General features: G+C 68.8%; 41 protein-coding genes, 1 tRNA gene and 1 pseudogene (2 of these 43 cut by a window edge). 18 read left to right on the top strand and 25 right to left on the bottom strand.

The window, feature by feature from the left end; translation table 11 throughout:
* Together ACZ56E_RS25435 and ACZ56E_RS25430 are read right to left on the bottom strand one after the other, a co-directional pair.
* Window positions 1–1091, bottom strand: the 5' portion of a protein-coding gene (locus tag ACZ56E_RS25435; RefSeq protein WP_471217570.1) for an amino acid permease. 427 nt of this gene lie to the left of the window's left edge; 1091 of the gene's 1518 nt are visible here — the first part of the coding sequence; its start codon is at window positions 1089–1091; its stop codon lies beyond the left edge, outside the window.
* 44 nt (window positions 1092–1135) lie between these two features.
* Window positions 1136–1987 (bottom strand): hypothetical protein, encoded by an 852-nt coding sequence (locus tag ACZ56E_RS25430; protein ID WP_471217569.1) that lies wholly within the window; start codon window positions 1985–1987, stop codon window positions 1136–1138.
* A gap of 170 nt (window positions 1988–2157) precedes the next feature.
* Between ACZ56E_RS25430 and ACZ56E_RS25425 the strand changes: the two genes are divergently transcribed.
* Window positions 2158–3018, top strand: a complete 861-nt coding sequence (locus tag ACZ56E_RS25425; protein WP_471217567.1) for a hypothetical protein — start codon at window positions 2158–2160, stop codon at window positions 3016–3018.
* Here the strand turns inward: ACZ56E_RS25425 and ACZ56E_RS25420 are convergent.
* The 4 genes from ACZ56E_RS25420 to ACZ56E_RS25405 form a co-directional block, all read right to left on the bottom strand.
* Entirely contained in the window at window positions 3006–3863 is an 858-nt protein-coding gene (locus ACZ56E_RS25420; RefSeq protein WP_471217565.1) for an aldo/keto reductase, read from the bottom strand. The genes ACZ56E_RS25425 and ACZ56E_RS25420 overlap by 13 nt on opposite strands.
* Window positions 3797–4993, bottom strand: a complete 1197-nt coding sequence (locus ACZ56E_RS25415) for a JmjC domain-containing protein (RefSeq protein ID WP_471217563.1) — start codon at window positions 4991–4993, stop codon at window positions 3797–3799. Before ACZ56E_RS25415 ends, ACZ56E_RS25420 begins: the two co-directional genes overlap by 67 nt.
* An 83-nt stretch (window positions 4994–5076) precedes the next feature.
* Entirely contained in the window at window positions 5077–5244 is a 168-nt protein-coding gene (locus ACZ56E_RS25410; RefSeq protein ID WP_471217560.1) for a hypothetical protein, read from the bottom strand.
* A 205-nt stretch (window positions 5245–5449) separates the two neighbouring features.
* The gene (locus ACZ56E_RS25405) at window positions 5450–5941 is read right to left on the bottom strand and encodes an ATP-binding protein (protein ID WP_471217558.1); all 492 of its coding nucleotides are present in this window, start codon (window positions 5939–5941) and stop codon (window positions 5450–5452) included.
* A gap of 247 nt (window positions 5942–6188) precedes the next feature.
* Between ACZ56E_RS25405 and ACZ56E_RS25400 the strand changes: the two genes are divergently transcribed.
* The 3 genes from ACZ56E_RS25400 to ACZ56E_RS25390 all read left to right on the top strand — a co-directional run bounded on the left by ACZ56E_RS25400 (window position 6189) and on the right by ACZ56E_RS25390 (window position 9400).
* Window positions 6189–7532 (top strand): transcriptional regulator, encoded by a 1344-nt coding sequence (locus ACZ56E_RS25400; RefSeq protein WP_471217555.1) that lies wholly within the window; start codon window positions 6189–6191, stop codon window positions 7530–7532.
* Between the two features lie 72 nt (window positions 7533–7604).
* On the top strand, window positions 7605–8777 hold the full coding sequence (locus tag ACZ56E_RS25395) for a serine hydrolase domain-containing protein (RefSeq protein WP_471217552.1): 1173 nt from the start codon (window positions 7605–7607) through the stop codon (window positions 8775–8777).
* A gap of 155 nt (window positions 8778–8932) precedes the next feature.
* Window positions 8933–9400, top strand: coding sequence for an NUDIX hydrolase (locus ACZ56E_RS25390; RefSeq protein ID WP_471217550.1), 468 nt, complete (start codon window positions 8933–8935; stop codon window positions 9398–9400).
* Between the two features lie 4 nt (window positions 9401–9404).
* On the opposite strand, the pseudogene ACZ56E_RS25385 reads toward ACZ56E_RS25390, so the two are convergent.
* A pseudogene (locus ACZ56E_RS25385) lies at window positions 9405–9764 on the bottom strand (metal-dependent phosphohydrolase); the annotation flags it as partial.
* A gap of 356 nt (window positions 9765–10120) precedes the next feature.
* Between ACZ56E_RS25385 and ACZ56E_RS25380 the strand changes: the two are divergent.
* The 5 genes from ACZ56E_RS25380 (at window position 10121) to ACZ56E_RS25360 (ending at window position 25602) form a co-directional block, all read left to right on the top strand.
* The gene (locus ACZ56E_RS25380; RefSeq protein ID WP_471217548.1) at window positions 10121–12685 is read left to right on the top strand and encodes a NucA/NucB deoxyribonuclease domain-containing protein; all 2565 of its coding nucleotides are present in this window, start codon (window positions 10121–10123) and stop codon (window positions 12683–12685) included.
* 97 nt (window positions 12686–12782) lie between these two features.
* Window positions 12783–13355, top strand: a complete 573-nt coding sequence (locus tag ACZ56E_RS25375) for an SMI1/KNR4 family protein (protein WP_471217546.1) — start codon at window positions 12783–12785, stop codon at window positions 13353–13355.
* A gap of 381 nt (window positions 13356–13736) precedes the next feature.
* Window positions 13737–16694, top strand: coding sequence for a helicase-related protein (locus ACZ56E_RS25370; protein WP_471217544.1), 2958 nt, complete (start codon window positions 13737–13739; stop codon window positions 16692–16694).
* Entirely contained in the window at window positions 16688–20536 is a 3849-nt protein-coding gene (locus ACZ56E_RS25365; RefSeq protein WP_471217541.1) for an Eco57I restriction-modification methylase domain-containing protein, read from the top strand. Before ACZ56E_RS25370 ends, ACZ56E_RS25365 begins: the two co-directional genes overlap by 7 nt.
* 134 nt (window positions 20537–20670) lie before the next feature.
* On the top strand, window positions 20671–25602 hold the full coding sequence (locus tag ACZ56E_RS25360) for a DEAD/DEAH box helicase (RefSeq protein WP_471217539.1): 4932 nt from the start codon (window positions 20671–20673) through the stop codon (window positions 25600–25602).
* A 69-nt stretch (window positions 25603–25671) separates the two neighbouring features.
* Here ACZ56E_RS25360 and ACZ56E_RS25355 read toward each other — a convergent pair whose 3' ends face one another.
* The 4 genes from ACZ56E_RS25355 to ACZ56E_RS25340 form a co-directional block, all read right to left on the bottom strand.
* On the bottom strand, window positions 25672–26160 hold the full coding sequence (locus tag ACZ56E_RS25355) for a hypothetical protein (protein WP_471217537.1): 489 nt from the start codon (window positions 26158–26160) through the stop codon (window positions 25672–25674).
* A gap of 328 nt (window positions 26161–26488) precedes the next feature.
* Window positions 26489–28375, bottom strand: coding sequence for a UvrD-helicase domain-containing protein (locus ACZ56E_RS25350; protein WP_471217535.1), 1887 nt, complete (start codon window positions 28373–28375; stop codon window positions 26489–26491).
* 32 nt (window positions 28376–28407) lie between these two features.
* The gene (locus tag ACZ56E_RS25345; RefSeq protein WP_471217532.1) at window positions 28408–30384 is read right to left on the bottom strand and encodes an ATP-dependent nuclease; all 1977 of its coding nucleotides are present in this window, start codon (window positions 30382–30384) and stop codon (window positions 28408–28410) included.
* 333 nt (window positions 30385–30717) lie between these two features.
* The gene (locus ACZ56E_RS25340; protein ID WP_471217530.1) at window positions 30718–31593 is read right to left on the bottom strand and encodes a DUF5655 domain-containing protein; all 876 of its coding nucleotides are present in this window, start codon (window positions 31591–31593) and stop codon (window positions 30718–30720) included.
* 179 nt (window positions 31594–31772) lie between these two features.
* Between ACZ56E_RS25340 and ACZ56E_RS25335 the strand changes: the two genes are divergently transcribed.
* Window positions 31773–31842: transfer RNA gene (locus ACZ56E_RS25335), tRNA-Ser, on the top strand.
* 201 nt (window positions 31843–32043) lie between these two features.
* On the top strand, window positions 32044–32226 hold the full coding sequence (locus ACZ56E_RS25330) for a hypothetical protein (RefSeq protein WP_468601262.1): 183 nt from the start codon (window positions 32044–32046) through the stop codon (window positions 32224–32226).
* A 19-nt stretch (window positions 32227–32245) separates the two neighbouring features.
* On the opposite strand, the gene ACZ56E_RS25325 is transcribed toward ACZ56E_RS25330, so the two are convergent.
* A complete protein-coding gene (locus ACZ56E_RS25325; protein WP_471217527.1) occupies window positions 32246–33412 on the bottom strand; it encodes a fatty acid desaturase family protein in 1167 nt (388 codons plus the stop codon).
* A 24-nt stretch (window positions 33413–33436) separates the two neighbouring features.
* Window positions 33437–34519 carry a ferredoxin reductase gene (locus ACZ56E_RS25320; protein ID WP_471217525.1) on the bottom strand — a complete coding sequence of 361 codons (1083 nt, stop codon included), beginning with the start codon at window positions 34517–34519 and terminating at the stop codon, window positions 33437–33439.
* Window positions 34520–34931: 412 nt separating this feature from the next.
* Between ACZ56E_RS25320 and ACZ56E_RS25315 the strand changes: the two genes are divergently transcribed.
* Complete coding sequence (locus tag ACZ56E_RS25315; RefSeq protein ID WP_471217780.1) at window positions 34932–35528, top strand: DUF5994 family protein; 597 nt, start codon at window positions 34932–34934, stop codon at window positions 35526–35528.
* Window positions 35529–35630: 102 nt separating this feature from the next.
* Window positions 35631–36071: a DUF5994 family protein gene (locus ACZ56E_RS25310; RefSeq protein WP_471217523.1), complete on the top strand. Its 441-nt coding sequence runs from the start codon at window positions 35631–35633 to the stop codon at window positions 36069–36071.
* A gap of 24 nt (window positions 36072–36095) precedes the next feature.
* On the opposite strand, the gene ACZ56E_RS25305 is transcribed toward ACZ56E_RS25310, so the two are convergent.
* The 3 genes from ACZ56E_RS25305 to ACZ56E_RS25295 all read right to left on the bottom strand — a co-directional run bounded on the left by ACZ56E_RS25305 (window position 36096) and on the right by ACZ56E_RS25295 (window position 39556).
* Entirely contained in the window at window positions 36096–36296 is a 201-nt protein-coding gene (locus tag ACZ56E_RS25305; protein WP_471217521.1) for a hypothetical protein, read from the bottom strand.
* Window positions 36297–36337: 41 nt separating this feature from the next.
* Complete coding sequence (locus ACZ56E_RS25300) at window positions 36338–37303, bottom strand: hypothetical protein (protein ID WP_471217519.1); 966 nt, start codon at window positions 37301–37303, stop codon at window positions 36338–36340.
* A gap of 270 nt (window positions 37304–37573) precedes the next feature.
* Window positions 37574–39556 (bottom strand): AMP-dependent synthetase/ligase, encoded by a 1983-nt coding sequence (locus ACZ56E_RS25295; RefSeq protein ID WP_471217517.1) that lies wholly within the window; start codon window positions 39554–39556, stop codon window positions 37574–37576.
* A 226-nt stretch (window positions 39557–39782) separates the two neighbouring features.
* Here ACZ56E_RS25295 and ACZ56E_RS25290 point away from each other — a divergent pair, with 226 nt between their 5' ends.
* Window positions 39783–40256, top strand: a complete 474-nt coding sequence (locus ACZ56E_RS25290) for an SCP2 sterol-binding domain-containing protein (protein ID WP_471217515.1) — start codon at window positions 39783–39785, stop codon at window positions 40254–40256.
* 84 nt (window positions 40257–40340) lie between these two features.
* A complete protein-coding gene (locus ACZ56E_RS25285; protein ID WP_471217513.1) occupies window positions 40341–42854 on the top strand; it encodes an arabinofuranosyltransferase AftB family protein in 2514 nt (837 codons plus the stop codon).
* Window positions 42855–42864: 10 nt separating this feature from the next.
* On the opposite strand, the gene ACZ56E_RS25280 is transcribed toward ACZ56E_RS25285, so the two are convergent.
* Window positions 42865–44505, bottom strand: a complete 1641-nt coding sequence (locus ACZ56E_RS25280) for a vWA domain-containing protein (protein WP_471217511.1) — start codon at window positions 44503–44505, stop codon at window positions 42865–42867.
* Window positions 44506–44643: 138 nt separating this feature from the next.
* On the bottom strand, window positions 44644–45381 hold the full coding sequence (locus tag ACZ56E_RS25275; RefSeq protein ID WP_471217509.1) for an SDR family oxidoreductase: 738 nt from the start codon (window positions 45379–45381) through the stop codon (window positions 44644–44646).
* 140 nt (window positions 45382–45521) lie between these two features.
* On the opposite strand from ACZ56E_RS25275, the gene ACZ56E_RS25270 reads away from it, so the two are divergent.
* Window positions 45522–46346 (top strand): helix-turn-helix transcriptional regulator, encoded by an 825-nt coding sequence (locus ACZ56E_RS25270; protein WP_471217508.1) that lies wholly within the window; start codon window positions 45522–45524, stop codon window positions 46344–46346.
* Here the strand turns inward: ACZ56E_RS25270 and ACZ56E_RS25265 are convergent.
* The 3 genes from ACZ56E_RS25265 to ACZ56E_RS25255 form a co-directional block, all read right to left on the bottom strand.
* On the bottom strand, window positions 46339–47205 hold the full coding sequence (locus ACZ56E_RS25265) for an ABC transporter permease (protein ID WP_471217506.1): 867 nt from the start codon (window positions 47203–47205) through the stop codon (window positions 46339–46341). The two genes, ACZ56E_RS25270 and ACZ56E_RS25265, sit on opposite strands and share 8 nt — an antisense overlap.
* The gene (locus ACZ56E_RS25260) at window positions 47202–49859 is read right to left on the bottom strand and encodes an alpha/beta fold hydrolase (RefSeq protein ID WP_471217504.1); all 2658 of its coding nucleotides are present in this window, start codon (window positions 49857–49859) and stop codon (window positions 47202–47204) included. The genes ACZ56E_RS25265 and ACZ56E_RS25260 overlap by 4 nt, the downstream gene beginning before the upstream one ends.
* Before the next feature lie 130 nt (window positions 49860–49989).
* Window positions 49990–50376 (bottom strand): hypothetical protein, encoded by a 387-nt coding sequence (locus ACZ56E_RS25255; protein ID WP_471217502.1) that lies wholly within the window; start codon window positions 50374–50376, stop codon window positions 49990–49992.
* Between the two features lie 53 nt (window positions 50377–50429).
* Between ACZ56E_RS25255 and ACZ56E_RS25250 the strand changes: the two genes are divergently transcribed.
* Together ACZ56E_RS25250 and ACZ56E_RS25245 are read left to right on the top strand one after the other, a co-directional pair.
* A complete protein-coding gene (locus ACZ56E_RS25250) occupies window positions 50430–51089 on the top strand; it encodes a response regulator transcription factor (RefSeq protein ID WP_471217499.1) in 660 nt (219 codons plus the stop codon).
* Between the two features lie 15 nt (window positions 51090–51104).
* Window positions 51105–52346 (top strand): threonine synthase, encoded by a 1242-nt coding sequence (locus tag ACZ56E_RS25245; protein ID WP_471217497.1) that lies wholly within the window; start codon window positions 51105–51107, stop codon window positions 52344–52346.
* 22 nt (window positions 52347–52368) lie between these two features.
* On the opposite strand, the gene ACZ56E_RS25240 is transcribed toward ACZ56E_RS25245, so the two are convergent.
* The 4 genes from ACZ56E_RS25240 to iolD all read right to left on the bottom strand — a co-directional run.
* Window positions 52369–53802: an APC family permease gene (locus ACZ56E_RS25240; protein ID WP_468601290.1), complete on the bottom strand. Its 1434-nt coding sequence runs from the start codon at window positions 53800–53802 to the stop codon at window positions 52369–52371.
* Between the two features lie 400 nt (window positions 53803–54202).
* Complete coding sequence (locus ACZ56E_RS25235; RefSeq protein ID WP_468601292.1) at window positions 54203–54547, bottom strand: tautomerase family protein; 345 nt, start codon at window positions 54545–54547, stop codon at window positions 54203–54205.
* A 104-nt stretch (window positions 54548–54651) separates the two neighbouring features.
* On the bottom strand, window positions 54652–56154 hold the full coding sequence (mmsA, locus tag ACZ56E_RS25230) for a CoA-acylating methylmalonate-semialdehyde dehydrogenase (protein WP_471217493.1): 1503 nt from the start codon (window positions 56152–56154) through the stop codon (window positions 54652–54654).
* Between the two features lie 17 nt (window positions 56155–56171).
* Window positions 56172–57671 carry the 3' portion of a 3D-(3,5/4)-trihydroxycyclohexane-1,2-dione acylhydrolase (decyclizing) gene (iolD, locus tag ACZ56E_RS25225; RefSeq protein WP_471217491.1) on the bottom strand. 390 nt of this gene lie beyond the right edge of the window, so the window shows 1500 of its 1890 coding nt (coding positions 391–1890); its start codon lies off the right edge, out of view — the gene reads right to left on this strand; it ends in the stop codon at window positions 56172–56174.

Genomic DNA, 57671 nt, shown 5'->3' with positions numbered 1-57671 from the left:
GTGGGGGTGCGTGTGCCGGGGTGCAGCTTGTGCCACGTCCGGGAGAAGGGCAGCGCACCGTCGCGGGAGAAGGCGTAGATCATCCGGGAGTTGGCGGTCACAGATGCCATGCCGCAGAACAGCTGGGCGACGATGATGACGAGCAGCAGCCACTTGCCGACCGCCGCGCCGAGGGCGTCCATGAGGATCTGGGCCGGGGGCACGCCGGTGCTCGATTCGAGGGCGCCGGTGTAGGAGTCGATGGCGTAGGTGAAGCCGAAGAGGAGGACGAATCCGGCCGCGAGGGAGACGAGGATCGAGCGGACGATTCCCTTGGGGCCGGCGGTGGCCGCGTCGATCGTTTCCTCGGTCATGTGGGCTGAGGCGTCGTAGCCGGTGAAGGTGTACTGCGCCATCAGCAGCCCGATGAGCACCACGTAGGTGCTGGAGGTGAAGCCGGTGTTGTTGACGAACTCGCCGAAGACGAAGTGGGCCGACTGGTGGTGGTCGGGGATGAGGACCAGGGCGCCGCAGATGACGACGACGCCGAGGATGTGCCACCAGATGGACACCTCGTTGAGGGCGGCGACGATGCGTACACCGAAGGTGTTGAGGACGCCGTGCAAGGCAAGGATGATCCCGAACAGCGTCATGGTGTGGCCTGGTGTGGCGTCGTATCCGAACTGGAGATCAAGCAGGGCGTTGAGGAAGTTGGCGGCGCCGAAGTCGATGCCCGCGGTGACGGCTATCTGGCCGAGGGTGTTGAACCATCCGGTGAACCACGCCCAGGCCGCCGCCGAGCGTCTCGGAGCCATGCGGTGCGCCCAGAAGTACAGGCCGGCGCTGGTGGGATAAGAAGAGCAGACCTCGGCCATCGACAGCCCGACGAAGAGGGTCATGAGGCCGACGAACAGCCAGCCCCACATGATCACCGCCGGGCCGCCGGTGTTCATGCCGTAGCCGTACATGGTCATGCAGCCGGACAGGATCGAGATGATCGTGAAGCTGACGCCGAAGTTCGCGCGGCCGGACATCGAACGAGAGAGCGTCTGCTGGTAGCCGAGCTGCTTGAGGCGTTCCTCATCGGAGACGCGGGAGACATCGAGAGGCACAGGGGTTCCGTCCTTCGTACGTGAAAGGGGGATGGTTCGGATGCTCAGCGGTGTCGGCGTCGCGGAGGGCTGTAGGCCCAGCCGCGGTGCCGCAGGAACAGCTCGCGGGGCTGGCCGCAGTACGACCACGGCACTTGCGTGGCGTACGGGCCGATCGCGTCGAAGACCTCTAGCGCCTCGTGGTGGCGGTTCGCGAACGACAGGGCGTGGGCGAGGTAGTTGGCGTCGTCGGCAAAGCAGGCGTGAGGCTGCGGTGCTCGGTAGCGCCACCAGCGCTCCAGCACCGGATCGATCTGCGGGCAGTCGACCCATGGGTGGATCGTCAGGCCGTATGACGTCTGGTCCTGCTCCTGGCGGGACCGGTGTGCCTCCGCGAGGACGACCAGGGGGAGGACGGCGACGGGCAAGCCTTGGGGAGCGATGGATGCCTGCTCCTCAGCCCACCACGCCGCCTCGCCCTGGACGCCGTGATGGCGGGGGGAAAGGTAGGTGACGACCTCGTGGTGTGCTTCGCGGTTCCATGGGTCGCGCTGCTTGATCTCCTCCCAGACTCGGCCGAGCACGTCCCGGTCGGGAGTGTGGGTACGCAGCAGCGCGAGCATGACGACCAGCGGCGCCACGTCCTGGGGCCACGCGTCCAGAGCGGTGTGACAGGTGGACCAGGCTTCCTCCATCAGAGGTCGTCCGGCACTGCGTCCGGTGATCATCGCGCGTAGGGCCTGCACGTTCGCGAGGAGAGCGAGGGCATGAGGAGAGCGGGGCTCGGCCTTGGCCCAGGTGTCGGCGAACCTGAGCCGCGCCCCCGCTTCGGCGAGGATCTGTAGGCGGAAGATCCTCCGGTCCCAGTCCGGTCCCGTCGCGGCGAGCAGATCCCGGGCGCTCTCCCATCGGCCCATCGCCGCGTCCTCCACCACTGGCCGGAGCGCCGCGTCGTCGCGAGCCGGATGCTGGTCAAGCAGGGGGCTGCGGTCGTGGCCATGTCGCGCTATCAACGCCCCTGTCCCGGGCCTGCTGTGTTCGCTGAGATGGGCATGGAGTTGGTCGTGCCGGTGCTACGGTCGCCCGCATGACGCTCTCGGCACCTTCGGCACGCGCCGTTGACTTGCGAGTTGAATCGGTGGACATCGTTCTCGATCACGTAGAGCGATCCCTTCAAGTCGAGCTGGGCCGGGAGACGGTGGTACGTAAACGCCGCTCGGTCGGAGCGCGTACTGACCGGCGGACATGGATCCGTGTCGAGAGGCGCGGGCTCGACAAGATCGGTGTGCAGGGCTGGAACGGCACTGAGTGCGCCGCACGTCTAGAAGGCATTGCCCAGCCCATCTGGCGTGGGTGCGTGGTCTGGCGGGACGCGGACGAACCCGTGATGTGGCGGGCCGACGAGACCGATCTCCTGCCGGGTCCCCCCATCGGCAACGCGATCCTCAGCGAAGACCCGAGGCTGCAGGACTCGTGGTGGCAAGCGTTCAAAGCCTCGCTGGACGCGCTCGCGGCCCAGGAAACGCGGCGCATCGCCACCCCGGACACCGTCACCGTCACGCAGGCTCTCGTAACTGAAGCCGTCCGAAGCGTCGCCCCCACCCACGACCTCGACACAACCGTCGAGCGCTGGGTGCCCGCCCACGCGGACCTGAACTGGGCCAACATGACCGCACCGACGTTCTCTCTCTTCGACTGGGAGGACTGGGGCAACGCGCCGCGCGGCTTGGATGCCGCTTCGCTGTGGGGCAGCTCGCTCGCCGTCCCTGCTCTGGCCGATCGTGTGTGGCACGAGCGACGCCACGATTTCGAGAGCCGGGACGGCAAGCTGATGACGCTCTTCGCGTGTTCGAAGATCCTTGGGCCACACGCGCACCCACAGGACCCCCGGCTGGAGCCCGCGCGCCAGATGGTGGAGCGAGTCGTCACGGAGCTTCAAGCAGACTGATCACGCGACCGGGACCGGATGAGGTCCCGGTACTCGCGAACGGCCCGCTCGTCCACCTTGCTGGCCAGGGCGCCCACCAGTTCGCCTAGGTGGGCAGGCTCCTCCGTGCCCACGGCGATGGTGCTGACCTTCGGAAGGTCGTACGCCGCTCGGAAGGCCGCCTGCACACGGGTTACGTGGTCGCCGCTCCGGAGAAAGACACCAGGGTTGATCCGGTCCCATACCGGAGCGCGGGTGCTGCCCCCGAAGGGGCTCATCCCCCAGACCCTGTCGCTGCCGAGGCCCCATGCTGCGGCAACGGCATCGGCTGCGTCGAGCGTCCTGGTCCCGACCAGCAGTCCAGCGCGGACCATGAGGACCGAGGGCCGCGGCAGGGCTACGTCGACCAAGTCCACCAGTGGCGCGGGATCCCAGGACGCAACGCCCCAGGCATCGCACAGCCCTTTCGACGCGGCTACGTCGAGCGCGGCGCACGCTTGGGCCAGTGCGTATCGGTCGCGGGACGCTGCTCCCGTGAGGGTGTGTTCCGGGTTGTGCAGGAAGATCAGGTCCGGCTCTCGCCCGAGACCCTTGACCGCTTGTTCCACGGCTACGTGCAGCCGCGCCGGGTCGAGGGAGGGCTCCGCCCTGTCTGCCCCCGGGAAATAGCCGACCTTGGTGGAGAGCGTGAATCTCGGCAGCAGATCCCCGGCCACGCGCGCCAGAACCTCGTGCGAGCGGAAACCGAGGTAATTGGAGCTGGTGTCGAGCGCGGTGACGCCGAGGTCCAGCGCGCCGGTCAGGAGACGGCGTTCGTGACGAGACCGGTGTAGCCCGAGGACAATTCGGCAGTGAGCGTCGCGCATATCTCCTCCTTCACCAAGATCTCGGCGACCTCGGCCACTTCGGCCCCGACGGTGGCCGCCGCCTGGTCGAGCGGGACCGGCCGGCCGCTGAGCAGAAGACGCAGCGCGGGCAGGGCCTTGGACGCAAGGGTGAGCTTCTTGCCTGAGGCCAGGACGTCGACGGTGTCGCCGTGCTCCTTGATCTCGGGGCGGAAGCGGGTGGTGCACACCGCGGCCTCCAGCGGGCCGAGGATGTCCAGGTAAGGCACGTGGCGGGGCAGCGTCGTCTGCTGCCCGTAGGCGGCCAGGAAGTCGGCGGGTGTGCGTTCACTGATCAGCTGGAGGGCGGCCTCCGTCAGGGCTTCGCTGCTGGCTCCGGGACTACGGTCCAGGTCTCGTCGGAAGATCTCCTGCTCGCGGCACCAGTCGGCCAGCCATCCCATCCAGCTCGCCCCCGTGCGCTGGGTGATGCCGAAGGTCACGTGGAGGCTCTTCCCTGAGCCGCTGCCGGCCCGGGTCGCCCGGTGCCAGTGTCCTCGGGGGATGTGCATGATGTCGCCGGTCCGCATGACACCGGACCAGACGATCTCCTCGCTCGGGGTGATGTTGGGGTCGGCGTCCCGGTACAGGGGAGCCGCGCGGGAAGTCCCGCGTACCTCCCACTCCTTCTCTCCCGCGAGCTGGACGACCACCACATCGTGGTCGTCCCAGTGCAGCGGGAAGCCGGAGGCGTCGTTCGTCGTCAGGTAGGCGTTGACCTGTACCCGTTCGTGGGACCACCACTGCAGTGCCCGGCAGGCGACCTCCATGGTCGGGTCGAAGACGTTGAGCTGGTCGAGGATGAGCGTGGCCCCTTCTCCGAGCAGCCTGCCCAGGCTGCGCATGTTGACCGTGGGGATGCTTTGGCCACGGGGGCTGACGACGTCGGTGTAGTAGATGGCCGGGTGGACTTCCTCGCCCTTCTGGAAGCACCGGAACTGCGGGCGGTTCAGGCTCCTGCGCATCGCGATGTCGAGCAGGCGGTTCGGCGTCAGGATGCGTGCTGTGAGGCCGCCGTCGCCCATGCTTCCCCGGGCGAATCCCTTGCCGAGTTCACCGGGCCCGTTCCACCCGAGCGCCGCCTCGATGGCGTTGATCAACTGGTGTTCCATTGCTGCCTCCTCATGCGTTCGTCCATGTGGTCCAGATGCGGCAGGGCGAGCACGAAGCACCGAGCTCGCCCTGCCGCTTGGTGCTATGCGACGTCGGTCAAGTTGCCGTCACCGCCGGGCCACGGGGCGTCTCCGGAGCTCCCCTGGTTGTCGGACCGGAGGCTGTCGTACCGGTCGTGGACGGCGGTCAGCTCCTCCACCGCCACCAGAAGGCCGCTCCTCGTGGGAGGCGGTGCAATGGTCTCTGCCACCTCTTGCTCCTTCCTGTTCGGATCCCTCGCCAGGAATCCGGCGAGGGTTCAAAGGCCGCTCCCACGCCCGTGGGAGATGTTGGTTACGTGGGAGCGGCGGTCAGTGGGCAGCCTGAAGCTGGGAGAACGCGATGCGGCACTCGCGGGCAGGCACTGACGGCTCTGCTGCGGGCCGGATAGGTCTGGGCGTATGGGTACAGGCTGGTCAGGCCGCCGTTCGGGCCAGTGGCTGGAGTGCGGGTCCGGTCCCATGCCGCGGGCAGACCGCGAAGAAGGCGCGGAGAACCGCCGCGCGGATGGCCGGTGGAGGCTTCGGAAGTTCGATCTCCGCCCACACTCTCTTGCCATGCGCGAGGGGCTCCCAGCCTGAGCGCACCGCGAAGTGAGCCACCAATGCGAGACCACGCCCGCTCTCGTCGCCCTCGGCCGCACAACTCGCCACCGGCGCCTGCTGGTCACGGTCGGACACGACGATCACCAACCTGCCGGGGCGGTGGTGAAGCACGACGGTGACAGGCCCTGCTCCGTGGATCACCGCGTTACTGATCAACTCAGAGACAACCAACCGGATCGTGTCCGCCACTTCGTCACTCAGGGCGACACCCCATGCCCGCACGCAGTCAACAACCTTGTGGCGGGCGGGCGACACCTCGTCCTCCGCACCAGCAAGGGCGAAGCGTGAGAGGAGCGTAGGCATGGCAGACGCCTCCGGGAGGGTGGGGAGCGGCTCCATCTCCGACGGGGGACGGTGATGGAGCCGCCGTACGTGGTGGTTGTGCAGGAGCGGCACCTTCTCGAAGCTTCGGTGCGGCTTTCACAGTCAACTGCCGTGGCCCGCGAGCCCGGAACGTTTCTTGGGGGTTTCTCTTGGGGACGCCCTTCCGCGGACCTGTACGCGCAGTAGCCTCCGGACCACGCCGTAAGGGGATGACGGGAGTGATGACGTGCCGGGTGAACCGTTAGCAGTGCACCCGCTGACCTTCGTGCGCCAGTCGCATGGATGGGGGAAGGCCGAGTTCGCCCGCCTCATGCGGTCGCATGGGACGCTGCTCGGCATCTCGCTTGCGACCAACCGGACAACGGTGTGGAAGTGGGAGCAGGGACAAGAACCGGACGGGGATGCCCAGCGTGTGCTCGCCGACCTTCTTCGTGTCCCGTTCGCGCAGGTCCAGGCGGAACGATGGCCGCAGTGGCTGCCCGTGTGGGAAGTGATGGGGCTTACTGCCCCATGGACTGAAGCCGGGACCGTCGAGGCGCTGACTGACCTGGTGGGCAGTGGCCGATTGGATCGCCGAGGCTTCCTCACCATCACTGGTGCCGCCCTGACAGGGCTGGCGGCGAGCTGGGTCGAAGCACCGGAAGCGTTCACCTCGGCGCTCAACGGCGATCAGGTCACCGACAACATGGTCTCGACCCTTGAACAGCGGATCAGCACACTCCGCACGCTCGACGACCAGTTGGGGGGCGCTCGGCTTCTGGAGCAAGCACGCGGTGACCTCAGCTTGATCACCAGTCTCCTCAGTGCCGGCCGGTACACGGACAGGGTCCGCGTCCGGCTGTACGCGCTTGCGGCCCGGGTGTCGCACCTGTCCGGCTGGATGGCCTACGACTCAGGACTGCGGTCCGCCGGACAGCAGTACTACGTCGGGGCTCTGCGCAGCGCTCGTACGGCCGGTGACGACGCCTTCGGCGCCTTCGTCCTGGCGGAGATGGGCGTGCACGTCTCCGAGGCCGGCCGGACCGCTGAGCGGGTCGACCTCATCACGACCGCCCTGGACAACGCGCCTCGAACGCTGTCGCCCTATACGCAATCCTTCCTCTACCTGCACAAGGCCGAAGCGCTGTCTCGCGACGGCGATCATCAGAGGGCCGGTACGGCGCTGAATCGCGCTGCTTCCCTCTGGGAGCGTCACACGGTGGAGGACAATCCGGACTGGCTCGCCTGGTTCGGCGAGGCGCAACTGAGGTCGACCGAGGGCAAGGTCCTGTTGCGCTCGGGCCAAGTCGAGCGCGCTACGCGCTCCCTGGAAGACTCCATCAGCAAGGCGGCTCCCCGGGACAAGGCCGTGCGGTCCAGCCGTCTGGCCGAGGCCCGACTTGCCGGTGGCGATCTCGACGGGGCGCTCGACGCCGCGAACTACGGCGCCGGGCTCCTCGAAGACAAGGTCACCTCCGTCCGGGCCCTGGACCGCCTGAAGGAGTTCTCCGAGCGGCTCGAGCCACGCAAGTCAGTGCCCGCCATCCGCGAGTTTCGCGAGCGACTGCAGGCGCTGCCCGTTACAGCGTGATCGGGAACGCTGCACGCTTCGAGAGTGAGCCCTACCCTTGGAGCACGCGGCCGGAGTGCCACGATGGTCCGTATGACGACGATCAACGGTGAGGTCGCGGTCGAATTCGAGTCTGTACGCGCGGCGTTCGCGGCGAACTTCGCGCAGCACGGGGACATCGGCGCGGCGGTGTGCGTGTACCTGGACGGCCAACAAGTGGTGGACCTGTGGGGTGGAGTCGCCGATCCCGACACCGGTCGCCCGTGGCAACGCGACACTCTTCAACTGGTCTACTCGGCGACCAAGGGGGCAACTGCGAGCGCCGTGCATCTGCTGGTCCAGCGGGGCGAGCTCGACCTGGACGCTCCAGTGGCCAAGTACTGGCCGGAGTTCGCCGCGAACGGCAAGGCAGACATCCCGGTACGCTGGCTCCTATCCCACCAGGCCGGCCTGGTCACACTGGACCAACCAGTGCCCCTGACCGAGGCGTTGGCCTGGCATCCGATGGCCGCTGCGCTGGCCGCTCAGCGCCCAGTGTGGGCGCCAGGAACCGCGCACGGATACCACGGGCGGACATGGGGCTGGCTGGTTGGCGAGTTGATCCGCCGGGTGTCCGGCCGCTCACCGGGCCGCTTCTTCGCCGACGAGTTCGCCACCCCACTTGGGCTGGACTTCTTCATCGGGCTGCCGCCAAGTGAACGCGACCGGGTCAGCCGCATGGTGCACCGGAAGCCGGACGTCGACTTCACCACCCTGCCACCGGAGTCGATCCCCGAAGACCTCCGCGAACAGGTCGCGGCCTGGCGCGACCCGAACTCCTTCAGCAACAGGGCGTATATGGTCACTGACCCGGCGGCGATCGACTTCGACTCCCCCGAGGTGCAGGCCGCGGAACTTCCGGCCTCCAACGGCATCGCCACCGCACGGGGGCTGGCGCGCATGTACGCGGCACTGATCGGAGAGGTGGACGGCGTGCGCCTGCTCACCCCACAGACGATTGCATCGGCCACCAAGGAGCAGTCGGGCGGCATGGACCGGGTACTGGTGGCGCCCAGCCGCTTCAGTTCCGGATACATGCTGCCCACCGAGGGCAACCCCATGACCGGGCCACACTCCTTCGGCCACACCGGACGGGGCGGCTCTCTCGGATTCGCCGACCCAGAACACGGCATCGCCTTCGGCTACGTGATGAACCACATCATCAGCGGCTCTGACGATGCGCGTGCGGCATCGCTGGTCGACGCAGTGCGTGAATCACTGACGTGACGAGAACCCCGCCCGTCGGGCTCGCCCTTCGAGGCGAGAAAGCCCTTCGCCGGCATTCGCCGACGCCGAATGGTTTGACTGGTACGGCGAGAACTTCGAAGTGGCCTGAAAGACAGCGCGCCCCTGGGCGCCCGACAGGCAGGAGCACCACCGCAGTGGGCAGGATTGAGTACTACAACGACCCCAAGGCTCCCAAGGCCAACACCCTGATCCCCGCCAGCAACATGCTCGTCGTGAACGACGAAGGCGAGATCCTCCTGCAACGGCGCCGCGACACCGGCCAATGGGCCCTGCCCGGAGGCGCCCAGGACATCGGGGAGACCGCAGCCCAGTGCGCCGTCCGCGAATGCGAGGAAGAGACCGGCATCGTCGCCGAAGTCACCGGATTCCTTGGCGTCTATACCAACCCGCACCACATCGTCGCCTACACCGACGGCGAGATCCGCCAGCAGTACGAGAACACCTACATTGGCCGCCCCATCGGCGGTAAGCCCACCATCAACGACGAAGCCGACGGCGTCCGCTTCGTCCGGCCCGACGATCTCGACGACTACGACATCCACCCCAGCATGCGCCAGCAGATCGGCGACTACCTGGCCGGCACCTACCCCTACCTGGGATAGCCGCTCAGAGCACCACGCCCAGCTCGCTCGCCGCCGCCCGCACCCGGCCCACGCTCTCGTGGATCTCAGGTGCGGCTCGGCGGATGAACCGCCCGACAACACTGTCCTCGCCGTAGCGGCCCAGGATCTCGCCCACCCTCTCCTCAGACGTCGTACCCCCGCCGTCCGGCGTCGTGGTCATATCGCAGTACACCAACGCGTCCACCAGCAGAGGATCGTCGAGCAGCGGGAACTCGTCGGCCAGCTCGGCACGAAGCCCGCGCTCCTCGGCCTCCAGGAAGGCGAGGGAGTGGTTCGCCACGAGGCGCACGACTCGATCGTCGACCGCATTGAGTGTCCGCAGATGACGTGCCCGCCCCAGGGGCTTTCCTGTCTGCCCCCAGCGAACTGGCGGACAGGCGACTGTGGGTCCCATACCGAGCCGCAATTCGGCTTGAACGTGCCGCCCTTCAACAGAAGCTGAATCTTCCGTTCCATCTCATGCGTCCCGTCGTTCGCGCTGCTTGATCCCAGAGTCCGCAGACGGCGCCCCCGGGGAGTGTGATTCCGGATAGATCGCCGAGCCGAAGGTCATCGAGCCAACCCCAACTTGACACATCACTGCGTCTTGTTTCGTTGCGTACCCCCCCGTTTCACTGTGGTCCAGTCCAACCACGCTCGAAACAGCAGAGGCACGCATTGAACCGAAGATCGTTCTTAGGCACCGTCCTCGCCCTTGCCATGCTTCTCGGCATCGGCGTCCTAACGGGAGCAGCAGCCCCCTCGGAAAGGGATGACGTTCGCTACTCCTACGAGTTCAACCCTGGAAAACAGAGGCCGAAAGAGCCGATGACGCCCGAGCGGCGCAAGACTATCTCGCGGTATGCGTACCGCAACCTTCCCAGCTACGAAGAACGCCAACGCCAACTCGGCCGCCAGCCGCGATTATCGGCGCCCAGTATGGATACGTGCCGCAACGCCCCAGATGCCGACCGAGAGGGCGGCGTGATCATCGACCGCTCCACCTGGTGCATGGTCGTCAAAGACGCTGAAGTGAAGGTCATCAGGTGCACACCGAACCCGCCGGTCTGCACGACGGTCGGACGCATCCAGTTCCGGGTTTCGGTGATGGGCCTAGGGCGTACAGGGCCTAGGGAGACCGATCGCAAAACAGACCTGTGGATACAGGTCGATAACTTTCGCCCCAGCGGAGAAAGGCCCCCGTGGGACGCAAAGCTCAAGTTCGAAGGGGCGAACTGCGATGTGAAAACGCCGGGCGGCCCTCCGTGCAACGTCAGAAATGACGGGCGGAACGACACGTTAAGGGACTGGTCGCAGCCGCCGTCAGACGACTGGGTCAGCTTCTACTCCCCGGAGGGCAGCCTCAACGGTGACAAGGTCGCAAACTATACCTTCGGCCTTGAGGGGACGGTCGACTATGGATCAGGGCACGAGCCTGAACACCACACCTGGAAGGGGGGGCCGTTCCGCTGTGACTCGGCCACCTACGTCGGCGCCACACACGGATGTGTCTTCGACGATGACGATCCGGTGACGTACCGGTTCGACTCGCGGCCTGGGTGGGTAGAGCAGACCGACCATGTGTGGAAGGCGCAGAACACCCCGAATAAGACGCAGCCGTCTTCGACATACACGAAGGTGATCCCTGGATCGCCGCAGAGCAAGAAGCCGCTGACACGGCGCTACAACAAGAGGGACAACGACGCCAACAGAGACAGATCTGTGCTTCAGTGCAAAAAGCACTTCGGGGAGAATTACGCGAAGGCGTTGCCCTACGACCGCGATTGCGATGAATACCCATACGCCTCCACCTACGAAGGCTCAGCAACGGGCGTCGACGGCATCGACCCTAATGACGGATACCGACACTTCTCCGTCAAGCCGATCAGGTCCACACACAACCAAGCCGCTGGTAATGACCTGACAGTCAAGTTCTACCAGACGAACCGAATGCTGGACGGCGACAGATTTTACGTCCACCTGGTCACGCCGTCGGGAGGGGATTATAAAGGGCCTGACAGGCCGTCTGGTGCCGCAGCACCGGTGACCTACCACCAGTGCTCCTCGGCACCAGTTGTGGAAGCCAAGCAGGCCAAGCCGAAGGCTTATCCGGAGGATCTGTTCAACAAGTACGCCGCGACCACTCGTGACGGCTGGACCGGAGGCGACTCGACGTACAGTGTCACCCTGCCTGACGGTCGCCGCCTGTGGCTGTTCTCCGATACCTTCCTCGGCCCTTTGAACGACAACGGCACACGGCCTACCAGCGCGCCGCTGATCAACAGCACGTTCGTGTCCCAGGTCGGGGACAACCTGACCACCATCACCGGCGCCGGCAAGAAGGCGATCATGCCGCCTTCGACGGAGAAACACTGGTACTGGCTGGGCGACGGCCTCGTCAGCACCATCGGCGGGAAGCAGCGGCTCCAGGTCATCTTCCACGAGTGGCACAAGTTCGGGTCCGGCGACTGGGACTTCAAGATCAAGCAGTCACTCGTGGCCACTTTCGACTTGGCCGACCTCACCCAGCCCGCATCGATGCAGCCCCTCCCGTCGGAGGCGGGTGTCCAGTGGGGGTCAGCCGTCATGTCCGCCGAGCAGAGCGGCGACGGGTACACGTACATCTACGGCACCGATGACGCGCCCATCAACAAGGGCATGAGGATTGCCCGCGTCAAGGGAACCGACATCTCCGACCCTGACAAGTGGCAGTACCTCAACTCCGGCAGAAGCCAGTGGATGTACGGCGAGACCGAGGGCGACAACGCCCTGATCGGCGTGGCCAACGAATACAGCGTCACGCCACACAAGGGCAACTACGTCCTCATCAGCCAGGACAGCACAGAAGCCTTCAGCGGGAAGGTCCGCCTGTGGTCCGGCTGCGACCCTTACGGGGTCTTCGGCTCCTGGGAAGGCCACGACGTGGTGTACCGAATGCCCGAGCCCGGACCGTACGGTGACTGCACGGAGGGCGAGGAGGACGGCAGGTGCTTCGCGTACAACGCGCACGTACACCCGTCACTGGCCAGCGGCGGCCGCTGGATCATGTCCTACAACGTGAACAACTTCGACAACAATGTCACCCCCGCTGGGGCTCACTACCGCGACCCCACCATCTACCGGCCACGCTTCGTGTCCTTCACCTTGGAGAGCTCCACCGTCAAACGAAAGGACGCGAAGCTCACCTACTCGATGCCACCACGGCCATCGTCTGTGCCGTGTCGGCCAGACCGTCGGCCGCGGGCCGGAGTGTTCACAATGACACCCGGAAAGACCTGCCCGTAGCACATAATCGCTGAATCAAGTGCGGTGCTTGTCCTGCCCTCAGGCGGGACAGGCACCGCACTTCGACCTGCTCGGCATAGGAGCGAGGGGTAGCCGCATGTCGGTTGAGGAGTCCTGGGAAAAGATTGAGAGCTGGATAGCTCAGCACGCTCCGCAGGGGCCTGCGTTGCCGGGCCCCTGCACCTACGAAGACATAGAACGCCTGCACGAACGCCTCGCGGTGAGGCTGCCTGAGGACGTCGAGCGCTCACTGCTACGGCATGACGGCTCCGGCCTCACCGAGATTTTGCCGCCGGGGTACACGCTCCTCGGCATCGAGGACATCCTCAAGAACCGTGCGATCTGGTTGAAATACGCGACGCCCAACGACGCGAACCTGGCAGAAGAGGACAAGCGCTTCCTCGTTCCCATCGCGGCGTTGAGCGTCACTCAGATCGTGGTCGATACCAGGACAAGCAGGCTCGGCTGGTGGGACATCGAGAACGGCTACTCTCCACACGCGGAGCTTCCCGAAGAGTCCCTGTCTGGGGCCCTTGAGTTCGTCGGGAACCTGCTGGCCTCGCCGCCTCCATGGATCGCGACGCTGCCAGGCGACGAGGAGTGGGAGGTCACCGACAGGCATCCGGATTTCCCCGGTAGACTCATATGGACCGAAGAGCCCCTGGACTGATGCTCAAGCGGTCTCACCCGGAGGGTATGGCCCAGCGACATGTTTCTGCCGTCCTCCCGCTACTTTGCCTGACAGGTGGATCACATTAAGCCGTGGTCTCAGTTCCGGTCTCATTCACATAAGTCCGAGACCGTTCAGAAGCCCCACCACCCCCAGTTCCACTGCAGGTCAGGACACTCCCGTACCCTCAAGAACGGTCGGGCGAAGACTTGGAAGGCGTACTGGAGGTCATGCCACAGCGGACGGCCCGCGCTGGCGTCCGGACGGCTCGCCTCGCCCACCCCGGGCATGCGGCTGCACGCAGCTGGATTAGGCCGCAGCCCCGCCCGGGCCCCGGTAGCCTTCCTGGTGCTGATCAGCAGGTAGGGAGACTCCACAATCATGTACGAACGCGGGATGCGGGTCCGGCTCCGAGACCGTTTGTGGGAGGTCGAAGGGGTCCGCGGCGCCGGCAGCGAGGCATTCCTCGACTTGCGCCGTGCTGACGAGCGTCCCGGCCCGCGGCGCCTGACGGTGTTGCCGAGCCAGGAGCCGACGCTCCGCCCAGAGGCGGCGACCCGATTGCGCTTCGAGCCCGGCAATCCGATCCGACTCAACGAGCTCCATGACGCCCTCGCACTCACCATGGCTCACGGCCGCGGAGACCTGCTGGCGGTCGAGCATGGCCGGATCGACGTCGAGCCCTATCAGCTCGTTCCCGTCCTGGTAGCCATGCGCCAACCGCGCGTCCGCCTACTCGTCGCGGATGACGTTGGTCTGGGGAAGACCATCGAGGCTGGCCTGGTACTGATGGAGCTGGCACGCCGTGGGCGTGCCGACCGTGTCCTGATCGCCTGCCCGGCCGGTCTGCAGGATCAGTGGGTCGAGGAGATGCGGTTCCGTTTCAATCTCGACTTCACCAAGGTCGACAGCAAGAAGTGGCTGGAGGTCCGCCGGGACAACCCCACCACGGTCAGCCCGTGGACCGCAGTGCCCTACGCGGTGTCGTCCATCGACTACCTGAAGAACAACCTCACCGCGATCCAGAGCGCTCCCCCCTTCGACGTAGTGATCATGGATGAGGCGCACCACGTAGCCCGCGCGTACGCCGGGGAAGGACGCTCCAGCGCCACCGACCGCAGCCGCCTGGCCCGTGCCCTGGCCGACCACAGCCGGGAGATGCTGCTGCTGTCGGCCACACCGCACAACGGCTACCAGGAGTCCTTCGCCAGCCTGCTTCAGCTCCTCTCCCCGCACCTGGCCGCCGACGACGGTCGGCTGGACCCCGACCTGGTCCAGCCGTATATCGTGCGCCGCCTCAAGGACGACGTCACCCGCGGTGAGCCGCCGCAGCCGATCAGCCGCCGCCTACCGCCCCAGCCCATCCAGGTGCGGCCGACCAGCCGGGAGAAGGAGATCCACCAGCGGCTGCGCGGGCACAGCAAGCGCGTCCTGCACGCCCTGCGTAACACCGACTCCTACTACGTCCAGGCATTCGCTTTGGAAGTGCTGCGCAAGCGGGCCCTGTCCAGCCCGTACGCGCTGCTGCAGAGTCTGCGTCGCCGGGCGGAGAACCTCGGCATCCCGCCCGTTGAGCACACCGGTCGGCACCGCATGGACGTGCTGCAGCAGTACCGCGGAGACACCGCACTGCCCGAGGAGGACCTGCGGGCCGCCGAGGAACTCGCGCTGGAGGGCGTGGCCGCCCACCTCCCCGAAGATGACCTGCGCGAGGAACAGCGCCTGGTCAGCAAGCTCCTGGAACAGGTCGAATCCCTCAGCCCGGGCGATGACAGCAAGCTCACCCGCCTGCAGGGCTGGCTGGAGGGTTTCCGGGCAGGGCGGCGCGGCGAGCGCGTCATCCTGTTCACCGAGTACCGCGACACCCTGGACTATCTGGAGAAGAATCTGGGTCACGGCCCCCTGCTGCGGATCGACGGCACCATCCCGCTGGCCAAGCGCCGAGATGTGCTGGAGCGTTTCTCCCGCACCCCGGGGGCGATCCTGCTGGCCACCGACGCGGCCGGCGAGGGTTTGAACCTGCAGGATGCCTGCCATGTGGTGGTCCACTACGAACTGCCCTGGAATCCCAACCGGCTGGAGCAGCGCAACGGCCGCGTCGACCGCTACGGCCAGGAGCACGTCGTCGAGATCAGCTACCTCTACCTGGCAGAGACCCGCGACGAGGAGATCCTCCAGCGGCTGCGCGACAAGCTCTCCACCATCACCAAACAGCTCGGTTCCAGCAGTGACGTCCTGGGAGTGGCGGGCCGCAGCGATGTTATCGACGGCCTTCTCGAAGACGCCTCGACCCAGGATCTAGAGGAACGCTTGGAGCGCGCGGTCCAGCAGGTCCGCGACTACCTCGAGCGCAGCGGCGCCCTCGTCCTGATGCAGAGCATGCAGAACGAGAAGCAGGTCGAGGACGAAACCGTGGCCGCCCGGGAGCAGGCCGGCTGGCTGCTGCCGGACTTCGAGGAGTTCCGGCAACTGGTGACCTCCGTGGTCCGCCAGTGCGCCGGCCAGGTCACCGGCAACGGCGACATCGTGACCATCGAGCCGGGACCGCTCCTCAAGCAATACCCCCTCGTGCCCCAAGAGGCTTTTCAAGCCACATTCAGCCGTTCCGTCGCCCTGGAGCCGGAACACCGCGGAATCGCCTTCCTCACCCCCGCCCACCCCCTGGTACGGGCGGTCCTCCAGCGCGTCCGTACCCGCCTGTACGACGACCGCGACGGGGGTCGTGTCGCAGTCCGCCCTGCCGCCGAGGGCGGCAGTGGCTGGCTGTTCACCTACGTGGGCCGCATCACCTCCGACGACAACCGTGTCCTGGAAGAGCCCCTGGTCCCCGTCTTCGTCCCGCGCACGGACGCCGGTGCCCCGGCTGCCCCCAGCCAGGACGCATCCGCCGACCTGCGCCGACTGCGACAGCGCCCCGCCCCCACCGGCAGCCTCGACCCGGTCGAGAAAGCCCGCCGGGAACTGTCCGCCGGATTCGAGGCCGCCGTCCTGGCCGGGCAGCAGGAAGCCTCCCGCCGCATCGCCGAACGAGCCGACGAACTACGAGAACAATTGACCACCGAATCCCAACGCCTCCACGCCGACCTGGACCGCTGGCACGCCGCCGAACTCGCCGAAGCCGAACGGCGCTTCGCCACCGGAGCCGGTGACACCATCCAGCTCGGTCTCTTCGCCGACACCGGACACGGCGCCTTCCACACCGTGGACGAAGCCCGCGCCGCCGTCGACGCCGAATTCGACCGACGCCGCAAGGCGCTCAGCCGAGGCTTCCAGGTCGCCGAGGTCACACCCGGCGAACCGGTGGGCTGCATCGTGTGCGTCGAGGTGCCCGCATGCTGAACATCACCGTCGCCGGCACCACCCTGTCGACCTACTACCTCTCCGACCCCGCCCTCTTCCTCCGCGAACAGCGCGATCGCATCGGGGCCGAGGACGCCACAGATGGCATCCGCCACGCCAAGCGCGAACTGCGCCGCCTGGTCGCCGACATCGACGAGACCAGCACCACCGGTGATACGCGCAAGCGCATGCTCAGCTGGCTCTCCTGCTTCGGCTGGACCTTTCCCGGCAGCCTCCCTGCCATAGAGGAACCTGTCCTCGGCCGCACACACGACACGGATCATGAGTCTGCGCTCGGGGACCTCGTCTCTGTGCTCATCACCCCACCTGGTCAGCACCTGGACGCCTCCCCCACCGGACGCCGGACGGGCAAGCTGCGGCCCCAGCGCCAGGCCGAAGTGTGCGCCCGCGAGCACCGGCTCCCCGCCGTCCTGCTCAGCAACGGCACCGAACTACGAGTGATCCGGCGCGACCCGGGGCTCGGCGGCGAAGCCAGTTACCTCTCGGTCGATCTGACCGGCCTGGCCGAACTCGGCGATGACCACGAGTGGCAGGTTTTGTGGGCCCTGCTGCGCCCCGAAGCGTTCACCCCCGATGACTCGGGTGAAATCCTGTGGAAGCGCGTCGAGGACGCCAGCTCGGATGCCGCTACTGCCGTCAGTGAGAACCTCTCCGGTGGTGTCCGCACCGCCATCAGTGCCATCGCCAACGGCGCCCTGCACCACTGGCGACAGCACGACAAGTCAATCCCTGAGCCCCGTCCCCTCTTCGCAGACGCCCTGAAGATCGCCTACCGACTTCTGTTCGTCGCGTACGCCGAAGACCGCGGTCTCCTACCCATCGGCACACCCTCGTACGACCGCGGATACTCGCTGCGAGCCCTCCGAAAGGACATCCTCACCGCCGACGCAGCCTGGGAACCCGACGGCGGCTTCCTCTGGAGCTCTCTGCGTGCCCAATGGGCACTGTTGCGCGACGGCATCGATGCCGGCGAACTCCAGATCACAGGCTTCAACGGCGGCCTCTTCGACCCAGCCAAATGCCAACTGCTTGACCACCCAAGCCTGACCGTCGGCGACACGTTCGTCCGAGACGCCATCGACGCTCTCTCCTGGACCGAAGCAGAACACAGCAAGAGCAAAGCCTCGATCGGGCGTCGAGCGGTCAACTACCGCGAACTCGGCGTCGAGCAGCTCGGCAGCATCTACGAGGGCCTGCTCTCCTTCGAACCTCAAATCGCCGACACCCCGAAAGTTCTCGCCCGCATCGGCCGTGGCCAGTCCGCCTTGGTCCAAGTGCTCGACGCCGACCGGCTGCCCGCGAACGCGGAATGCCTCGAGCCCTACGACACCGGGAGCTTCTACCTCTTTGAGGCCAGCGGCCAGCGCAAGGGCTCCGGCTCCTATTACACCGCACGCCCCCTCGCACACTTCGTCGTCGGCGAAACCCTACGTCCCCTCGTCCAAGACGCCACTCCCGAGGACATCCTGAACCTGCGCATCTGCGACCCCGCGATGGGCTCCGGAGCCTTCCTCGTGCCCGCCGTCCACCAACTGACCGAGGCATACGGCGAAGCCCTGGCCCGGGCCGGCGAGGTACTCGACCACAAACTCGACGATGCCGAGCGCGCCGAATACCGCCGCCTGATCGTCGAGCGCTGCATCTACGGTGTTGACCTCAACCCCATGGCCGTAGAACTGGCCAAGGTCTCCCTCTGGTTGACCACAGCAGCAGCAGGCAAACCCCTCTCTTTCCTCGACGCCCACCTACGCTGTGGCAACGCCGTAGTCGGCGCCGAGTTCGACAGTTGGGCAGGAGTACCAGCCCCGGCGCAAGGAGGCCGAAACCAACGAGCCGCCGTGGGTACCAGCGAGTTGCAGGAGTCTCTCTTCGAAGCTGACGAACCGGACCTCGCCGCACTAGTACGCGTGCGGCGGTCACTGGCTGGCGCTCCATCGGATGATCGCCTCCAGGTCCGAGCCAAGGAACAGCGTTTCGCGCGACTTCTCGGCAGTGATGATTTCAAAAGGCTCCGGGCACTTGGCGACTGGTGGGTCGCCCCATTTTTCTATACAGAGGAACTCAAGGCTAACAGCGGTCAATGGCTTTCCGTTCATAGCAGCATCAAGCAGGGCGAGACGCTCCGAAAGGACCTGGAAGAGATTCCCGATGCGATCAGGTCCTACTACCGCCCGTTTCACTGGGAGGTAGAATTCCCTGAAGTCTTCTTCAATGAAAAGGGAGAGCGACGGGGGGACGCCGGCTTCGACATTATGCTCGGCAACCCGCCATGGGAAGGAATCACCTTCAAGGCCGCCGAGTTTTACGGCCGCTTCGACCCGTCCTACGTACTACTCAAAAAGAAGGCCGAAAAACTAGCGCGGCAAGCCGAACTCGACCAGCGCCCGGACGTGGCTGCGGCGCGCGCAGATTCCGACCATACCCTTTCCGGAGTAAAGGACTTTATTAAGCGATCCGATACCTATCGCATGCTCTACGCCCACGGCACCACATTCAACTATTATCGGACCTTCCTGGAGCGAGAGCTTTCCCTTCTCGCGCCAGGAGGGCGGCTCGGCGTGGTCATCGATTCTGGCGTGATCTCGGATGCCGCTACTGCCGAACATCGTCGCGAGCTACTTGACCGCTGCTCCGTTGAGCACTTCGTGCTATGCGATAACACAAACAAGATCTTCCCCATCGACAGCCGAGAGCAGTTCCTTCTCCTTGTCGTTGGCGCCGGAGGCTCGACGGACCCGCTCCCGTTCACAAGCGGCGTTTCATTGCTTGACCACCTTCTCGACCTCGAGGCTCGAACTCTTCCCATTTCCCGCGCCACGATCGACGCCTTGGCCCCCGAAACTCTGGCCATCCCCGATACGCGGGACCCCGCCTTGCTCGACGTACTCACCACGCTCTACTCGGGCCACCCCTACCTGTTGCAGAAGATGCCTGATGGCGGCTGGGAGATCGACTGGGGGCGTGAGCTAGACCTTCACGATGACCGCCGGATCCTGTCCGCCGATGGCACCGGTATGCCATTGCGAGAAGGCAAGCATATCCACCAATACGTCCACGATTTCGCTCCTCCCACGTATTACCTGAAGGAGGAAGTCGGAGAGGCAGCTCTGGTCGCTCGCGCGCGGAAACGCGCCAAGAAGAAGGACGCCCGTTCGCTGGCCCGCCCACGCGGGGAGCACTGCCTACTCGATCCCGGTCCCCGCACTGGCGTCCTTGAGCTTCCGTCAAATCATTACCGCCCTTGTTTCCGCGAGACCGCGCGAGGCAGTGATGAGCGCACGCTTATTGCGACCGTTCTGCCACCAGGGACCGTCGTTACACACGCTCTGCACTACTTTTATCGCTCCAGTTGGGACGCCGCAGCAAATGGCTACCGGACAGTTCTCAGCGCACCGGCAATGATCTACGTAGTAGCACTGATGAACAGCATGACGCTGGACTTCATTGTCCGCCGCAAGGCCAGCGCGCATGTCACGAAGTCGATCATGGCCACACTGCCTATCGCTGATGTCCCCCTCGATAAAGGTCCCGGGGCGGAGGTCGTGAACATCTCAGCACGGCTCACCTGCCGTACGCCAGAGTTCGATGAATTGGCCGAGGTGCTCGGAGTGGAATGCGCCCCTCTTTCCAAAGACGAGGAGTACAACCTCCGGGCGGAACTCGATGCTCGGGTAGCCCGTCTCTACGGGTTGTCGGCAGCGCAGCTGGAGCTGATCTTGGCCGACTTCCGGCAGAGTGCCGACACGGAGGGGAGCCCGGTGCGGCCTGGCGAGGAGTACAAGCAGCTTGTTCGGGAGCACTTCGCGCGCCTGGCTGGCTGATCTTCGCCGTCGGTGCAAACGGCGTTGTCGGTGCCCCGCACTACGCTCCATGTTCGAGTGCTACGTGGGCCTCTCCTAGCGGGGGCCCACGTACGCACCCAAGTGATCAACGACGGGCGTAGGAGGAGCACGGGATGAACCCGCTGGAGCTGGCCGACCGGTTGCGTGAGGACTACCGGCGGTTCACCTGGACCACCTACCCGATTGCCGATCCCGGCCTGCGCTCCCGTCTGGAGCGGATGGTCGATGAGGACTCCCTGCTGTGGAACGGTCCTTATCTGTCCGTGCAGCCGCGCTACCAACTGGACGCGACGCTCACCGAGCTCGCTGCCAGCGTCGGCCTGCCGACGGAGATCACCGGGGCGTTCCCGCGGGTGGAGCGGTTGTTCACCCACCAGGTCACGGCGATCACTCGGATCCGCCAGGGCCAGAACACCCTGGTGGCCACGGGTACCGGCTCGGGTAAGACCGAGTCCTTCCTGGTCCCGGTCATCGCGCATGCTTTCGACAACCGGCACCGGCCCGGCGTGAAGGCAATCGCCCTGTATCCGATGAATGCGTTGGTCAACGACCAGGAGGACCGCGTCAAGGCCGCCTGCGAGAAGCTCGGCCTGACCTATGGCGTGTACACGGGGGCCACTCCGCAGCACGAGCGGACGCGGATGCAGGAGACGCCGCCGGACATCCTGCTCACCAACTACTCCATGCTGGAGTACATCCTCACGCGCCGGGATGACCGGGAGCTGTTCCGCAACGGCGTGCTGCGCCATCTGATCCTGGACGAGATCCACACCTACCAGGGGGCGCTGGGAACCGAGATCGCCGGCCTGGTGCGCCGCCTGCGCGGCCACGTCGATGACGACGGCCTAGTGTGCGTGGGGCTGTCCGCGACCGTGAGCGCCGGGGGCGACCATGACGTGGACCTGCAGCGCACTGCGGAGTTCGCCAGCAGCCTGTTCGCCGCTCCGTTCGACGTGGACGCCATCGTCGAAGAGACGGCCATCCCGCAGCCGGAACCGGATCACAGCGCGATCGGGCCGGCCCCCGACCGTGAGCTGCTGCGTCGCGCCCTCGCCGACGGCGGGGACACCCAGCGTCTGCGGGCCGTGCTGGGTGACCCGCAGGCCAGCCCGGTGCTGGACCTGTTGCGCGCACACCTGGCACACCCCAGCACTGTCGACGAGCTCGTGGACACTCTGGCGGGCCTTCCGCAGCGTGCCGGCGCCGACCGGGATGCCTTGGAGGACGAGGTCGCCGGATGGCTGCTGTTGGGCGCCGACACCCACACCGCGGCGGGCCCGCCCGTCCTGGAGGCCAAGGTCCATCTGTTCCTGCGCAGCCTACCCACGCCCGTGCGCTGTGTCGGGGAGGCCGAGCACCTGCTGCTGGACGGCGCGACCACCTGCACCCGTATGGACTGCGGCGCGCAGGCCACCACGTCTTTGGGCGTATGTCTGGGCTGTGGCCAGGACTACGACCTGGAACGCGACGATCCCCACGGCCCGGTCACCCGGTATGTCGCCCGCCGCCTGACGGCCGAGGAGCCCCTGGAGGTGCCGCGGACGGGCAGCAGGAACTGGTACCCGGCGCGCCGGTGCACGCGCTGCGGGAAGGACGCCAACGGCTCGACCTGCCTGGGCTGCGGCACCGCCACCCGCGAGGTTTCCGTCGCAGTTCCCGAGCCCGACCGTCCGCTGACGCGCTGCCCGGTCTGCGGCTACCTGCGCTCGCACGGCGCCGTGCAGGAATTCACCGCGCGCACTGCCGCGGCCGTCACTGCCGCGGCGTTCAGCCTGCATACCGGGCTGGCGGCGCAGAGCGATGACGAGATGTTGCGCCGCCTTCTGATCTTCGCGGACTCTCGGCAGGACACCGCCTTCCAGGCCGGCTACCTGCGCGACCGGGCCCGCGCCGTGCAGGTGCGCCACCTCATCGTGGACAGCATCACCGACCGTGTGCGTGCTGGGGAGCCCGCCGCGAGTTTCAACAGCCTCGTCGAGGACGTCTTTCGGCGCGGTCAGGAATCCGGGCTCTACGACGATCCGGCGGGCAAGGACGCCCGTCGGCGCGCCTTGCGCGTGTGTGAATGGGACCTGCTGGGCGAGCTTGCCAGCGATGAGCGGCGCCCTCCGACCCTGGAACGCCTGGGCCTGATCACGATCGGCTACCCGGGTCTGGAGGCCCTCAGCGACGAGGCGCTCAAGCCGATCACCGACATCCTCGGCGGGGACGCGGCGGCGGCCCGGTGGCTGCTGGCGCGCATGCTCGACCTGGTCCGCACCCGTGGCGGGCTCGGCCACGATCTGCTCAACAAGCGCTTGGACGCGAAGACGGAAGCCGAGCTCACCGAAGCCGGCGCCACCATGGGCATGGGCCACTCCGTCACCGGCTACGGGGAGACCACCGTCACGGTAGCCGGAGCGAACCCGTTGGCCTTGAGCTACCGGGGCGCCGCCGCCCGCCTGGTGAAGACCGCGTTTCCGCTGGTGACCAACTCCGATGCCCGCGAGCGCGGCGTGCGCAAGGCCGTGGACCTGCTGGCCGAGCATGACCTTCTGGCCAGCACCCAGGTCGGCACCGGCAAGTCCCGCATCCAGCTGCGCCAGGTCCCGCCCCAGAGCATGGAGGTGCGGCCTGCCTCCGAGACGATGTACCGGTGCGGCGCGTGCCGCGCCGTACAACCCGGCCCCTCACCGCAGAACAAGTGCGCCACCTTCAACTGCAAAGGCACCATGGCGCCCTGGCAGGGCGATCCTGACGACCACGAGCGGCTGCTGGCCGCCAGCGACGCCCCCCTCGTCGTCAAGGCCGAGGAACACTCCGGCCAGGTACCGCTGGAGAAACGGGAAGACATAGAGGAACGGTTCAAGGACGGCGACCTCAACCTGCTGGTGTGCACGATGACGCTGGAACTGGGCGTGGACCTCGGCCAGCTCCTCGCCGTCATCTTGCGCAACGTGCCGCCGCGCCCGAGTAACTACGCCCAGCGCGCCGGCCGCGCCGGCCGCCGCGAGGAGCGGGTCGCGCTGATCGTCACCTTCGCCGGCGGCATGCCGCACGACAGCTACTACTACGCCCGTCCCGTGGAGATGATCCGCGGTGCCATCCGCCCGCCGGCCTTCCTTCTGGACAATCAGCGCGTCCTACAGCGCCACGCCCGCGCCATGGCCCTTGAACTGTGTGGCCAGAACCTTCCCCAGTGGATGCGCGGCCTGGTCACCGAAGACGCCGACGGACAGCTGCAGGGCATCGACGAGGTCAAGACCGCCCTCGCTGAGGGGCGGGATCGCATCTCGGCCCGGATCCATGCGGCCTTCCGCTTCGGCCTGGCTCCGGACGACCTTCCCTGGCTCACCGAAGATTGGGCCCGCATGGTGGTCGACAACTGGATCACGGACCTCGATGAGGCCGTCGGGTCCTACCGTCTCCGGCAAAAGAGCCTGTTGGAGGAATGGGCCCAGGCGACGAGCAAGCCGGGCAACAAGGAAGCCTCCCGCGCCGTCAGCAGCATCAGCGCCAGCCTGGAAGCCATGCGCAGCGGTGACCGTATCCGCGCTTATGTGCTCTCTTATCTCAGCAGCGTCGGGTTCCTGCCTTCCTACGCCTTCCCCACCGACACCACCACGCTCTCCCTTCAGCGTGAGACGGCCGAACTGTCCCAGGACTCTGTCCAGGCGCTCAAGGACTACGCCCCCGGCCAGCTCGTCTACGCCCGCGGCGACAAGTGGCTCGTCGACCAAGTCGACTTTCGCCGTGCCAATCTCGTCAACGCCGACGGCGTCGGCGCGCTGGACTCCATCAACCTGTGCAACCGCTGCGACACCGTCAACGACTCCACCAGCGCGCACTGCCTGTCCTGCGACAGCGACGACATGACTCCCCAGCACAGCGTCCCAATGCGGGCCATGCGCGCTTCACGCCGTCAGCGGATCTCGGCCGACGAAGAACACCGCGCCCGTTCCCCCTTCGAGGTCACCCATCACCTCGGCGCCCCCAACACCTCGGAGACATACCTGTTCGAGCGCGACGGACTCGTGCTGCAGTGGGAGCGCGGCGCAGAGCTGACCATCCTCAACCGCGGCCGCATCGCCCGGAACCAGCCCAACAGCGAGCGGTTCATCGTGTGCACCAGCTGCGGCCTGTGGTTCGACGCGATCCCCGGCCCTGACCCCACTCGCGCCCAGCGGGACCGCCAGAAGTTCCACGACTCAATCTGTACCAACCACCAGCTCGTCCCCAGCATTCTGCAGGTCGAACGGCGCGTGGACAGCCTGCAGGTCCTCCCCGACCTGGAAGCGCTGGACATCCGCCCGGACAACCTGGAGGAATTCCTCGCCAGCACCCGCGCCGCCCTCGACCTGGGCTGCCGCGTCATCCTCCAGGCCGGCGACGACGAAGTGGCCGGCTTCGACTGGCCCCGCCCCGACCCGGAAAGCGAAGACGCCACCTTCCGTCTCGCCGTCCTGTACGAAGAGGTCCCCGGCGGCGCCGGCTACCTGCGTCAGCTCGCCGCCCGGTTCGGCGAAGTCGCCGCCGCCCTCGTCCCGGTCCTCGACGACTGCTCTTGCGAGCGCTCCTGCTACGCCTGCCTGCGCTCCTACGGAAACCAGCTCGAAGAAGACCTGCTCGACCGCCGCATCGCCGCCAACTTCCTGCGCCGCTTCGTCAACGCGCCGGACGTCGACGGACGCCGGGTGCCCAGTTACGCCGACGCCTTCCACGGCCGCCCCCGCTCCGCCATCGAACGACGCCTCGCCATCGCACTGATGACGGCCGGAGTCCCCCGCGGTGTGGCCCAGTATTCATGGGGTGACCGTGGATCCACCGACGGCACGCCCCGCCCGGTCACCATCGCCGACTTCGCCTGGCCGGATCAGAAGGTCGCCGTCTTCTGCGATGGCTGGAAGCACCACCACAACGCTGAACGCCAGGCATCCGACAAGGCCAAGCGCGACGCCATGCGCGCCCAGGGCTGGACTGTCCTGTCTTTTTGGGGCGGTCAAATCGTCCGCAACGCCGAACAGTGCGCGCAGAAGGTCTTGGAGCACCTGGCTGCCGAAGCCTGACCGGGCCAACTGCTTCCGGGGAGACCGCCCACACTGGCGGTCTCCCCGGAAGCAGCAGGTTTATGGGTATCAGGGGGCGAGCCAGTGGGCGGCGAGAACCAGCGGGACCCGCTCTCCGACGTCCTTTGCCAGCCCCAGGGCACGAGCCAGGTCATCGAGAATACGCGCTACCGGCTTGATGATGGTTCGGGTGGCAGATGTTCGCTCGCCGAAACCATGGGCATAGTGCGGATACCCATCGGAGCCGAACTTGGCATCGATGGCCCATCTCTTCTCCCCCTCCAAGCGCGATAGGAAATATGTGACGGGTTCATCCCTGTCATCGGCATTGAGCTCTAGCTTGGCGTAGAGGCCGACCACGTATCCCAGCGCGGTGTGTCCCTCTCTCTGAGCAATGAGCGACACCGTCACCCGCAATATCCTTGCGTCGGCACCCTCACCGATGATCACATGGTGACGCGCGGGAGTGGGTATTTCAGGCAAGCAGCCTCCATCGTGGAATTTCCAGAAGGCACCGCATCTGCGATCTGCGGGCTTCACGGTGTCGTACCTTGACATGGGTTCGCCTAGGAATCCAACGCATAGGAACCCTGATGCCCTCTGCCTGCAGCGAACTTGGGGATCAGTTACTCGATGTGGGCTCGCCATAACCGAGAGCGGCACGAATGCCGAGTCGGAAGCCGCCAGCGCGAGACCAAGCCCAAGCCGCCAGGTACCCCTCGATGAGGATGACTTGCCGCTGTATGCGCACTACATCCCGGAAGCCCCTGCTGGGCGCTTCACCGAGGCGCGAGTCGGCAAGTCGGCACATGCCGCAGTCGCGCAACTTGGCCGCGGTGTCGCTGCCGTGCGGGAAACCTGGGCGCCAAGAGCCGCAAGCCAGTGCCTAGTCCTGGGCGACTTCTGAAACCCCTGCCTCCTTGAGCATCGCGAAAAGATCGGCGAGGGGGCCGGTCGAATCGACTCGATCCGTAGTGAGGATCAACCGCTGGGCCGCCCGGGACAATCCGACGAAGAAGGTCGATGTTCCCTCGCGCGGGTCATTCTGGTAGGACCACCACTGCCTCGCATGGATGCCCAGAAAGAACACGGTGTGATATTCAAGTCCCTTGCTGCGGTGGGCGGTGAGCAGTGCGACGGCATCAGCACATTCAAATTCGTCAAGTGCCTCCCCCCAGTTGGTGGCACTGCTGGACGCCTCCTCCAATCGCGCGGCAAATGCATCGGTGACGAGGCCGAAGTCCTCTCCCGGCACGGCGGACTTGATGTATCGCTGTAGCGCAGTGCCGTCGACAAGGTCCAACATCTCCTGCACCGCGTCCGCGGCTGGCGTTGTCGCCGGAGGGTGAGACCGCAGCCAGATCCGCAGCCTTCCGGTCAGCTGGGTCAGGTGCTCACCGACACGGCGCTGGGCCACGTCGTCATCCGCGGCTCCGTGTACGCGCTCCAGCGTGGTCGAGACGTCCTGCCAAATGTCGGCAAGGCCCTGGGGGTGCTGGGCCAGACGTAGCATCCCCATCAGGAGACGGGCCGTCTCGCTCTTGAGCAGGTCTTGCAGCCTCATCTTGCCAACCTGTGCGTCATCGTTGCGGAGCCTTATGCCGTGAGCAGCAAGACGGGACCGAAAGAGCGGCTCAAAGTCCTTGATCTTCTGTCGTGCGATGAGCGCGAAGTCCGCTGGCGTTCGGTCCGAGTTGGCGATGTCCCGGGCGATCCAGTCCGCGATGAAGGTCGCTTCTCGTTCGGGGATGCGGAAGGTCCACAGCGCTGCTGGATCATGGCCGTCCTCTGCCGTGGCCTTGGAAGTGGCCCGCACTGTGTTGGGTTCCAGCTTGCTGGCGATGACATGCTGTAGCTCGACTAGCGCGTCACTGGAGCGGAAATTCCAGGCTAGTGAATAGCTGGTGGCATCGAAAGTGTCGGCGAAGCGTTGCACCGCCTTGGGAAGTGCTCCGGCCCAGCCCATGATCCGCTGCTTGGTGTCGCCGACCGCAGTCACCGCGGCCTTGTCTCCGAACACCGCTGTGAGGAAGGAAAATTGCGCGCCGGTGGTGTCCTGGAACTCGTCGACAAACACGAACGGATAGGTCATACGCAAAGCGCGCCTGAGTTGCGGCACTTCGCGGACAAGCAACTCGGCAAGCCGGTTGATCATGACGAAGTCGAGCTGCGGCCGTTCCGGCTGGAGGTAGCGGGCACGCCACCACTCGCGCACAGCATAGGACGCGGCGTCGACCTCGTCGCCGGTCGGGATGGTCCTCGGCAAGCGCCACCGGCCCACGACATCGGTGATGAAGCGCGAGGGCTGAAACCGAGCGACTTCCCGCTGCAGAGGTTGCGGCGCGCTGAAGGCGATGTCATTGAGGAAGCTCCTCACCTCCGAGCCGGTCGCCGTGCGGATCTCGTACTCACTACCCATGCGCCAGTCAGAGGGCAGCGCCGCTGCGAAGCGGTCGACCAGGCTCTTGGTAAACGCATCGAAGGTCATCGAGACGAACCGGCCGTCATGTTCGGGAACGCGGGCAGCCACGCGGCGGCCCAGATTGGCTGCCGCGTCCTTCTTGAACGAGATCGCCAGAATGCGCTGCGGCCACGGGCAGATACCGGTTTGCAGGAAGTAGGCGGCGCGTTGGGCCAGGAACTCGGTCTTGCCGGCTCCAGGCCCGGCCACGACCGCCACATTGCCGCTGTCCCGAAGGGCTTCCCAGGCAGAAGGCTCCAGGTCCTCGATCCCGATCGGCCGCCACGCATCGACCGGCACCGGTGTCGTCATGGGGTTCGTGGCACGGCGCGCCCTCGAACCGCTCACAGCCCGGCCGCCTGCTGGATGTATCGCACGAGCGCCGTGAGGACCTCGGGCGCGTCTGACTTCAGTTCGGCGTCGGTCAGGCGGCCGAGGGCCCTCATGTGGGTACTGGGCTTCGAGCGGGAAAGGAAGAGGTATCGATACCAGCGCAGCCGCTCGATCTGTGCCTCTGCGCTCCAGAAGGCCGGGGTGGTGCCGCTCTCCCCCAAAACCGTCGTGGTGGGGTCGGAGGAGCCCGGGCCGCGCTCCCCCGGTTCAAGATGCGTGTAGGCGAACGGGAACGACACCAGCATGCTGTAGTCGAGGTCCAGGGGCGTGGCGTAGAAGATGCCGAAGGTGCGCAAGTGGTCAAGTACGGGTCGCATTGCCTCCGGGGATAGGCCGTCGTGGACGTCGTCGACGTTGTCGTAACCGTCGAGCTCCTTGAGGGGATCCAGCCCGTTGTCCATCAGGCGGTTGAAGGCGTCGCGTAGCCGGGCAGGGCCGGCCCCCTCCTTTCCGTAGTCGATGTCCAGCAGGGTGGCATGCGGGATGGCAAGATCGTTGAGCAGCTTCCACATGTGGTTGGTGTGCCGACCGCTGAGGGGGACCATGGCGACGAACGACGGGTCCAGGTGCACGCCATGGGCTTGCGCGATGCGCGGGATGACGAGTTCCTCGGTGTCGCCTTCCCCGAGCACGACGAACTTGGCGAAGTAGAGCTCTGGGTGGGCGCGCACCGCCTCGCGCACGTACTTCCCAGCCTCGGTGGTGTCAGCAGGCAGGGTGATCGTGCGGACCGATGCGGTCGAGGTGGCTGGCTCCGTGCGAAAGTACCGAACGTCCTCGGGGCGGATGCGGGTCATGCCACTGGCGGAGTGGCTGGAGAGGATGGCTTGCGTCGCCGTACCGCTGCTCAGTGCCTGCAGCTGCGTGACGATGCGCGACAAGAAGAACGGGGAAAGGTTGTTCTCGGGCTCTTCGACCACGATCAGAGTCAGGACCGGCAAATGGGCGGCATCAAGCGTGAAGCTGTCATGGTGCCGACCCTCGTACACCTCGGCCTCGACGTCGAGCGCTGCTGCGACCAGGGCAAGGTGCAGCAGCGAGCGTTGCCCGTCGCTCAGCATGCCGGCCGGGCGCGGCTGGGCGTTGTGATCGGGCTCGAAGACGAGTTCAGAGTTGCGGACCAATTGGTTGAAGTCGCTGTCAAGGAGCCGCAGTTTCGGGTCGGAGTGCACGCCGGTGTCATGCAGTTCCTGCCAGCGGGCGGTCAGTGCACCTTCGACGGCCTGCACCACGGGTTCGTTCGTGAACTTCTTCGCGACCTCGCTCGCGTGCTCACTGACCAGATCACGCAGGCCCGTTGACCATTGCGCGGCTCGCCAGAGCCGACTTCGCATGAACGCCGTCACCTGGCGCACGCCGTCACGCGACGCCGGAATGTAGATCATCTGGATACGACTGCGCTCCGCAGGGGCCAGCGGAACGCAGTCGTCCTCGCTGTACTCCTCTGCAAGGGTATTGACGACCTCTCGGGTTTCGGTGATGGCTCCCTCCACCGTGCCGTCGTCTACCCATTCAGCCCGGAGAACCACCCGGACCTTCATGTCTCCGTCGTCGTTGGCCGCCATGCGTCGGAAGAACTCCGGGACTGCCCGGGGTACCTCGCCTTGGGCACGAGGTGCCTCGGAAACTCCTGCTTCGTCTTCGTCCTCAACTTCGCCGTGGAGCTCAGGGAACGCGAGCACCGCCTCGATCATCAGCTCACGGCTGGCAGGGGCAATGGTCTCGTCGGCAGGGACAGCGAAGTCGTCCACGCGTACGGCTCGCTCCTGCGCAGACACTCCGAACAAGCGCAACAACGCCTCGCACGCCGCAGTCTTGCCTGAACCGTTTGCGCCAATGAACGCAGTCACGCCCGAATGAAGGTCAACGGAGGTGCGCCGCGGCCCGAAGCACTTGAAGTTCTCCAGCACAAGTTTCTCGATGAACATTCTTCACTTCCAGCCCAACGATCTGATCACTGGTGAAATCGATCCGATGATCGTAGCGAAGCTGAATGATCGTTGGAGCCGCAAAGACGATCCCCATCGCGAACTACCGCTCGCCTCCCGCGCCGCATCTCGCACAGTCACGGCCCTCCCCTCGGCCACAGCATCACCACGCGGTCCAACTTCGAACCAGGAGTTGGCAGACGGCCCTCGGCAGCGATGCGCCGCGCCCACTGCCGGGCTCCACGGCTGCCGACCTCCTACGTCGGCGCCCGTCGCTAGAAGAAACGCCTCACGCCCTACCCCATTCGGCGCTCGAGACGTCCGCTCAAAGCCCTACGCCGCCGAGTAGCTAAGCTGCAACAGATGTCCGGCACGCTCCAGATCCTTCTCCGAGCGCAGCCGCACTTCCAACGACCCCGTGCCGTGGTGCCCGATGCCGGTCACGTCTCGCGTGAATCCCGGAACGAGGGCGACCTCACTCGGGTCCACCGCCAGGTACAACACAACCTCTCGCTTCAGGGTGGTGCCGACGCAGGCGAAGTTCCGCAGTCGGCGATACGCCCGATACTGCTTGCGGTCAACAGGCGTGACGTCATCCCCAAGAGCTGTCAGGGCCTCATCGACCGCTGCCCTGAGCGCGGCTACGGCGTCGCCCGAGGAAGACTCCTGCCGCCTGCGAAGAGGGCGGGGCCGCGCATCCGGACCGGTGACAGACGCGATGGATTCCAGGGCGAGCAGCTTCTCGCCAAAGTAGCGATAGCGGACCAGGTCGATCGTGCGGCGGATCTCCCGCACGGCATGGACGTCGTAACGGGTGAACTCCTCCGCAACGCAAATCAGCCTCAGCGCAGACCATGTCACACCCGCGGCAGCCTCAGCCCCGAGGCGCTCACGGACCAGGTGGTGGAACTCCGCCCTGTGGTCAGTCAGCCACGACAGATAGAACAGCCCCTGGTTGATCACGCCGGGGTCCTTGCGACGCTTGTACTCGACGATCACGGGCGACCCGTTCTCGTCCAAGCCGAGCGAGTCGATCCGGCCCCCGTGCAGCGACCCGGTGCTGTACTCACTCGCGAGGAAGCGCACCCCGAGAAGCGTCTCCATGTTCGCCTCGACCTGGCGCTGCAGATCGCTCTCCGCCGCGGCCGTCCGTGCGGTGATCTCCACCGCGCCCCCTGCCCTCACGTCAAACAGCTTCAGCCCCGACACCGTCCCCTCCTCGATCCTCACCAGCTACAAGCACGAGAAGGGGACGGATTGTTTCCGCCAGCGGATGCCAGCGTCAAGAGACTTCGGGACCGCTACGGCCACGCCCGACCGCGGCTTCCCGAAATCTCGGGAAGTTTCCCTGACGACTTGCCAAGGAATGGCATTCATGCAGGTCAGCGGCACCTGTGGTCTTGACTCGCGGGGTGCCTTCTAAGCGCTTGGCCGCAGGTTCGAGTCCTGCCGGGGGCGCAAATGGCCCCTCACCTGCGGAAACGCGTGAGGGGCTCTTTCATCTCCGGACGCACGTCGCTGTGACACCAAGCGCCTTGGCCGGTCCGCCACTGGCCACGATGTCCGCTGCCTGATCCACCGTGCGGCGGGTACCCGGCAGCCAGCGGTGCAGCCACGGGGGTGGCCTGTGGTTCGCCGTCCATCGGCAGGAGAAGACAGATGCTGGCTTTCGCGGCGGCCGTACTCTTCGTCATCGCCTTCGTCCTTCACGCGGCCGAGACGTCGACCGAGACGGTCTTCAGCCCGACGAGTCTCATGCTGGTCGGACTCGCGCTCCTCGCCCTGCACTCGGCCGGTGTGGGGTCCGGATGGTCCGGGCGCGGGGGCGGACGGCGGCGCTGAGGGGGCTGGGGCGGACCTTTCAGCCGGGCAGCGCATGGCGCAGGATGCGGTGCCACATCGAGGTGTACTGCTTCCGTAAGGGGCCCGTGACGTAGGGCAGGCCGTACTTCCCGCACAGCTCGCGCAGGCGTGGGGCCACCTCGGCGTAGCGGTTGCTGGGGAGGTCCGGGAAGACGTGGTGTTCGATCTGGTGGCTGAGGTTGCCGGTGAGGACGTGGAACAGGGCGCCGCCCTCGATGTTCGCCGAGCCCTGGATCTGCCGCAGGTACCACTGGGCACGGCTCTCGCCCTCCAGTTGCTCCTCGGCGAAGGTCCGCACATCGCCAGGGAAGTGACCGCAGAAGATGATGGTGTGCGCCCAGATGTTGCGTGCGGTGTTGGCGGTGAGGTTGCCGAGCAGGCAGGGCAGCGCGGACGGGCCTGCGAGCAGCGGGAAGAGGACGTAGTCCTTGGCCGACTGGCGTGCCGCCTTGCCGAGCAGCTCCGCCAGGTCTCCGAGGAACGCGCGCGGGCTCTTGCGGCCGTCCCGCACCGCGTCGGCCTCCAGGTCGTACAGGGCGATGCCCCATTCGAAGACGGGCGCAAGCAGCGCCGCGTACAGCGGCTGGAGGAGGTGGAAGGGGCGCCAGGGCTGGTCGGGGCTCATGCGCAGGACGGTGTAGCCGAGGTCGCGGTCACGGCCCACGACGTTCGTGTACGTGTGGTGCAGGTGGTTGTGGGTGTGCTTCCAGGCGTCGGCGGGGGTGAGGAAGTCCCATTCCCAGGTGGTGGAGTGGATGGCCGGGTCGCCCAGCCAGTCCCACTGGCCGTGCAGGATGTTGTGGCCCAGCTCCATGTTCTCCAGCGTCTTGGCGGCGGCGAGCAGGGCGGTGCCGGTGAGCCAGGCGGGCGGGAACAGGGAGACGGCCAGGGCGAGCCGGCCGCCCGTCTCCAGGCTGCGCTGGACGGCGATCACCGTGCGGATGTAGCGGGCGTCGTCCTTGCCGCGTGCCGCGACGATCTCGGCGCGGAGACGGTCCAGTTCTGCTCCCAGTTCCTCGATGCGCTCTGCGCCTTCCGGTGCTGCGGACGCGCCTTCCGGTGCTGCTCCGGACGTGTCCTCCGGTGCTGTTCCGTCTGCCCCTTCCGGGGCCTCCTCGGCGGCTGAGGGGATCGTCGTTGTTGCTGTTGCTGAGGTGGTGGCCATGGGGAGTTGCCTCCTCGGGAGGTCCTAGACGTCCAGGACGAGTGGGCCCGTGGCTCCGTTGACACAGGTCTGGATCAAACCGCCCGGTTCTCCGTGCACTTCGCCGGTCCGCAGATCGCGGACCCTGCCGGCCACGAGCGGGACGAGACAGCCGCGGCAGACCCCCGCCCTGCACCCGTACGGCATCGCCACGCCCTCGGCCTCGCCGAGCACCAGCAGCGGCACGGCCGCGGGGGCGTCCGCCTCGACACCGGTTCGGCCGAACCGCACCCGGCCGCCCGTGGCTGTGGGGCCGGGTGGGAGCAGCGGGGCCGGACGGAAGCGCTCCAGGCGGAGTCGCTCATGGACTCCGTGCTGGGCCCAGTGCCGTTCCGCCGCGGCGAGGAGCCCCGGCGGACCGCACACCCAGGCGTCCCGGTTCCGCCAGTCGGCGCAGCGCCCGACGATACGGTCCGGGGTCAGCCGGCCGTCCGTACGCGTGTAGGTCAGGTGCAGCCGGAACCAGCGCGACCGGGCCGCAAGCTCGGTCAGTTCGGCGCGGAAAAGGCACTGTTCCGGTGCCGGAGCGCTGTGCAGGAGTACGACGTCGGGGGTCGGTGCCCGACGGTGACGGGCAAGGGTGCGCAGCATCCCCAGCACAGGGGTGATGCCACTGCCCGCCGTCACGAACAGCATCCGTTCGGGCGGCGGGTCCGGCAGCACGAACTCCCCCTGGGCCGGGCCCAGTCGCAGGACGGCGCCGGGCTGCGTGCGATGCACCAGGTGCGGGGAGACCCGGCCGCGCGGGTCCTCCTTGACCGTGACGGCGACGTTGCCGTCCGGTGTGTCGGGCGGGGTGGTGAGCGAGTACGTACGCCAATGTCGTACGCCGTCGATCTCCACGCCCACCGGCAGGTACTGGCCGGGCCGGTGCCCCGTCCAGCCCCGTCCGGGCCGGATCACGAGGGTGGCCGCCGCGGGCCCCTCCGCCCGCACGGCGGTGACCCGGCCCGCGGGGTGCCGCGCCGACAGCAACGGGTCGAGCAGACCGAGATAGTCGTCCGGGGACAGGGGGCTCGTCAGCCAGGACGCGGCCGCGAGGAGCGGCGACAGGGGCGACAGGGGCACGCCGACACCTTCCTCCCTCGGCCGGGCCCGGCTCATCCGCGGCCTCTGCGGGCTCCGCCTACCGGGCTCGCCAGCGAAGCACACCGCAAGGCCGGACACAGGAGGCGGTGAGGGCTTTCCGCCACCGAACGCACCTCCCCCGCCAGCCCCGACGCGGCGGTGGCCGGATGCAGGTCCGGTGGCCTGCGGAGACGTAGGCGGAAGCCCGGGTCGAAGTCGGGCGGAAAGGGGCGCAAAGTGTCCCGGGCAGGGCCTCGGCAGCCGGGAAGCCGTCGCGCACCCGTGGTCGGGGCTTCCACAGGAGTACGCTGACAGTACCGAGGGCATTTCTTGACCGGCTTCCTCTGCCGGTATCTCCCTCGGCCAAGCACCGGGTCGTGTGCATCGGGCCCGGGGACAGGTCGACACCATGATGGTGATCACCGAACGACGCCCCCCGCCCACCCTCCTGGGCACCCTTGCCGCCGACGAGGCGCCCGCCCGCCTGACGTTGAAGCCGTCGGGCCCTTCCTCCGGGCTGGTCGACGGCGCCTGGTGGCCCCGCTCCCGGGATCTGCACCGGGAACTGCCCGCGCTGTGCGACGAGTTGGACGCGCCGTGGGGACGCATCACGCGCGTCACGGTCAATCCGACGCACTGGCCCGTGATCCCGCACAGGGTGCCGGTCCACGGTCATACGGTCAACGTCGGGTGGTTCCGCGACGAGCAGGACGCCCACCAACTCATGCTGCGTTCCTACCGCGCGGGGCGCTGGGACCTGCTGATCGTCCCTCCCGACACCGAAGCGGGCGCCGCCGCCCGGCTCATGGCCGCGGCCTGCGACCCACAGGACCGACGCACGGGCAGCGCCCTCATGGCAGCCGAGGCGGCGGGACAGCTCGCGGCCGCCGCGGGGGCGGGATCTCGGACCGCTACGGGCATCGGCACCGGTATCGGTATCGGTACGGAGGCCTGGGAGTCGGAGGGCGGCTCCACACCAGGGCGTACGGCCATGACGTACGGGCAGTGACGGGTCATGGGCATCGCCGTCACCCGTCCCCCTCGCCCCCATCGTCGCGCCGACCGCACCCGGCACATCCGTGATCCACCAGCCCCCGAGCAGGAGCCCGGCATGAGCACGACCCTGCGTACCCCCTTCATCACCCCACTAAGCACCCCGGTCCGTACGCCCCTCCCCGCCCCACCGCGCCTTCCGTCCCTCGTACGCCTCCGCCTGTCACCCGCCGGCGGCGGGCCGCACCTCGTCGACGGCGCGTGGTGGCCCAGAACGGGAGACCTGCTGGCCGAACTGCCGCGCCTGCTCGGGGCCCTGCCCCACAGCTGGCCCCAGATCGCGCACGTCACCGTCAACAGCGGCATGTGGTCCGACTTTCCCGGCCGGACGCTCATCGCGAACCACGTCCTGCAACTGCACCGCAGCCCCGGCAGGCGCACGCCTTCCACGGTGTGCCTGCTCGCGCCCGGGCGGGGCAGGTGGGACCTCCTGGTCGTACCGCCCCACACGGACGAAGCCGAAGCCCGCCGGCTCATGGCGGGGGCCGTCGCGCCGTGACGCCGTCGGCCCACCCGGGGTCGGTCACCTCGAAGTACTGCGGCTTCCCCGGCCGCGGAGCGTGAAGGCGCGGGCCGCCACCAGGACCGGGAGCAGCAGGAGCATCCAGCGGGCGGTGTTCCCGCCCATGACTGCCCAGGCGACGGCCACGAGCGCGAGGTAGGTGACGGTGAGGACCAGCAGGTCCTTCTTCGTGCCCGTCTTCGTACTCGTCCTCGAGGTCATCTTCGTCTTCCTCTCTTGGTCTGCCGTCAGCTGGTCCGCCGTCAGCACTTGTAGCGCTTCCAGTTGGTGATGACGCCCACGTAACTGACCTTCCACTCCACGCACTGGTTGGCCTTGGCGGCGTCCTGCATCTGGCCGCGCAAGGAGCCGGCCTGGGCGGTCAGGGCGGCGCCGCAGCCTGCCGCCGCCACCGCGTTGGGGATCTTGGCGCAGGCCATCACGGTCGCCGTCGCCGCGAAGTGGTACATGGGGGTCTTGGCCATGTCCTTCACCTCCTTCTTGCTGAAGCGGAGGTAGATGGACCAGCCGAGCGAGACCTTCGGGTCGGCAACCACCGGGAACGCGGTGTCGGCGTCGGTGTCGATCGTCTGCGTCAGCTTGTCGCCGTCGAGGCGGTACCGGGTGGGTACGGCCTCCCCGTCCGCGTCCTTGGCCCACGGGGCGTCGATCGCGCCCAGGACCTCGGTGTCCTCGCCGTGGCTCTTGGCGATCAGGAAGCCGCCCTCTCCGTCCTCCATCAGCCGCGCCCCCTCGGGGAGCGTCAGCGAGAAGTCGTGCGTGGTCGGGGCCTTCCGGTCCTTGAGCGTCACCAGGGTGCGGGCGGCGCCGTCCGCCGTGGGCTGTACGGCGATGTCCGTCGAGGGTGCGGCGTCGGGGTACACGACCGTGCCCGCGCCGGCCGCGACGCCGGCGGTTCCCCTCGTCTTCGTGACGCCCAGCGACACATCGGCGTTCGGCGCGTCGATCAGCACGTCGCCGTCGGCCTTCGCGGGCGCGGTGACCGTGACGCTCCCCTCGTCGGTCCGCGCGCCGCCCCGGCGGCCGTCGAGCGCGGTCAGATCCGCGGTTCCGGTCGCCTTCTCGACCACGGCGGCCGCCCGTGCCGCCGCCGACGGTGCCTCTCCGGCGACGGCCGCGGGGGCCGTCGCCCCGAGGACGGCCCCCGCCGTCACCGCCGCGACGAGGCCGCCGGTCATGCGCCGCGCCGTCCGCGTGCTCTTCTTCATGGGTCCCTCCCGTTTCAGTGCATACGAAGGCACCCCGAGCCCTCGAAGAGGATCCCCGCCCGGGGCGCCGCGCATACTTTTACACACGTGTAGAAGGTGGCCAACAGTGATCGTCCGGGGTTACGGGAATGAGATCAAGGACGGGACTTTGGTCCCGCGCGGAAGTGACCCCGCCCGGTTGCGGGAACTCCGGCCGTCCGCCGGGGCGTTGCCTCTGTGAGGCCAGCGGCGCCGCTGGCCTCACCAACTCGCCGTGTGTCTCAGCCGCCCTCAGCTGCCGTAGAGCTCCTCGATCTCTGTCGCGTACGCCGCCGTCACCGCGTGTCGTTTGATCTTCAGGGACGGGGTGAGCAGGCCGTTGTCCTCGGTGAACTCGCCCTCCACGATCGCGAATTTGCGGATCGATTCGGCCCTGGAGACCGACGAGTTCGCGTGGTCCACCGCCTTCTGGACCTCCGCGATCATCTGCGGGTCGCGGGCGAGTTCCGCGAGCGGCGTGTCCGCCGGGCGTTTGCGGACGGTGAGCCAGTGCTCCACCGCCTCGGGGTCCAGGGTGACGAGCGCGGCGACGTACGAGCGGTTGTCGCCGACGACGATGCACTGGCCGACCGGGGCGCGGCTGCGCAGCCGGTCCTCCAGGACGGCGGGCGAGACGTTCTTGCCGCCGGACGTGACGATGATGTCCTTCTTGCGGCCGGTGATCGTGAGATAGCCGTGGTCGTCCAGCGCGCCCAGGTCACCGGTGGCCAGCCATTCGTCCGTCAGCACGGCGTCCGTCGCGGCCGGGTTGTTCCAGTACGAGCCGAAGACGATGCCTCCCTTGATCAGTACCTCCCCGTCGTCCGCGATGCGCACGGCCGTGCCGGGTACGGGCAGGCCGACCGTGCCCGGGCGGGGCCTGAGCGGTGGCGTGATGGTGGCGGCGGCCGTGGTCTCCGTCAGGCCGTACCCCTCGTAGATGACGATTCCGGCGGCGTAGAAGAAGAGGTTGAGGTTGCGGTCCAGGGGTGAGCCGCCGCTGATCGCGTAGCGCAGCCGGCCGCCGACCTCCTTGCGGATGCGCCGGTAGACGAGGAGTTCGTACAGCGCCCAGCCGGCATAGAGGGCGAGGGAGGGGCCAGGGGTTTTGTTGGTACCCGGGGTCTTGTTGGCATGGGTTCCGTTGGTGCGGGCTCCCTTGCCCTGGGGCCCGTTCAGGAACCTGTTCAGATACGCCTCCCCGAAGCGCACCGCTATGCGCTCCGCGCGGTCGAAGGACGAGGCGCGGCCGATCTTCTCGGCGGTCGCCCGGCCGGTGCCGTGGATCTTCTCGAAGAGGTACGGGACGCCGACGATGAACGTCGGCCTGAACGACCGCAGCTCCGGGCGGAGTTCGTCGGGTTTGATGCTGGGGCAGTGGCCGAGTTCGATGCGGGCGAGCATGCAGGCGATCTGGATGCTGCGGCCCAGGATGTGCGCGAGCGGCAGGAAGAGGAGCGTGGAGGCGACCTGTCCCGTGATCTCCTTGAAGACGGGGTGGAGGAGGTCGACGGTGTTCGCCGCCTCCGCGTGCAGGTTGCCGTGGGTGAGGACGCAGCCCTTGGGGCGGCCCGTGGTGCCCGAGGTGTAGACGAGGGTCGCGATGGAGTCCGGGGTGAGCGCGGCCCTGCGCTTGGTCACTTCCTCGTCCGGCAATTCCCGGCCCAGGGCGGTCAGTTCCGCCATCGCGCCGCCGTCGAGGTGCCGGATGCGCGGCGGGTCGGGGAGGGCGGCCAGCGCCTGCTCGGCCGTCGCCGCGTTGTCGGCGGTCTCCGCGATGAGGAAGCGGGCGCCGGAGTCGCGGACGATCCACTCGATCTGGTCGGCCGACGACGTGGCGTAGACGGGCACGGTCTGGCCGCCCGCCGCCCAGATCGCGAAGTCCAGGACAGCCCACTCGTAACGGGTACGGGACATCAGTGCGACCCGGCCGCCCGGTTCGAGGCCGTCCGCGAGCAACCCCTTGGCCGCTTCCGTCACTTCGCGTGCGAAGGCGGTCGCGGTGACGGGGCGCCACTGGCCGCCCTCCTTGCGGCGCAGGACCACGGCGTCGGGGGCCTCGGCGGCGTTGGTGAAGGGGATGTCGGCGGTGCTGCCCGCGGTGGCCGGCGCCACGAGTGCGGCGGTGCGGGCCTCGCGTACCGTGCCGTGTTCGTCCCTGATGAGTTCGACCTCGGCCCGGTCCGCCAGGCCGCTGTGGCGCTGTGCCCGTTTCAGATCCTTGCGTACGCCCATGACGGCTCCCGGCTTCCGGTTCCCAGGTGATCGGCGCGCTCTCGGTACTTACTCGGGGGTCAACTTACTGACACGTAAGAGAAATTCAATGGGGTGGACAGGGTCCGCTTGGCGTCAACGTCGTGAGCTTCGGTGCCGGCCGTCGCGATCGCCCCCGCTTGGCGAGGGCCTGGCGCGCGGCATACCTTACTTCCTAGTAAGTTTACTGTTCAGCAAGGGGATTGCCGTGGCGGACGCCGACATCAGCAGGATCGCCGAGCTCGACTTCGCGCGCGTCACGCCCGAGGAGTTCGCCCGGATCGTGAAAGGGCTCTCCGGTAAGCAGGTCGCCGAGATGTTCGAGGACGGTGAGTTGCGCGGGCGTGTTCTGGGGGAGGTCTTCGGGCGCGTGGAGCGGCAGTTCAAGCCGGCTGCGGCGGGTTCCCTGAAGGCCCTCATCCGCTGGCAGGTCACGGGGCTCGGCGACAACGACGACGTGGTGTACGAGACGGAGATCGTCGACGGCGCGTGTGCGGTGCGTGAGGGGCGCTCGGACGCGGAGGCGCGGGTCACGCTCGTCATGGCCGATGCCGAGTTCCTCAAGCTCGTCTCCGGGAACGCCAGCCCCGTCACCCTGTTCTTGCTGCGCAAGGTCAGGATCACGGGTGATGTGGCTCTGGCCGCCGGGCTCACGCGGTACTTCGACATTCCTAAGGCGTGAGGGAGGCGCCGGGCGTCGGCGTTGGTTTCCGTGGCGGCTTCGGCGTGGCTCAAGCCGTTGTTGACCTGCGCCGATGTAGCGGTCATGACGACGTCTGCGTACTCCTCCGTCCGTAGCTCCGAAACCGTCGCCGGGCCCGCCCCCGGAGCACCGCCCGGGGGCGGGCGATGGCGGGGCCGCCCCGTCCGCCCCCTCCATCTCGTCCGTCTCGCCGTCTGCCTGCTGCCCGCTCTCGTCATCACCTTCGCGGGGTTCCAGCGGCGGTGGATGTCCGACGACGGGCACATCTATGTGCGGACGGTCCGGCAGGTGCTCGCGGGGAACGGGCCCGTCTTCAACCCCGGCGAGCGCGCCGAGTCGTCCACCGGCACCCTGTGGCAGTGGCTGCTCGTCGCGGGCGGGGCGACGGGGGCCGACATCGCGACGGTGGCGATGTACGGGGGGCTGCTGCTCACCGCCGCCGGGTTCGCGCTCGCCGGGCTCGGGGCACGGCGCTTGCTGCGACCTGTGCGTGGGGGTGAGGGCGGCTTCCTGCTGCCCTGCGGGGCGCTTGTGCTGCTCGCGTTGCCGCCCGTCTGGGACTTCGCCACCTCCGGCCTGGAGACCGGGCTCGCGACCTGCTGGATCGCGGGGTCCTGGCTCGCGCTCATCGCCCGGCCCCGGTCGCTGGTGACGTGCGCGATCCTGGGGCTCGGACCGCTCGTCCGGCCCGATCTGGCCCTGGTGTCGGCGGTCTTCCTGGCCGCGCAGTGGGTCATGGCGCGGCCCTCGTGGCGGGGCGTCCTCGCCGGGGCGGGTGTCGCGGGGGCGCTGCCCGTCTCGTACGAGATCTTCCGCATGGGCTACTACGGGCATCTGATGCCGCTCCCCGGCGTCACGAAGGAGGCTTCACGCAGCCTGTGGGGCCGGGGCTTCGACTACCTCTGGGACTTCACGGGGCCGTACGCACTGTGGCTGCCGTTGGCGGCGGTGGGCGCGGGGGCGTTGGTGGGGGGCGCGAGGGCCTTGGCGGTGGGGCGGGAGCGCCGGGAGGGGCGTCGCGCGCCGGGACGGCTCGCCTCCGCCGTCACACGCGCCGCTGGGGATGCCGGGGTTCCCGGCGCAGCTCCCACCGGGGGCCCGGGCGCAGCTTCCGCCGGAGTTTCGGGCGCAGCTTCCACCGGCATGCCGGGCCCCGCTTCCGCCGGGGGCCCGGCCGCAGCGTCCACCGAAGAGCTCGCTGCCGCGTCCGCCAGCATTCCCGCCGCTGCGCGCGTCGGCCTTCCCGCTCCCGCCGACACTTCCACCGCGCCCCCTACCGCCGCATCCGCCGCGGGCCCCGCTGCGGCTCCCACCGACGCTTCCACCGGAGCCCCAACCGCCGCGCCCGGCGGCATTCACATCCCCGCCGCCGCATCCACCCCAGAACCCGCCGACACTTCCACCGGGGCTCCCGCCGCCGCATCCGGCGGCCTTCCGGCCGCCACATCCACTGCGGGCCCCGCCGCCGCTCCCACCGACACTTCCGCCGGAGCCCCAACCGCCGCGCCCGGCGGCATTCACATCCCCGCCGCCGCCTCCACCCCAGAACCCGCCAACGCTTCCACCGAGGCTCCCACCGCCGCATCCGGCAGCGGCCTTCCCGCCGCTACATCCACCGCGGGCCCCGCCGCCGCGTCAGCCACCACACCCGCCGCGACTCCTAGCGCCACTCACACCGAGGCCCCCACCGCCGCTGCCACCGCAGGCACCGCAGGCACCGCCGAAGTCTCCGCCGTCACCCCCACCACCACTTCCCTGCTCGCTGCCGTGCTCGCCCCCGTCCTCGCAGGTCTCCTCTGCTGGGCTTACGTCGTCAAAGTGGGGGGTGACTTCATGCATGGGCGGATGTTTCTGCCGGGGTTGTTGCTCATGCTGTTGCCCGTGTTTCTTGTGCCCGTCACTCGGGCGTGGGGCGTCGTCGCCGTGGTCGTCGGGGTGTGGGCCGTCGTGTGTGCGGGCAGCCTGCGGGTTCCGTACGAGGGGTACATCGGGCGGAGCGGTGTCGCGGACGAGCGTGGGGTGTACGTACGGCAGAACGCCGCCCCGCACCCCCTCCACCACGACTTCGCGGGGCACCCGGGCAACGCGTCGTACGCCCGGCTCGTACGGGACCGGGCGCGGGCCGGTGCGCCCACGCTGCTCCTGGCCCAGACTCCGGTCGGGGCCCGGCAGCCCGGTGTGACCGGGGTCTACAACACGCTCGGCTTCAGCGGCTCCGTGATCCCGCTCTCCGGGGCCGCCCTCGACCCGATCGGGCTCGCCTACCCGCTGGCCGCCCACTCCGAGGGCTTCGTCGGCCGGGTGGGGCACGACAAGCGGCTCCCCGACGAGTGGATCGTCGCCGAGCGCGGCGTCCCGGGCGACCTGCCCGCCGGGCTTGACCCGGCCCGCGTCGACGCCGCCCGGCGTGCCCTGCGCTGCGCTCCTTTCGCGGAGCTGCGGGCAGCCACGCGCGCGCCCCTGACGGCGGGGCGGTTCTGGCGGAACCTGACCGGGGCCGCGCACCTCACGTCCTTCCGGTTCCCGAACGACCCGGTGCGGGCCGAGCGGGAGTTGTGCGGCGGACGGGATGGGTGAGTCAGGGCCTTCAACCTGCGAGTGCGTCGCCGGGGCGGAGCTCGCCGCGAGGTGGGGCGGTGGTGGCGTCCTCGCCATCGGACCGCCTGCCGGTGAGCCGTGCGGCCCGGTCGATGGCCTCGGTCAGTTCCCGCACCTGTTTTTCGCGACCGCGGGAGGGCAGTGCATGGGCCCACTCGGAGAGTTCACGCAGGGACGGTGCGGCGGGGAGGGCCGTTCCGCGCTCCGTACCGGAGTGGCCGTCGGCCGGGGACGCGGCGCGCAGGCCGTCGGCGAAGTAGGCGGCGGTCGCGGCGACCCGCAACCCCTCGTCCGCCTCGCGCAGTGAGCCGTCGAGGTCGGCGGCCTCGATCCGGCCCGACTCCTCGTGCGGCGCGCGGCTGTCCGGGTCGAGCCAGCGCACGCTCGCCGTGGCGAGATGGCCCCCCGCGCCGGGCTTGGCCCGCACCGCGTACAGCGCCGTCACCGTGTGGCCGGGCCCGATCTCGCCGCCGTCCACCGAGTCGTCGCGGAAGTCGTCGTCGGCGACCTCACGGTTCTCGTAGCCGATGAGCCGGAACTGCTCGACGGTCTCCGGATCGAACGCGACCTGCGCCTTCGCCTCGCGGGCCCGCAGGTCGATGTTGGCGGGGAGTTTCTCGCAGAACACCTCACGGGCGTCCTCGTCGTTCGACACGTACGTGGTGTGGCCGTCGCCCTTGTCGGCGAGCCGCTCCATCAGGGCGTCGCCGTAGTCGCTGCCGACGCCGACGCCGAAGAGGGTGATGCCATGCTCGCTGCGGGCGTCGGAGATCCTCTCCAGGATGCCGTCGGCGCTGGTGTCGCCGGTGTTGGCGAGGGCGTCGGAGAGCAACACGACACGGTTGGTGGCGCCCTCCCGCTTGCCGCGCACGGCGGTGTCGTAGCCGGTGGTGACGCCCGCTTCGAGGTTGGTGGACTGGGTGGGCTCAAGGCCGTCGATGGCGTCGTGCACGCGGTGGCGACCGTCCCCTGTGCGGGATGTGCCGAGGCGGGTCATCGGCAGGACCGTCTCCGCGGTGTCGCTGAAGGTCACGAGCGCGATGGAGTCGTCGGGCCGCAGCTGATCGGTCATGATCCCGAGCGACCTCTTCACGAGGTCGAGGCGGCCCGGTTCGGCCATGGATCCCGATACGTCGATGACGAAGGTGAGGGCGGCGGGCGGGCGCTTCTCCTCGGCGGCTTCCCGGGTGGCGAGGCCCACGCGCAGCAGCGACCAGCCGTCGTCTCCTGTCCTGGCCCCGTCGACGCTCACGCTGAACCCGTCCCCGTCGGGCCGCGGGTAGTCCTGGCGGAAACTGTTGACGAACTCCTCGGGCCGGACCGTCGCCGGATCGGGCAGCCGCCCTTCGGCGAGGGTGCGCCGCGCGAAGCCGTACGAGGCGGTGTCGACGTCCAGGGCGAACGTGGAGAGGTAGTCGGGCGGGGGCGCGGCGTCCCGGCGGCCGCCCTCGTCCTCCCCGCCGGGCGTGGCGGGTGCGGGTGCGGGAAGCGGTCCGGAGCCGTCGTCCCTGGCCTTGCCGTCCGCGGTGGCGCCGTTGCCGCTGCTGCCGCCACCGGTGCAGCCGGTGAGCAGCAAACCGCCCACCATGGCCACGGCGAGCAGCCCGTGTCGCGTCTTCCGGGTCCGCATCTCTCCCCCTCGAGTCGTCGTCGGTTTCCCGACTGTGACGCGGAGGGGGCGTCGAACGATCGCCCCGGGACGTTGCGGAAGGGTTGCGATGCGGATACGCGGTTACGCCGGCGTCCGGCCCGCGCAGGAGCGGTCGGGTCAGCTCTGGGCGGTGGGCCGCACGACGATCTCGTTCACGTCGACCTCGGCAGGCTGTTCGATCGCGAAGGCGATGGAACGTGCGATGGCGTCGGGCGGGATCGCGATGTGGTCCCGCATCTTCGTGATCTCCGCTCTGACCTGGCTGTTGGTCGACGCCTCGGCGAAATCGGTCACCGTTGGGCCGGGCGAGACGGTGGTCACCCGCAGGGAGTCGCCGGCTTCCTGGCGCAGCCCTTCGCAGATGGCCCGGACCGCGAACTTGGTGCCGGCGTACACCGCCATGGTCGGCACGATGCGAAACGCGGCCGTGGAGGCGGTGGTGATGAAGTGCCCGGCGCCCTGTGCCCGGAAGACCGGCAGCGCGGCGCCGATTCCGTGCAGCACACCCTTCACGTTGACGTCGACCATGTGGTCCCACTCGTCGACGCGCAGATCGTCGAGGGGTGAGACCGTGCCGACTCCGGCATTGCTGACGAGTACGTCGAGTCGGCCGAATCGCTCACCGGCCAGCGCGACCAGAGCGTGCAGGTCCTCCCGCCGGGTCACGTCGGTGCGGATCTGTACGGCTGAGCCACCCGCCTTCTCGATCCGGGCCACCAGTTCCGCCAGGCGCTCGGACCGGCGCGCGCCGAGGACGAGTCGCGCCCCGCGTTCGGCGAGCAGCCACGCGGTGGCTTCGCCGATGCCGCTGCTGGCTCCCGTGATCGCCACTACTTTGCCCTTGATTCCGGACATGAAGTCGTCCTCTCCCTCCGGCCCGGGGCGGGCCGTGTGAGGCCGTCGGCAGCGCCGTGGCCTTGTGCTCGCACCCCACTCTTCAGGAGCTTTACCCTGGTATCCAGACCGTACTTATTCTGGAACTGAGGGTGCCCGTCATGCCCACGCAGCCGGACCAGCACGAGCGACGCCGTCAGCTGAGCGCCTTTCTGCGCAGCCGCAGAGAGCGCCTCACCCCCGGTGAGGTCGGCCTGCCACGGACCGGTCGCCGCCGGACTCCGGGGCTTCGCAGGGAGGAACTGGCACTGCTGGCCGGGATCAGCGCCACCTGGTACACGTACCTGGAGCAGGGGCGGGACATCCGTGTCTCCGAACAAGTGCTCAACGCCCTCGCCGCGGCGCTGCGGCTCGACCGCCATGAGCGTGAGCATCTCCTCCGGCTCGCCGGTCACGTGCCTGCGGCGGCCGAAGTCGGGGGACGCGAGCCGTTGACGGCCGAGGCGGGGGCCGTCCCCCTGTTGCTCCAGCCGCATCCGGCGTACGTCATCGGCGGCAACTACGACGTCCTCAGCCGCAATCAGGCGGCCGACGAACTGTTTCCGAAACTCATCACCGAGGCGGACCGGCCGGCCAACTTCGTCCGCTGGGTGTTCCTCGAACCGGTGGCCCGTGAGGTGCTGCTCGACTGGGAACCCGAGGCACGCGGCCTGCTCGCCCGCCTGCGAACGCTGGCCGCACGCCACTCCGGCGATCCGCGGTACACCCGGCTGGTCGAGGAGCTGCACGAGGGCAGTCCGGAGGTGCGGGACTGGTGGCCCCAGTACGAGGTGCAGGCCCGGCACAGCGGTCGGAAACGGCTACGGCATCCGCGACGGGGAGTGGTCGATTATGCGTACACCGCTTTTCACCTGGCCGAACAGCCGGAGCAGACACTGGTGGTCTATCTCGACAGCGGTGAACTGCCCGAAACCCCCCTCAACTGACCACGTCCTTCCGCGCGAACCCCCGGAACGCCAGCGCGAACAGCACCAGCGCGTACGCCACCGAGATCGCCGAGCCCTGGATCATGCCGCCCCACTCCAGCTGCGGCTGGATCGCGTCGGCCCAGGCGAACTGCCAGTGGGCGGGGAGGAAGTCGCGCCAGCCGCCGAGGGCGGTCACCGCGTCCAGGACATTGCCGACGATCGTCAGGCCGACCGCGCCGCCCACCGCGCCGAGCGGGGCGTCGGTCTTCGTCGACAGCCAGAAGGCGAGGGCCGCGGTGACCAGTTGGGAGACGAAGACGTAGGCGACGACGATGACGAGGCGGCGGGTCGCCGTGCCCGCGGGGAGTGTGCCGCCCGTGGGGATCTCCAGGGGTCCCCAGCCGTACGCCATCGCGCCGACCGCCAGGGCGACGAGGGGCAGCAGCACCATCGCGGCGGCGCTCATGGCGAGTGCGACGGCCATCTTGGACCAGAGCAGGCGGGCCCGCGGCACGGGCGCGGCGAGCAGATAGCGCAGGGAGGACCAGCTCGCCTCGGAGGCGACCGTGTCCCCGCAGAACAGCGCGACGGGGATGACGAGGAGAAAACCCGCCGACACGAACAGGCACGTCGCGGCGAAGTTCGTGGCGGACGCCGTCGCCGTGTCCATCAGCGTCACCTCGCCGCTGCGGGAGCCCGGTGAGCCGCCCGCGACGGCGAACGCGATGACCAGCACGACGGGCAGGAGCGCCATGATGCCGCCCATCACGAGCGTGCGGCGCCGCTTCAGCTGGCGGACCGCCTCGACCCGCAGGGGCAGGGTGCGGCCCGCGCGGTAGCCGGGCGCGGTCGGGCGCTCCAGGGTGGGGGCGCTCATGCGGTGCCTCCGATCAGGGTCAGGAACGCGTCTTCGAGGCGGCGGTGCGGGCCCATGGACTCCACGGGCACGTCGAGGCGGACCAGTTCGGGCAGCAGGCGGACGGCGCTGGCGTGCTCCGTGCCGTCGAGGCGCAGCAGGATGCCGTCGTCGGCGCGCACCGCCGAGGCGACGCCGGGCAGCGCGGCGACCTTCTCGACGAGCGGGTCGGGGATGTCCGTCGCGAGGCCGACGAGGAGCGTGTCTCCGGAGCCGACGATCTCGGCGACCGGGCCCGCCTGGACGAGGCGGCCGCGGTCCATGACGACGAGGTGCGTGCAGGACTGCTCGACCTCGGCGAGGAGGTGGCTGGAGACGATGACGGTGCGGCCGCCGCGCGCGTACCGGATCATGACCTCGCGCATCTCGCGGATCTGCGGCGGGTCCAGGCCGTTCGTCGGCTCGTCGAGGATCAGCAGGTCCGGGAGGCCGAGCATGGCCTGGGCGATGGCGAGGCGCTGGCGCATGCCCTGGGAGTACGTGCGCACGGCACGGGCCAGGGCGTCACCGAGACCGGCGATCTCCAGGGCCTCCTCCAGGTGGGCGTCCTCGGCGGGGCGGCCGGTGGCCTTCCAGTACAGCTCGAGGTTCTCCCGGCCGGACAGGTGGGGCAGGAATCCGGCGCCCTCGACGAACGCGCCGACGCGGGAGAGGACGGGCGCCCCCGGCCGGATCGCGTGGCCGAAGACGCGGATCTCGCCGGCGTCGGGCCGGATGAGGCCCATGAGCATGCGCAGGGTGGTGGTCTTGCCCGCGCCGTTCGGCCCGAGGAGGCCGAGGACCTGGCCCTTCTCCACGGTGAAGGAGACGTCGCGGACGGCGTACCGGTCGGTGGACTTGGCGTACCGCTTGCTCAAGTCGGTGATCCGGAGGGGTACTTCGGTGAGGTCCGGGTCGGGCGCGGGGGCCGTGGTGCGCCTGCGCGCGGTGACGAGCAGGCCGAGGGCGAGGACGGCCGCGGCGGCGGGCAGCCACCACACCCAGGAGGGCAGCGGCGCGGCGGCGGCCTCCACGCCGGGCGCGGTCGGCACCTTCAGGTCGCTCTTCAGGGAGACGGTGTACTTGGCGGGCTCGACGGGTGACGCGTAGCCGAGGTCGGTCGAGGAGAGGGCGAGGCGGAGGCGGTGGCCCTTCTGCACCTCGTGGTCGACGGCGGGCAGGGTCAGCTCGACGTCCTTGCCGTCCTTCGCGCCGGTCACCCTTGTGGGAGCGACGAGTTGGGAGGGCAGGACCTGCTGCTTGCCGTCGGGCCCGACGTCGTACACCTTCCCGAACAGCACCGCTTCGCCGCTGGAGGACTTCACGTGGGCGCGCACCGTCGGGGTCCCGGTGACGCGGAGGTCGTCGCCGAGGGGCTTCGAGTCGAACTTGGCGAACTGTCCTGGGAAATCCAGGGAGACGCCGACGCCCAGGGAGGACAGCCGGGAGAGCGAGCCGCCGCCGGCTCCGGGGAGCCCGGAGATCGCGGGCGGGCTCGCGCCCGCGGGGTTGTCGAAGGTCTGCTCGCGCCCGCCGAGCGGCACCGCGCGCGGCCCGCTCCTGAGGCCCGGATAGCGGTCGTCGCTCGCGCCTCGCTGCCGCGCGGCACCATCGGTGGAGTCCATCCCTCCGGTGCGGGTAACGCGGAACGCCGGGCCCGTGTCGACGCTCTTGTCCTCCTTCAGATAGCGGTCGAACCAGGTGCCGATGCGCTGCTCGACGCGGTCGCGCTCGCGGTCTCCGCCGTCGTGTCCGCCGGCGATCCAGTCGACGGACACGGGCGCGTGGTTCGCGCGGACCGCCTTGGCGATGGCGTCGCCCTGGCTCAGCGGGAAGAGGGAGTCGGTCTGGCCCTGGGCGAGGAACGTCGGCACCTTGATGCGGTCGCCGACGGCGACCGGGCTGCGCTCGGCGAGCAGCTCGCGCGCCTTCGCGTCGGGCTTGCCGGTCACGGCGACGCGCTCGTACATCGCGCACAGCCGCTTCTCGAACTTCTCGCAGCCGCCACCGGTGTTGATGAACATGCCGGCCCAGAGCTTCTTGAAGACGTCGTCGGGGAACAGCGCGTCCGCGAGGTTCCAGTACGTGATCTGGGGGGCGATCGCGTCCACGCGCTTGTCGTGCCCGGCGGCGAGCAGCGACACCGCCCCTCCGTACGACGAGCCGGTGACGCCGACGCGCGGGTCGCCGTCCTTGTCGAGCCGCACCTCGGGGCGGGTCGCGAGCCAGTCGATCAGCTTCGACACGTCGGCGACCTCGCCCTTGGGGTCGTTCAACCCGATCTTGCCGGTGGACCCGCCGAAGCCGCGGGCGGACCACGTCAGGACGGCGTACCCCTGCTTGGCGAGGTCTTCCGCCTGCTCGCGCACGTCGCTCTTGCTGCCGCCGAAGCCGTGGCCGATGAGGACGGCGGGGCGCTTCTCGTCCCGGTCGCCCGCCGTGAAGTACGAGGTGGCGATCCGGGCGCCGCCGGTGTCGACCACGCGGTCCGCCCTGCGCACGGCGGGGCCGTCGTCCGAGGCGACCGCCGACCATGTGCCCACGCCGGCGAGGACCGCGACGGCGGCCGCGGTGGCGAGCAGCCGGCGCGGACCGCGCGGCACGGGGAACCTGGGCCTGGGCAGTCGTAGATCCATGCCGTCAAAGGTACGGGCGCCCACCGACAACCGGGGCAGCCGCCGGTCTGAACCCGTCCGCCTCCCCGGGGAGTACACTCCGCGCCCCGCGTACCGCGGTGGTGGTACGCGGGGAGATCCGCGTCGCCGGTCAGCTCAGGCGCGAGCTCGGTGCGGTACGTCGGGTGAGGAGCGCGGCCCCGATGACGGGCAGCATGCAGACGGTCTGCGTGACCGCGTACCAAGGCGGGCAGACGCCGGGGATCAGATCGACGCCGATGACGGCGACCGGCATGACGACGGTGAGGGTCCGCACGCGTTCGAGGGCCCGCTGGGAGCCGCGGGAAGCGGAACCGGTCAGCCGGTGGATCACCACGGCGACCAGGGGCAGCAGGACCGCCCGCACCCACATGAACGTGTTCACCGGATGTCCGGTCGCCGCGAGCACGGCGACCGTGCCGAGGAGTGCGGCACTCAGCGCGCCGTACAGGGTGACGAGGAGCCGGATCGTCCGGAAGGTGTGCGTGAGGGTTTCCATGCCGATGACGCTAGGGAGCGGGTGACCTGCGGAGTATCCGTCTGGACGCACGGGTGGGTGGGGCCAGACCCACTCTCCACCTGCTGCGGGACGGGATGGTCCGCCTGATCGAGGCGTGCGGGCACGAGGTGGTGGCGACGGCGGCCACCGGGCCCGAGACGCTCGACGCACTGCGGACGTTCCGCCCCGATGTGGCCGTCGTCGACGTCCGCATGCCGCCGACGCAGTCGGACGAGGGGCTGCGCGCGGCCCTCGCCGCCCGCCGGGAAAAGCCGGGCCTGCCGGTCCTCGTCCTCTCCCAGCACGTCGAGCAGTTGTACGCGCGGGAGTTGCTGGCCGACGGCTCGGGCGCCGTCGGCTACCTCCTCAAGGAAAGCGTGTTCGACGCCGACCAGTTCATCGGCGCCCTGGAGCGCGTCGCGGGCGGCGGGACCGCCATGGACCCGGCCGTCATCGCGAAGCTGCTGTCCGCGGGTGCCGCGGGACGGGGCCTCGACCGGCTCACCGAACGCGAGCACTCCGTCCTCGCCCTCATGGCCGAGGGGCTCTCCAACCAGGCCATCGGGCGCCGCCTGTTCCTCAGCGAGAGCGCGATCAGCAAGTACACGACCTCCATGTTCGGCAAGCTCGGCATCAGTGACGACGACGACAGCAACCGCCGCGTCCTGGCCGTCCTGACCTACCTGAACTCGTCCGCACCGCCCGCCGCCTGAATAGAGTCTCCCGTCATGACATCCCGGGACTCCCACTCGCTCGACGCCCTCCCCTCCCTCGACTCACTCGCCACCGGCCAGCGTTCGCTGGGTGATCCGTCCGTCCGCTTCCCGCTGTGGCCGCCGCTCACCGCCGGGTGCCCGGTCACCAGTACGGACACCGTGTCGTACCCGGTCGAGGTCGACTACGCCTACGACAAGGTCCCCGCCGACCTCTTCACCCCCACAACACCGCTCCACTCGTACGGCCACGACCGGTGGGCCCCCCTCCTGCCGCCGCTGCACGCCCCCGGGCTCGGCGAGGGCGGCACGCCCCTCGTGTCCTTCGGCGACGGCCTCTGGATCAAGGACGAGTCCCGCAACCCGACCTGGAGCCACAAGGACCGCATCAACCGCGTCACCGTCAGCGCGGCGGTCGGCGCGGGCGCGGAGGGCGTCGTCGTCGCCTCGTCCGGGAACCACGGGGCCTCCGCGGCGGCGTACGCGGCGCGGGCGGGGCTGCGCTGCGCCGTGCTCACCTCGGCGGACACGCCTCCCGCGGTCGACGCGTTCCTGCGGGCGTACGGCGCCGTGGTGCTGCCCGTGCCCGTGGACGCGCGGTGGCCGCTGCTGCGGCGAATCGTGGAGCGGTTCGGCTACCACCCCGTCAGCAACGTGACGCCCACCCACACCGGACACGCGTTCGGACCCGAGGGCTACAAGACCCTCGCGTACGAGATCTACGCCGAACTCGGCGTCCCCGGCGCGGTGTTCCTGCCCACCGGGTACGGCGAGCTCCTCTTCGGCGTCTGGAAGGGCTTCGCGGAGCTGGTCCGGATCGGCGTGACCGACCGGGTGCCGCGCCTCTACTCCTGCGAGCCCGCGGCCGGCGGTCCGCTCGCCGCGGCGCTGCGGGACGGGGTGCCCGCGACGGAGGTGCCGGTCGGCGAGACGGCCGCGTACGCGATCAGCTCGTCGGTGGGCGGATACCGCGGGGTCGTCGCCGTGCGGGAGAGCGGGGGCGCGGCGCTGCTCGTCACGGACGCGGAGATGACCGCCGCGCGGGACGAGTTGGCGCGGGGCGGGCTGTGGCCGGAGCTGTCCGCGGCGGCGGGGCTCGCGGGGTACCGGCAGCTGGGTCCCGCCGCCGTGGAGGGGCCCGTGGTGTGCGTCTCCACGTCCAGCGGGTTCAAGGACCGTGACCTGCTCGACGGAGCGGGCTCCGTCGAGCTGGACCCGGCGGACTGGGCGGAGGTGGAGCGGCGGGTGGGAGCGTAAGCCCGCTACGCGTCCCGCCGCGTCAGCCCTGCCCGTCCTCCGGCACGCTCACCAGCCACCGCGTGTCCCGGCGCGGCCGCAGGTACAGCGCCCAGTACAGGGTGGCGGCCACCACGATCCCCCCGGTCCAGCCGAGGTAGGCCGCCTCCTGCTGGCTCAGCACGTACGCGAGCACCGCGATCAGGACCACCGGCACCGCCGGCCACAGCGGCATCCGCCAGGCCGCCGTGTGGCCGTGCGAGCCGCGGCGGGCCAGCAGCGCGGCGACGGCCACCAGCAGGTACATGCCGGTCACGGAGACGCCGGTCACGCCGTACAGCGTGTCCAGGTTGACGAAGCAGAGGAGCGCGCCGGGGACGCCCACGAGGAGTGTGGCGATCCAGGGAGCGCCGGACGCGCCGAGCTTGGACAGGGCCTTGTTGACCGGCGAGGGCCACGCCTTGTCCCGTGCCGAGGCGAACAGGACGCGGGAGTTCTGGATGACCATGACGATGCCCGCGTTGATGATCGCGAGGGCCACGCAGAGGCTGACGAACGTGCCGACCGCCGAGTTCGACCAGGCGGCCACCATGGCGCTGATGTCGCCCTCGGTCAGCGCGGTGAGGCTCTCCGCACCCATGGTGATGGCGATGACCGGCACCAGGATGATCACGGCGGAGATGGCGAGAGTGGCGAGGACGGTGCGCGCGACGTTGCGGCGGGGGTTCTCCATCTCCTCGGAGAGGTAGACGGCCGTGGAGAAGCCCTGCGTGACGAAGAGGGCGATGGCGAGCCCGGAAACGATGAGCATCGCGGTGACGGTGTCGACGCCGCCGGAGCCGCCCGAGCCGGAGCCGGACGCCACCGTCAGGTCGACCAGGCTGCCCGGGCCCCGCTCGGCGTGCGCGAAGCCGAGGACGGCGACGACGCCCGCCGCGACGACTTCGAGGACCAGGAAGATGCCGGTGATCCACGCGTTGGCGCGCAGGTCGAGCAGGCCGGCGAGGGTCGCGCAGATCATGACGCCCGCGCCCGCGTAGGACGGGTCGAGGTGGACGACCGGCGCCAGATAGTCGGCCGTGCCCATGGCGATGACGGGCGGCACGATCATCACGACCAGCAGGGACAGGACGAAGACCAGCCAGCCGGCGAGGCGGCCCGCCATCGTGGAGACCATCGCGTACTCGCCGCCCGCGCTGGGGATGAGGGTGCCCAGCTCGGAGTAGCAGAACGCGACGCCCACGCAGAGCAGCGAGCCGATCGCGATGGTGAGCGCGGTGGCGGTGCCGAGCGAGGAGAAGAGGTCGGGGACGACGACGAAGAGCGTGGAGGCGGGCGTCACGCACGACAGCGTGAGGAGGGTGCCGCCGACGACGCCGATGGAACGCTTGAGCTTCTGGGGATCCCCGGGGACGGCCACCGGCACCGGAGGGGCCTCGGTGGTGGCGGACTGGGGCGGGCGAAGCGTATCGGTCATGGAGCGCGGTTCCGATCGACTCGTGCGGCAGGAGATGCGTCTGGGATGCGGCGGGAGCGCTATCGCCTCCGAAGGCTGGTTGAGCTGCGTGTTTCTGTGGCTCCCGGCGCGTCATCGAACCCCGGGGACAACCGGAACGTCAACGGTCACTTACCTACGGAATCCGCAGCACGGCCCGACTCCAAGTCGCCTCGCATTCCCAAGAGTTTGCCGATGCGGGCCTCAATGAACATGCCGCCACCGAAGATGACCTTCATATTGCAGGCGTATGAACACAGAGGCTTTAGCTGCCCGAATTGCACCCTGTGCACGGGAACCGCAAGGGGAGCGTCAAAAAAGAATCAGGACCATCCGGATACCGGACGGCCCTGCTCCACACTCGGTCACCGAGCAGCTGCGGTCAGTGCGTCGGATGGAGCCGGTAGGAAGGATCGAGGTCGCGGACCTCCGCCGAGTACGTCGCCCCCTCGACCCCCGACAGATGCTTGCCGAGCAGCGCCAGCACATCCTCGGAGAGCCCCGCCTTCACTGCGGGCCCGCGCCCCGGCAGCAGACCCACGGTTACGTGCACGAAGGGCGCGCCGGGCCTGCCGTCCACGAAGGCCGCCGAGGAGCGGCAGAACGTCTTGCCGACGCCGACCGAGTCCACCCGCTCCACGACCAGGGGATGCAGCTCCGCCACCAGGGACGGCAGATCCAGGACGCCGGACAGGGTGTCGGCGTAGTCGATGTCGATGTGCGGCATGGCTCACGGCCTTTCATGTAGTGCACACACATCGTAGAACGGTGAACCAATGGCGAAGCCCCCGGCCGGGGGGGCCGGGGGCTTCGGGAGCCGGGGGGGGCGGCTCAGTGGTTGCGCGGGAACCCGAGGTCCACCCCGGCCGGCGCGTCCGACGGGTCGGGCCAGCGCGTGGTGACGACCTTGCCGCGCGTGTAGAAGTGCGTGCCGTCGTTGCCGTAGATGTGGTGGTCGCCGAAGAGCGAGTCCTTCCAGCCGCCGAAGGAGTGGTAGCCCACGGGCACCGGGATCGGCACGTTCACGCCGACCATGCCCGCCTCGATCTCCAGCTGGAAGCGGCGGGCCGCGCCGCCGTCCCGGGTGAAGATCGCCGTGCCGTTGCCGAAGGGCGAGGCGTTCATGAGCGCCACGCCCTCGTCGTACGTGTCGACGCGCAGCACGCACAGGACCGGGCCGAAGATCTCGTCCTGGTAGGCCTTGGCGGTCGTCGGGACGCGGTCGAGCAGGGAGAGGCCGATCCAGTGGCCGTCCTCGTGGCCCTCGACCGTGTAGCCGGTGCCGTCGAGGACGACCTCGCAGCCCTCGGCCGCCGCGCCCGTGACGTACGAGGCGACCTTGTCGCGGTGGGCCGCGGTGATGAGCGGGCCCATCTCGGACGTGGGGTCGTTGCCGGGGCCGATCTTGATCTTCTCGGCGCGCTCCTTGATCTTGGCGACGAGCTCGTCCGCGATCGAGCCGACCGCGACGACGGCGGAGATGGCCATGCAGCGCTCGCCGGCGGAGCCGTAGGCCGCGGAGACGGCGGCGTCGGCGGCCGCGTCGAGGTCGGCGTCCGGCAGGACCAGCATGTGGTTCTTGGCGCCGCCGAGGGCCTGCACCCGCTTGCCGTTGGCGGAGGCCGTGGCGTGGATGTGGCGGGCGATGGGGGTGGAGCCGACGAAGGAGACGGCCGCGACGTCCGGGTGCTCCAGGAGGCGGTCGACGGCCACCTTGTCGCCGTGCACGACGTTGAAGACGCCGTCGGGCAGACCGGCCTCGCTCAGCAGCTCCGCGATCTTCATCGACGCGGACGGGTCCTTCTCGCTCGGCTTGAGCACGAAGGTGTTGCCGCACGCGATGGCCAGCGGGAACATCCACATCGGGACCATGGCGGGGAAGTTGAACGGCGTGATGCCCGCGACGACGCCCAGCGGCTGACGGATCGACGACACGTCCACGCGGGACGCCACCTCCGTCGACAGCTCGCCCTTCAGCTGCACCGTGATGCCGCAGGCCAGGTCGACGATCTCCAGGCCGCGGGCGACCTCGCCGAGCGCGTCGGAGTGCACCTTGCCGTGCTCGGCGACGATCAGCTCGGCGATCGCGTCGCGGTTGGCGTCGAGCAGCGCGCGGAACTTGAAGAGGATCGCGGTGCGCTTGGCGAGCGAGGACGTGCCCCAGCTCGCGAAGGCCTCGCGGGCGGCGGCGACGGCGGCGTCCACCTCGTCGGCCGAGGCGAACGCGACCTGCGTCGTGACGACGCCGGTCGCCGGGTCGGTGACCGGGCCGTGGTTGCCGGACGCGCCCTCGACGGCCTTCCCGCCGATCCAGTGATTGACCGTCTTCGTCATGACAAGCATCCCTACTCTCACAGGTGGCGGCGTCGGGCAGCGACGTGCCGGTCGTACTCTTCCCTGGCCTTGACCGCGGACACCCGGGTCGCCGTCTCGGCCACGGGCACATCCCACCACGCCTGTGCCGGGGGCGGCCCCGACACTGTGTCTGCCGTTTCCGTCTCCACATAGACACATGTGGGACGGTCTGCCCCGCGCGCCTCGCGCAGCGCCTCCCGCAGGTCACCGACGGTCCCGGCACGCAGGACCCGCATGCCGAGCGAGGCCGCGTTGGCCGCGAGGTCGACGGGCAGCGGGCCCTCGGTGTACGACCCGTCCGGCGCCCGGAAGCGGTACGCGGTGCCGAACCGCTCGCCGCCCACGGACTCCGAGAGCCCGCCGATGGAGGCGTAGCCGTGGTTCTGCAGGATGACGACCTTGATCGGCAGCTTCTCCTGGACGGCCGTGACGATCTCGGTGGGGTTCATCAGGTACGTGCCGTCGCCGACCAGCGCCCACACGGGCCGCTCCGGTGCGGCGAGCGCGACGCCGATGGCCGCCGGAATCTCGTATCCCATGCAGGAGTAGCCGTACTCGACGTGGTACTGCCGCGGCGACCGGGCCCGCCACAGCTTGTGCAGGTCGCCGGGGAGCGATCCCGCGGCGTTGATGATCACGTCCTCGTCCGTCACCAGCGCGTCGAGCAGCCCGACGACCTGGGCCTGCGTCGGGCGCACGTCCGGCTCGTCCGCCCGGAACGCGGCGTCGACGCGCCGCTCCCAGCGCTCCTTTTCGTCCGTGTACTCCTCGGCGTACGCGGGTTCGACGCGATGGCCGTGCAGTGCCTGCGTGAGCGCTTCGAGTCCGGCGCGGGCGTCGGCGATCAGGGTGTCGCCCGCCATCTTGTGGCCGTCGAAGGGCGCGATGTTGAGGTTGAGGAAGCGCACCTCCGGCGCCTCGAAGAGGGTGCCGGACGCGGTGGTGAAGTCGGTGTAGCGGGTGCCGACGCCGATCACCAGGTCGGCGGTGCGGGCGAGTCCGTCGGCGGTGGCCGTGCCGGTGTGCCCGATGCCGCCGACGTCCGCCGGGTGGTCGTGGCGCAGGGCGCCCTTGCCTGCCTGGGTGGCGGCGACGGGAATGCCGGTGGCGTCGGCGAAGTCCCGCAGCGCGTCCTCGGCGGCGCTGTGGTGGACGCCGCCGCCCGCCACGACCAGGGGGCGGCGGGCCGTGCGCACCAGCGCGGCGGCGGTGGCCAGTTCGCGCGGATCGGGGGCCGGCCGCCGGACGGTCCACGTCCGCTCGGCGAAGAACTCGTCCGGCCAGTCGTACGCCTCCGCCTGCACGTCCTGCGGCAGGGCGAGCGTGACCGCGCCGGTCTCCGCCGGGTCGGTGAGCACCCGCACCGCGGCGAGCGCGGCGGGGATCAGCGCCTCGGGGCGGGTCACGCGGTCGAAGTACCTCGACACCGGGCGCAGGCAGTCGTTGACCGACACGTCGCCGGCGTAGGGCACTTCGAGCTGCTGCAGGACGGGGTC

The organism is Streptomyces sp. NPDC039480 (assembly GCF_055597165.1).
The sequence above is the reverse complement of the archived record's forward strand: the minus strand, read 5'-3'. Positions and strand labels throughout refer to the sequence as shown.

What these genes read in the sequence shown, in the direction of transcription:
- ACZ56E_RS25265 (WP_471217506.1), bottom strand. Translation starts at nt 47,205, where the DNA reads ATGAGCGCCCCCACCCTGGAGCGCCCGACCGCGCCCGGCTACCGCGCG.
- mmsA (WP_471217493.1), bottom strand. Translation starts at nt 56,154, where the DNA reads ATGACGAAGACGGTCAATCACTGGATCGGCGGGAAGGCCGTCGAGGGC.
- ACZ56E_RS25325 (WP_471217527.1), bottom strand. Translation starts at nt 33,412, where the DNA reads ATGGCCACCACCTCAGCAACAGCAACAACGACGATCCCCTCAGCCGCC.
- ACZ56E_RS25275 (WP_471217509.1), bottom strand. Translation starts at nt 45,381, where the DNA reads ATGTCCGGAATCAAGGGCAAAGTAGTGGCGATCACGGGAGCCAGCAGC.
- ACZ56E_RS25415 (WP_471217563.1), bottom strand. Translation starts at nt 4,993, where the DNA reads ATGGAACACCAGTTGATCAACGCCATCGAGGCGGCGCTCGGGTGGAAC.
- ACZ56E_RS25270 (WP_471217508.1), top strand. Translation starts at nt 45,522, where the DNA reads ATGCCCACGCAGCCGGACCAGCACGAGCGACGCCGTCAGCTGAGCGCC.
- ACZ56E_RS25345 (WP_471217532.1), bottom strand. Translation starts at nt 30,384, where the DNA reads ATGTTCATCGAGAAACTTGTGCTGGAGAACTTCAAGTGCTTCGGGCCG.
- ACZ56E_RS25420 (WP_471217565.1), bottom strand. Translation starts at nt 3,863, where the DNA reads ATGCGCGACGCTCACTGCCGAATTGTCCTCGGGCTACACCGGTCTCGT.
- ACZ56E_RS25360 (WP_471217539.1), top strand. Translation starts at nt 20,671, where the DNA reads ATGAACCCGCTGGAGCTGGCCGACCGGTTGCGTGAGGACTACCGGCGG.
- ACZ56E_RS25295 (WP_471217517.1), bottom strand. Translation starts at nt 39,556, where the DNA reads ATGGGCGTACGCAAGGATCTGAAACGGGCACAGCGCCACAGCGGCCTG.
- ACZ56E_RS25350 (WP_471217535.1), bottom strand. Translation starts at nt 28,375, where the DNA reads ATGACGACACCGGTGCCGGTCGATGCGTGGCGGCCGATCGGGATCGAG.
- ACZ56E_RS25365 (WP_471217541.1), top strand. Translation starts at nt 16,688, where the DNA reads ATGCTGAACATCACCGTCGCCGGCACCACCCTGTCGACCTACTACCTC.
- ACZ56E_RS25370 (WP_471217544.1), top strand. Translation starts at nt 13,737, where the DNA reads ATGTACGAACGCGGGATGCGGGTCCGGCTCCGAGACCGTTTGTGGGAG.
- ACZ56E_RS25300 (WP_471217519.1), bottom strand. Translation starts at nt 37,303, where the DNA reads ATGAAGAAGAGCACGCGGACGGCGCGGCGCATGACCGGCGGCCTCGTC.
- ACZ56E_RS25245 (WP_471217497.1), top strand. Translation starts at nt 51,105, where the DNA reads ATGACATCCCGGGACTCCCACTCGCTCGACGCCCTCCCCTCCCTCGAC.
- ACZ56E_RS25305 (WP_471217521.1), bottom strand. Translation starts at nt 36,296, where the DNA reads ATGACCTCGAGGACGAGTACGAAGACGGGCACGAAGAAGGACCTGCTG.
- ACZ56E_RS25315 (WP_471217780.1), top strand. Translation starts at nt 34,932, where the DNA reads ATGGTGATCACCGAACGACGCCCCCCGCCCACCCTCCTGGGCACCCTT.
- ACZ56E_RS25405 (WP_471217558.1), bottom strand. Translation starts at nt 5,941, where the DNA reads ATGCCTACGCTCCTCTCACGCTTCGCCCTTGCTGGTGCGGAGGACGAG.
- ACZ56E_RS25395 (WP_471217552.1), top strand. Translation starts at nt 7,605, where the DNA reads ATGACGACGATCAACGGTGAGGTCGCGGTCGAATTCGAGTCTGTACGC.
- ACZ56E_RS25280 (WP_471217511.1), bottom strand. Translation starts at nt 44,505, where the DNA reads ATGCGGACCCGGAAGACGCGACACGGGCTGCTCGCCGTGGCCATGGTG.
- ACZ56E_RS25355 (WP_471217537.1), bottom strand. Translation starts at nt 26,160, where the DNA reads ATGTCAAGGTACGACACCGTGAAGCCCGCAGATCGCAGATGCGGTGCC.
- ACZ56E_RS25240 (WP_468601290.1), bottom strand. Translation starts at nt 53,802, where the DNA reads ATGACCGATACGCTTCGCCCGCCCCAGTCCGCCACCACCGAGGCCCCT.
- ACZ56E_RS25255 (WP_471217502.1), bottom strand. Translation starts at nt 50,376, where the DNA reads ATGGAAACCCTCACGCACACCTTCCGGACGATCCGGCTCCTCGTCACC.
- ACZ56E_RS25260 (WP_471217504.1), bottom strand. Translation starts at nt 49,859, where the DNA reads ATGGATCTACGACTGCCCAGGCCCAGGTTCCCCGTGCCGCGCGGTCCG.
- ACZ56E_RS25380 (WP_471217548.1), top strand. Translation starts at nt 10,121, where the DNA reads ATGCTTCTCGGCATCGGCGTCCTAACGGGAGCAGCAGCCCCCTCGGAA.
- ACZ56E_RS25310 (WP_471217523.1), top strand. Translation starts at nt 35,631, where the DNA reads ATGAGCACGACCCTGCGTACCCCCTTCATCACCCCACTAAGCACCCCG.
- ACZ56E_RS25375 (WP_471217546.1), top strand. Translation starts at nt 12,783, where the DNA reads ATGTCGGTTGAGGAGTCCTGGGAAAAGATTGAGAGCTGGATAGCTCAG.
- ACZ56E_RS25425 (WP_471217567.1), top strand. Translation starts at nt 2,158, where the DNA reads ATGACGCTCTCGGCACCTTCGGCACGCGCCGTTGACTTGCGAGTTGAA.
- ACZ56E_RS25235 (WP_468601292.1), bottom strand. Translation starts at nt 54,547, where the DNA reads ATGCCGCACATCGACATCGACTACGCCGACACCCTGTCCGGCGTCCTG.
- ACZ56E_RS25330 (WP_468601262.1), top strand. Translation starts at nt 32,044, where the DNA reads ATGCTGGCTTTCGCGGCGGCCGTACTCTTCGTCATCGCCTTCGTCCTT.
- ACZ56E_RS25430 (WP_471217569.1), bottom strand. Translation starts at nt 1,987, where the DNA reads ATGGGCCGATGGGAGAGCGCCCGGGATCTGCTCGCCGCGACGGGACCG.
- ACZ56E_RS25285 (WP_471217513.1), top strand. Translation starts at nt 40,341, where the DNA reads ATGACGACGTCTGCGTACTCCTCCGTCCGTAGCTCCGAAACCGTCGCC.